Source organism: Paracoccus lutimaris (assembly GCF_003337565.1).
GTDB classification, from domain to species: Bacteria; Pseudomonadota; Alphaproteobacteria; order Rhodobacterales; family Rhodobacteraceae; genus Paracoccus; species Paracoccus lutimaris.
In genome coordinates this window covers 1-55,751 of record NZ_QPJL01000019.1, presented here as the reverse complement: position 1 = coordinate 55,751, position 55,751 = coordinate 1, and the positions used below count along the sequence as shown (strand labels likewise).

Below are 55,751 nucleotides of genomic sequence, written 5' to 3'. Positions count from 1 at the left end.
GCGCCCGAGGATCTGGGCGATGCCGTCCGCGGTGCGCGGGCGATGGGCTGGGCGGGGTTCAACTGTTCGATCCCGCACAAGGTCGCGGTGATCGCGCATCTGGACGGTCTGGGGGACTCGGCACGCATCATCGGCGCGGTCAACACCATCGTGCGGCGCGGCGACCAGCTGATCGGCGAGAACACCGACGGCAAGGGATTTGTCCGCGCGCTTGAGGCGGTGACGGATCCCAAGGGCAAGCGCGTCGTTCTCTTGGGTGCGGGCGGCGCCGCGCGCGCGGTGGGGGTCGAGATGGCGCTGGCCGGCGCGGCCGAGATCATCGTCGTGAACCGCAGCGCCGCGCGGGGCGAGGAGGTCGCGCAGCTGATCGACCAGCAGACCCCGGCCCGCGCCAGCTATCAGCCCTGGGACGGCAGCTACGCCATCCCCGAGGGCACCGATATCCTGATCCACGCAACCTCGGTCGGGCTGTTTCCGGATGTCGACAGCATGCCGGATCTGGACCTGAGCACGCTGCGCCCCTCGATGGTGGTGGCGGATGGCATCCACAATCCGCCGCTGACGCCGCTGCTGCGGGCGGCGCAGGCCCTGGGCTGCAAGACCGCAGACGGGCAGGGGATGCTGGTCAATCAGGGCGTCATCGGCATCAAGTACTGGACCGGCATCGATGCCGATCCCGAGGTGATGCGGCAGGCGCTGGTCGAGCTGAAGCTTTAGCCGGCGGGCCCCCGGCCGTTCATTGCGCCGGAACCCGCGCGGCGCGGGCCGGCGCCGGGTAGAGCTCGGGTTTGACGGTGACCAGTTCGGGGTGCTCGGGAGGCTGGTCCATCAGCTCATAGGCGGTGCGAACCAGCTGCCGGTGGCGCTGGCGGATCATATGGACCGGCACGCGCAGCAGCTCGCCATAGGGGTCATAGTCGAAACAGCCCATCGAGACGGATTGCAGCTCGGCCTCGGGCAGCTCGACCAGAAACCGCAGCAGCGCCTCGAAGACGTTGATCGAATTGGCGAAGATGCCGGCGGGCAGCCCCCCCAGCTGGTCGTAAAGCGCCCGGATGCTGGCCAGGGCCATCTCGGGGGCATAGCCGCAGGCGATCACCTGCGCGTCGTCGCATTGGCCGAAATGGGCCTCGATCTCGGCGCGGAAACCGGCGATGCGGCGCGACGAGACATGCAGCCGGCCATCGCCGCCGATCAGATAGATGCGGTCGCGCGGCGGGGCGATTGCGGGTTGCAGCGTTTCGATGATGGCGCGGGTCAGCCGGCGGGCGCCGTCCTCATTGTCGGTGATGACGGAAGAGGCGCCGGGGCAGGGCTGGTCAATGAAGACATGCGGCAGCTCTGCCGCCTGGCAGAATGCGCTGATCTGCTGCGGTCCGGCGGCGCCGGCCACAAACAGCGCATCAATCGAATAGGCCAGCAGGTCCTGCACGGTCTGCATCTCGGCCTTGGGGTCGCGCTGGGTGGCGATGATCACCGGGATCTGGCCGCGCGCCCGCGCCTCAAGCGTGAAGCTTTGGCTGAGATCCGAGAAGAAGCGGTTGTTGTGCTCGGGCAGGATCAGCCCGACCAGCCCCGAACGCGCCGTGCGCAAGCCCCGCGCCTGCAGGTTCACCGAATAGCCCATCTGCCCGGCCAGCGCGATGATGCGCTCGGCGGTTTCGGCCTTGATCCGCCGTGCCTTCCATGTCCCGTTCAGCGCCGCGCTGACAGTCGAGGGCGAGGTGCCGATCTGCTGGGCAATGTCATAGATCGTCTGCTTCTGTGTGGGCTTCGGCACCGGAACCCCCGTTCGCGAAATTCTTGACAGGATGACGCGAATCGCTGTTAATTAGCAATATCGATTGTGCATGCTGGATCGCATTGGTTTTTTCTGCGGATGAAACGCTGGCGGTCTTTTTTTGAAGCTGATTGCACAATCGATTGCACAAGCCCCGCGCACAAGCGGGGCGACCGGGTGGACGGGGCCTTGCGCCCCGAAGGGAGGATGAGATGAAAAGAATTCTGGCTTTCGCCAGCGCCGTTGCCATATCGGCCGGTCTGTCGGGCGCGGTTCAGGCCCAGGACATGGGCATCGTCGTCAAGATCGGTGGTATTCCGTGGTTCAACGCCATGGAGGCCGGCATCAAGAAACGCGCCGGTGAACTGGGCGTCAATGCCGAGATGATCGGCCCGGTTTCGGCCGATCCGGCCCTGCAGGTGCAGGCCATCGAGGACCTGATCGCCAAGGGCGTCGACGTGATCGGCGTCGTTCCCAATGACGAGGCCGCGCTTGAGCCGGTGCTGAAAAAGGCTCGCGATGCCGGCATCAAGGTCGTCGCGCATGAAGGCCCCGGCCTGACCAATGTGGACTGGGACTTTGAGCTGGCCTCGGCCACGGGCTTTGGCGAGGCGCATGCCAAGCTGTTCTCGGACAAGACGCCGGGTCCGGGCAAATATGCGGTGTTCGTCGGCTCGCTGACGGTGCCGCTGCACAATGCCTGGGCGGATGCGGCGATTGCCTGGCTGAAGGAAAACCGCCCCGATCTTGAGCTGATCGGCGAACGCTATGGCGTGGCCGAGAACGTCGACGACAGCCGCGCGACGGCGCTGGACCTGATCTCCGCGAACCCGGATCTGCGCGGCTTCCTGGCTTTTGGCAGCCAGGGTCCGATCGGTGCGGGCCGCGCCATCGAGGAACGCCGCAAGACCGGCGAGATCGCCGTGCTTGGCCCGTTCTCGCCGGGGCAGGGCCGCAAGATGGTGCATTCGGACGTCCTGACCGGCGGCTATATGTGGAACCCCGCGCAGGCTGGCGAGGTCTTTGTCACGCTGGGCAAGATGCTGGCCGACGGCCAGGAAATTAAAGCTGGCGACGACATTCCCGGTCTGGGCGTCGTGCAGCCCGATGCCGAGGGCCGCGACATCATCACCGACAACCTGTTGGAACTGAACAAGGAAACGGTGGACGGTCTGGCTGATCAGGGGCTGTAAGCCCCGGATTCCGATCACAAGAATATGCCACGGGCGGCTGCGCCCGTGGCCCATCTGGGAGGGTGAACGTCATGCTGGATGACGGGGCGGCGCGGCATGCGCTGCGCCTCAAGGGCGTCTCGAAGGTATTTGGGGGCGTCAAGGCGCTGGACGGCGTCGATTTCGACGTGCGCGAGGGCGAGGTGCATTGCCTTGCCGGTGAAAATGGCTGCGGGAAATCGACGCTGATCAAGATTGTGACCGGCGTCTATCAGCCGGACGGGGCCGAGGCATTCGAGTTGTTCGGCGAACGGCTGGAGAGCATTACTCCGGTGCAGTCGCGGGCGCGGGGCGTTTCCGTGATCTGGCAGGATCTGGCGCTGTTTCCCAACATGAGCGTGGCCGAGAACATCGCCTTTGACGAGATGGTCGGCCTGCGCCCGCGCGGCGTCGATTATCGCGGCATGAAGGACCGCGCCCGCGTCGTGCTGGCGCGGCTGGGCGTCACGCTGGATCTGGACGCGTCGCTTGAGACGCTGCCCATCGCGCAATGTCAGGTCGTGGCCATCGCCCGCGCACTGATGAACGAGGCGCGGCTGATCTTCATGGATGAGCCGACCGCCTCGCTGACCCAATCCGAAACCGACCGCCTGCTGGAAATCGTGCGCCGGCTTTCGGCGGATGGCGTTGCCATCGTCTTTGTCAGCCACCGTCTGGCCGAGGTGCTGGACATCGCCAGCCGCGTCACGGTCGTGCGCGACGGCAAGCTGGTCGGCGTCTATCCGACCGCGGGCATGACCCAGGCCCGGCTGGGCGAGCTGATGACCGGCCATCTGCTGGAGGATCACGTCACCGCCCGCGACATGGCCACGGCGCCGGTCGTGTTTCAGGCGCAGGACCTTGGCCTGCCCGGCCAGTTCGAGGGGATCGACCTGACCATCCGCCAGGGCGAGGTCGTCGGCCTGATTGGTCTTTTGGGCGCGGGCCGCACGGAACTTGCGCATGCGATGATGGGCATGAGCCAGCCCATATCCGGCCAGATGCGTCTGCACGATCAGCCCTATCGTCCCGCCTCGATCCGCGAGGCGATTTCGCAGGGTATGGCCTATGTTTCCGAGGATCGGCTGCATCTGGGCCTGCTGCAAAAGCAATCCATTGCCGACAATGCCGCGATCTCGGTTTTGGACCGTCTTCTGGACCGGTTCGGGCTGATCTCGAACCCGCAAAAGATCGATCTGATCCGGGGCTGGGTCACGCGGCTGGGCATCAAGATCGGCCAGCCTGATGATGCCATCTCGACCCTGTCGGGGGGCAATCAGCAAAAGGTGGTGCTGGCGAAATGGCTGGCGACCCAGCCAAAGCTGCTGATCCTGGACAGCCCGACGGTCGGTGTCGATGTCGGCGCGCGGGCGGGGATATTCCGCATCGTGCGCGATCTGGCCGAGCAGGGGCTGGCGATCCTGCTGATCTCGGATGAGGTCAGCGAGGTGCTGTATAACGCCGACCGCGTCCTGCACATGGCGCAGGGCCGTATCGCCGGCGAATACGATCCGCGCAAGGTCTCGGTCCATGCGCTGGAAGAGGTGATCTATGAGTAACCTTCTGCGCAACCGTCAGGTCGAATTCCGGCTGCTGGTGGTGCTGGTCCTGCTGTGCATTGGCCTGTCGCTGACCACCGACACCTTCCTGACCATGGCCAATATCACCTCGCTCTTGAACAACAACTCGGTCAACCTGATCTGGGCGGTAGGGCTTTTGGTGGTGCTGATCGCCGGGGGGATCGACATTTCCTTCGCCGTCGCGGCCTCGGTCGTGCAATATCTGGCCGCCAAGATCCTGATGGGCATCGGCGGCGGCAACTGGGTGCTGGGCTTTCTGGTCTGCGGCAGCCTTGGCGTCCTGCTGGGACTGATCAATGCCGGGCTGATCCAGCGTTTCCGCATCATTTCGATCGTGGTCACCATCGCCACCTTCAACGCCTATTTCGGGCTTTTGATGTTCATCAGCGGCGGGCGCAGCATCTATGCGCTGCCCGACTGGTGGACCGCCCGCGTGATCCTGTTCGAGCACGAGGCCGCTGACGGCACCTGGTCTGAATTGACCCTGCCCTTTACCGTCATGGTGGTCTGCGTGGGCGCGACATGGCTTTTGATCCGGCGCAGCAATCTGGGTCGCCAGCTTTACGCATTCGGCGACAACCCCGAGGGCGCCCGCCGCGCCGGTGTCAGCATCGCCGTGATGCAGGCTTTGGCATTCGGCTGGTGCGGGCTGATGGCCGGGATCGCCGGGCTGATGCAGGTCAATATCGTGCAAGAGGTCGTCCCCAATGCCCTTTACGGACGCGAGCTTGAGGTGCTGGCGGCTGTGGTTCTGGGCGGTGCGCGCCTTGGCGGCGGGCGCGGCACCGTCACCGGCTGTGTGCTGGGGGTGATGTTCGTGGCGGTGACGCAGAACGGGCTGAACCTGCTGGGAATTTCGCCCTTTGCGTTCCAGATGATCATCGGTGCGGCGATCCTGATCGCGATCTCGACCTCGAACATCTCGTTTGCCGGTCTGGGCAATCTTCGCAGCGGAGGCCGGAAATGAGCGATGTGATCCAACGCGCGCGGACGATCCTTGGGCGCGAGACATTCGGCCTGCTGATCCTGATGGCGGTGATGGTGCTGGGTTTCAGCCTTGCCAGCCCGAAATTCCTGACCGGGCCCAGCCTGTCCTCGATGGGGTTTCAGGCGCCGCTGCTGGGGCTTTTGACGCTGGCGATGCTGGCGCCGATGATCTCGGGCGGGTTCAATCTGGCGATTGTCTATACCGCCAATATCTCGGGCCTGGCGCTGGCCTGGGTCATGCTGCAATTCGGCGGGCCCGAGGCCGGGCTGGGCGCCATCGCCCTGGGCGTGGTCGCGGCGCTGGTCGTCGGCACGCTGGCCGGGGCGGTCATGGGTGCGGTCATCGCCTATATCGGCGCGCATCCGATCCTTGTCTCGCTGGCGATGATGATCTTTCTGCGCGGCCTGGGCGAGTTTCTGACCCGGGGCGGTGACATTTCGGGCTTTCCGCCGGCGCTGGCCGTGCTGGGGCACGGCACGTTTCTGGGCCTGCCGGTGCCGCTGATCCTGTTCGGGCTGGTGGCGCTGGTCTGGCATGTGATGCTGCGCCGTTCACGCCACGGATTCGCGGTCTATATGGTCGGCTCAAACATCCGCGCCACCGAATATTCCGGCATCGATACCAAGCGTACGCTGGTGATGATCTATGCGCTGTCGGGCACGCTTTGCGCCGTCGCCGGCATCCTGATGGCCGCGCGGTTCAACTCGGTCCGCGTCGGTCATGGCGAGGCCCTGCTGCTGGTCACGGTGCTGGCGATCTTTCTTGGCGGGATCGACCCGTTCGGCGGCCATGGCAAGGTCGCGCCGGTGATCCTGTCGGTGCTGATCCTGCAGGTCCTGTCCTCGGGACTGAACCTGATCGGTGCCAACCAACATCTTGCAACCGCCGTCTGGGGCCTGTTCCTGATCGCCGTGATGATCCTGCGCTCAGAGCAGTTGGCCGCAATATTTCGCAGAAAGGACTGAACCATGGAAGGTTTTGGCGTTCACACCAGCATGTGGACGATGAACTGGGACCGCGCAGGCGCCGAAAGGACCATTCCCGCCGCCGCGGCCTATCAGATGGACTTCATTGAGATCGCGCTGCTGAATGCGCCGGCCGTCGATGCGCCCCATACCCGCGCGCTGCTGGAAAAGCACCAGATGCGGGCCGTGGCCTCGCTGGGTCTGCCCGAACGCAACTGGGCCAGCATCAATCCCGATGGCGCCATCGCCCATCTGATCGAGGCGATGGATGTCGCCGCCGCGATGGGCTGCGAGGCGCTGTCGGGCGTGACCTATGGCGGCATCGGCCAGCGTACCGGCGTGCCCCCGACCGAGGCTGAATACGACAACATCGCCCGCGCGCTGGCCGCTGCTGCGAAACACGCGAAAAAACTGGGCATCGCCTTTGGGATCGAGGCGGTGAACCGCTATGAGACCCATCTGATCAACACCGCCCGCCAGTCCGTGGACATGATCGAGCGGGTGGGCGCGGACAATATCTTCGTTCACCTTGACACCTATCACATGAATATCGAAGAAAAGGGTCAGGCGAACGGCATTCTCGATGCGCGTGACCATCTGCGTTATATCCACTTGTCGGAATCCGACCGCGGCACCCCGGGCGAGGGGACCGTGGCCTGGGACGAGGTTTACGGCGCATTGGCGGCCATCGGCTTCAAGGGGGGGCTGGCGATGGAAAGCTTTATCAACATGCCGCCCGAGGTGGGTTACGGTCTGGCCGTCTGGCGTCCCGTGGCCAACAGCTTTGAAGAGGTCATGGACAAGGGCCTGCCCTTCCTGCGCAACAAGGCGAAACAATATCGGTTGATCTGATGCCCCAGCGGGTGAATTTCGACGCTTTGCTTGAGGTGGCGCGCGGGCTTCTCGCGCGTCCGGGCCGGCAGGTGCTGGCGATTGCCGGGGCGCCGGGCTCGGGCAAGTCCACGCTGGTGGAAAAGCTGGCCCGCGCCTTGGCCGGCCAGCCGGTCGCGATTCTGCCCATGGACGGGTTTCACTATGACGATGCCGTTCTGCATGCGATGGGCCGCCGCCCATGGAAGGGCGCGCCCGATACGTTCGATGTGGGCGGGTTGCGCAGTGCGCTTGCCCGCCTGCGCGACCCCGATGAGGGCGCGGTGGCAGTCCCGGTCTTTGATCGCGACCTTGAGATTTCGCGCGGCAGCGCCCGCATCATCGGCCCGGAAACCCGCCTGATCCTGGCTGAGGGGAATTACTTGCTGCTGGACGCCGATCCCTGGCGCAGCCTGCGCCCGCATTTCGACGCCACCGTGATGATCGAGGTTCCCGAGGCGGAACTGCGCCGCCGCCTGCGCCGGCGCTGGACCGGCTATAACCTGACCGAGGCCGAGATCGACTTCAAGCTGGACCAGAACGACCTGCCGAACGGCCGGGTGGTTGCGCAAACGGCCGGTTCGGTCGATTACATCTTGACCAAGGGCTGATTTCGCGCCCAACACCCAAGCGAATGCGAGGAAAGGAAGGCCGACATGACCAGCGTGCTTGATCAACTCAGAGAGATGACCGTCGTCGTCGCCGATACCGGCGAAGTCGCGGCGGTCAAGAAATACAAACCCATCGATTGCACGACCAACCCCTCGCTGGTGCTGGCCGCGCTGAAGGATCCGGCCTCTGAGGCGCTGATCGCGCGCGAGATCGAGGCGGGCCGCAAGGCTGGCCGCAGCGCCGAGGATGTGACCGGCACGCTGACTGTGGCCGTGGGCGCCGCGCTGACCGAACTGGTGCCCGGCCGCGTCTCGACCGAGGTGGATGCCTGCCTGTCCTTTGATACTGCCGCATCCGTCGACCGTGCCCGTGCCATCGTCGCCGATTACGCCGCGCGCGGCATCGGCAAGGATCGGATCCTGATCAAGCTTGCCTCGACCTGGGAGGGGATCCGCGCTGCCGAGATCCTTCAGAAAGAGGGCGTCGATTGCAATCTGACGCTGCTGTTTTCCATGACGCAGGCGGTGGCTTGCGCCGATGCGGGCGCCTTCCTGATCTCGCCCTTCGTGGGCCGGATCACCGACTGGTACAAAAAGGCCGAGGGCCGCGACAGCTATGCCCCCGACGAGGATCCGGGCGTGCTGTCGGTGCGCCGCATCTATGACTATTACAAGTCGAACGGCATCAAGACCGTGGTCATGGGCGCGTCCTTCCGCAATACCGACCAGATCAAGGCCTTGGCGGGTTGCGACAACCTGACCATCTCGCCCAAGCTGCTGGACGATCTGGGCAATGACACCGCCACGCTGCCCCGCGCGCTGTCACCCGAGAGCGCCAGCGGCATGGCCAAGGTCTCGATGGACGAGGCGACCTTCCGCTGGCAGATGAATGCCGATGCCATGGCCACCGAAAAGCTGGCCGAGGGCATCCGCAATTTCGACGCCGATCACCAGATGCTGATCAAGCTGGTCGCCGCGCGTCTGGCGGCATGACGAACGCCGTGGCCCCCTGATCCCGGCGGGACGGGGGGGCCGCAGGCAATAAGGGCCGGGCATGTCGTCCGCCACGGTCGAAACCCAAGCGGCTCGATCCGGCCCGCATCACAGGGGGCGATCTGATGCAGCTGGGGATTTTCGCGCGCAGCTTTCCCGGCACCACCCCGCTTGCGGTGATGGCGGCTGCGAAGGCTGCGGGGTTCGATGCGGTGCATTACAACTTCAGCTGCTCGGGCCTGCCGGCGCTGCCCGAGCGCGTCGATGCGGCGACTTGCGCGGCGATTGTCGATGCCGCGCGCCAAACCGGCATCGGCATTGCCGGGCTGTCGGGCACTTATAACATGGCCCATCCCGATCCGCTGGTCCGTCACGACGGCGCGCGGCGGTTGCGCGCGGTGATCGCGGCGGCGGCAAGGATCGGCGCGCCCATCGTGACGCTGTGCAGCGGCACGCGCGATGCGCGGGACCAGTGGCGCGCCCATCCCGACAATGCCAGCGACGCGGCTTGGACCGACATGATCGCCGCCATGCGCGACGCGCTGGCCGAGGCCGAGACGCAGGGCGTCGATCTGGGGGTTGAGCCGGAGTTGGCCAATATCGTCGTGGACGCGGCGGCGGCGGAACGCCTGCTGGCCGAACTTCGCAGCCCGAGGCTGAAGATCGTGCTGGACCCTGCGAACCTGTTTGAAACCGCCTCGGATGGGACCCGCCGCGCGGTGATCGCCGACGCGATTCGCCGGCTGGGCCCGCATATCGCCATGGCGCATGCCAAGGATCGTGCCCCGGATGGCGGTTTTGTCGCGGCCGGCAGCGGCGTGGTCGATTTCGCAGAGCTTGTCGCCCGGCTGCGGGCCGAGGGCTTTGACGGCCCGCTGGTCGCCCATGGCTGCACCGCGGATGAGGCCGCCGGCGTTGCCCGCCACCTGCGGGCGGCGGGGGTGTGACCCGCCCCTGGGCCTGAGCGGCCAGGGCGCGATCAGGAAGGACGTGCCCCGGCGACAAGAGTGGAAGAAACTACCCGGGGCCCGCCCACACCCGTTCGGGTGTTTTGCCGTCTGGGCGCATGTCAGGAGGGGAGTCGAACCCCATCGGTGATCCCGGAATGGATGTTGCAGTTTCTTCGGCATTCGCCGGGGCTGTCTTTCATTCGGGTCAGGCGGACAAGGATTCTGACGAAGACTGTTGGCATTCAAACAGGATGTAGTCCCGCAGGCATTCCGCCTGACCCATTCTTACAATTCGATCTTGCCGATCTCGGCGACCCAATGCGCGGAGCCGCTCCGACCCTGGGCAAAGGCCGCGATCTGGTCAAAGACCGCATCCGAGAACCCGCCGATATTCAGCACGTCCTCCTGGGTCTGCGCCTGCGTCGTGCCGTAAGGCGCGATGTCGATACAAACCAGCCTTGCCTTGGGGTTGCGGCGTTTCAGCCGCGCCCATTGCGCCATCATCTCGGTGCCCTGATCGCCATCCCGGGCATCGACCCAGGACTGGTTGTCGGACACGAACACCACCAGATCGGGTGCCTTATGCCGGGCGTTCAGCCATTTCAGCGGCGCCGAACAGGCCGTTCCCCCGCCCTTCGCCGTCAGCGCCGCCATACGCCCGGCATTGGTCAGGATCGTGTCGCTCGGCTCAAGCTGCAGGCGACGCAGCTTGGTGTCAAAGGGCAGCACGCGGCAGTCGCGGTTGACCCTCAGGAACGAGGCCGCCACCAGCGCCGCCACGTCGACATGCCGCATGACCGATCTGGCACCCCGGCGACGGCCGGTCACGGACCCGGACATCGACCCGGACACGTCGGGACAGACCACGACCTGACCGGCAATGGCCGGCACGTTGCGCGCCGCGACTTCCATTGCGTCCTGCAGCGCCTCGACGATCTTGCGCGGCATGCCCCCGGCCACGTTCTGCGCCGCCACCATCAGCTGATAGGGAAAGGCGCGGGCCCGGGCCAGCTGTTCGGGGTTGCAGAGCAGCGCCGCCACATGGGCGACGGTGCCGGCATCGTCAAAGGCACCGCGGCGCAGGAACGTGTTCAGGTTCTGGCGCACCATCTGCCACGAGCCGTTGCGGGCGATCCGCCCCCATTGCGCGGGCGTCAGCTCCAGCTGCGTCAGCATCTCGAACGGCACGTCCGGCAAAGGCCCGCGGCAACCGGCCGAAAAGCTCATCCAGTCCTGCACCGCCAGCGGCAGCAGCGCGACATCGCAGGGCCGGCCGAGCAGCCAGGCATAGAAGGCCTCGCGCTCGGGCGTCGGCGGTTTGGGATGCGCCATCCGGATTACGTCCGCCAGCGACGGGTCATTGCCGATGCTGTCATGCAGAAGCGCCCGGTCCGAGGCCGCATTCAGCCAGTTCCGCACGATCGCCTTGGGCGCCGAGCCCAGCGACCTGCGCCCGGTGCGGCCGGAACGCAGGACCTGCACGAAATTGCGCAGCATCATGCCATTGTCGACCACCCGCCCGAAAGCGGCCCGGAACAGGCCCGGATCACGGCGCGCCAGAACCGCCAGCAGTACCACCGGCATGTCCTTCATATACCCGGCCTCGCGGGCATAGATCGCTGTCTGCGCCAGAAAGCGCGGCTCGACCCGCTCGGCCAGTTTCAGGACTTGCGCCAGCTCGTTCTCGGGCGAGGTATAGAACATTTCGCCAAAGCTGCCGGTCATCGCCATCTGCACCAGCGCATGTTGGTCGCGATAGGTATAGGCCGGGGCACATTCGAAGTTCGTTGCATTGGCCCGGGGCAGAAAGAGGCCCTTGATCGCTGCAAACACGGATTTGTTTGCCATCTCTGTGATCCTTTGTTTCGTCTTGGGATCGTTTTGACAGCTTTCCGCGCCATGACCGAGAAAATTCAGAAATTCACGCAATCACATGATTTTAAATGATAATATGACGTATTGCCGGTTTTGTGTTCAGAATATACGATACGATAAGATAGTTATTTATCCATATGGCTAATCTGATGAAGAATGTGGTCCTGGGCTTTGTCGGCACCAAGCTGGATCTGGGCCAGAACCGGCGCTGGAAGCCGACGGTCAGTCTGGTCCAGCACCCGCATTTCAAGGTGGACCGGCTTGAGCTGCTTTATGACAGCGACTTCCACCGGCTGGCGCGGCAGTTGCAGACCGAGATTCAGGCGCTCTCGCCCGGGACCGAGGTTTTGCTGCGCAATCTGGACCTGACCAATCCCTGGGACTTTCAGGAGGTCTATGGCAAGCTGTTCGACTTTGCCCGCGGCTATGGCTTTGACGACGATCGCGAACGCTATCACGTCCATCTGACCACCGGCTCGCATGTGGCACAGATCTGCTGGTTCCTTCTGACCGAAAGCCGCCACGTACCGGCCCGCCTGATCCAGACCGGGCCGCCCGGGGCCGAGGGCGATGCCCCCCGCCTTGATCTGATCGATCTGGATCTCAGCCATTACAACGCCTTGCAGCAGCGTTTCGACCAGCTGGCGCGGGAATACAGCGACCAGCTGCGCGGCGGAATCGAGACCCGCAACCCCGCCTATAACGCGCTGATCGACCGGATCGAGCTGGTGGCCGGCAACTCGGACGAGCCGATCTTGCTGATGGGCGAAACCGGCACCGGCAAGACCGAACTGGCCGAGCGGATCTACAACCTGAAACTGGACCGGCGCCGGGTCAAGGGCCGGCTGGTCCATGTCAATTGCGCGACCTTGAACGGACCGCATGCGCTGGCGGCGCTGTTTGGCCAGCGGCGCAGCTTTACCGGCCAGGCCGGGACCGAGCGCAGCGGTCTGCTGCGCGAGGCCGATGGCGGCGTCCTGTTTCTGGATGAGGTCGATCACCTGGGCCTGAACGAACAGGCCATGCTGCTGCATGCGATCGAGACCGGGCGTTTCTATCCGCTGGGTGCGGATCACGAGGTCACGGCGCGGTTCCAGCTGATCGCGGGGGCGGGGCGCGACCTGAATGCGCGCGTCGCCTTGGGGCAGTTCCGTCCGGACCTTCTGGCGCGGCTGGGCATGTGGCGTTTCACCCTGCCGCCGCTGCGCGACCGGCGCGAGGATATCGAGGCCAACCTGATCCATGAACTGGCCCGATCCGAGCGAAAGCTGGGTGCGCAGGTCGGCTTCAATGCCGATGCCCGCGACCGCTTCCTGCGCTTTGCAGCCGATCCGGCGACGCTCTGGCCCGGCAATTTCCGCGATTTCGGCGGCATGATCCGGCGGCTTTGCACGCTGGCGCCGCGCGGCCGCATTACCCGCGTCATGGTGGAGGACGAGATTGCGCGCCTGCAGGCAGACTGGCGCGCCGCGCGTCCGGACGATGATTTCCGCCTGATTGCCGGGGTCATGGGCGCGCGCGCCGCCGAGATGGACCCGTTCGACATGGTGCAGCTGGCGGCGGTCATTCGCGCCTGCCGCGAGGCCCCCAGCCTCAGCGCTGCGGGGCGGGCGCTGTTCGCGGCGTCACGGGCGAAAAAGACCAGCCAGAACGATGCCGACCGGCTGCGGAAGTATCTTGGTCGGTTCGATCTGGACTGGGATGCGCTGGCGGCGCGCCCGGAAGCCGCCCCGCCGGTCTGAGTTCCGGCCCCCGTTCAGGCGGATCTCGTGCCGTTCGCCCCGCAATGCCCAGCCGCAGCAGCCAAGGCCCGCCGCGCCCGGCAAGCCGCGCCATGCTTGCGCAGTCGATCTATCAGTTGGTGCAGGGTCTGCGCATATCGCGTCACAAGGGCCAGTTCGATGCGCCGAACCTCGATGGCACCGCCGGCGATTGCATCAGCTTTGCCGCCCGGGAGTGGGCCTTTTGCGGGCTGGCGCAGCTGTGGCTGCAAACCGCCGACCAGACCGGCCGCGCCACGCACGTGGGCTGGTATGCCGGGCATCTGGCCAAGCGCCTGCCGCCCCGGCACATCGATATCGCGGCGCCAATGCTGGCGCTGGCGGCGATCATGCGCCATTTCGGGTCGGATGGCGTGGTTGGTCAGGTCCCGTACGGGACGCCCATCGGGCATGATCTGCAATTCCACCGCGATATCCCGATCCAGCCGACGGGATATGGGAGGTCCATGGCGCTGCTTTTGTTGGTCGAGGCGTTGAACCAGGCCGACGGCTGAAGGCCGCGCGGGAAAAACGACGAACGACCGGAATCCGGCGACAAGCGTCTCTCGACAGGGGCGGGGGCGGTGGCGATGATGCGGGCATGAACCAAACCGCGATCCCCGCCACGGCCCCGATGCCCGTCCTTGTCGCGCCCCCCGTAGCGCCCTCGGTCGCGGCGTCGCGGTCTGTGCCCTTTGGCCGCGACGTGGTGGTGTTGGGGCTGGGCTTTGCGGCGGTGCTGTTCATCGTCTCCAGCGTGATCTGGTGGGTGGTGACGGGGATCGACCCGGTCACCACCGCGCTGCCAAAGCTGGTGGGCATCTCGGCCGATGCGGTTCTGGCGGTCCTGATCAGCCTGGTGCTGTGGCGCATGTCGGCGCGGCGGCTGGGGATCAAGGCGCTGGTCGCCTGTCTGTTGTCGCTGATCGGGGCCTTTGTCTCGGCGGTGGTGGATCGCGGCTTGCAGATCTATATGACCCAGCCCGATGTCGCGCCCATCGATCCGCAATATTTCGCCTCGGTCGTGACTTTCACCACCTCGGAACTGTTCGGCTGGTCCTGCCTGTATCTGGCGCTGCAATATGCCAGCCAGATCCGCGAGACCGAGCGCCGTCTGGCCGAGGCCCGCCAGCTGGCCGTCTCGGCGCAGCTGCGCGCGCTGCAATATCAGGTCAGCCCGCATTTCCTGTTCAACACGCTGAATTCCGTCGCCGGTCTGATCGAGGAAGGCGCCGCGCAGCCAGCCAGCGACATGGTGCTGCGGCTGGCGGTATTCCTGCGCAAGACGCTGGCGCTGGACCCCTTGTCCGATATGCCGCTGGAGGCCGAGATCGCCTTGCAGCTTGACTATCTGGCCATCGAGGAGGTGCGCTTTTCTGACCGGCTGGCCGTGCATCTGGACCTGCCCGCGGATCTGCAAACGGCGCTGGTTCCGGCGCTGATCCTGCAGCCGCTGGTGGAAAATGCCATCAAGCACGGGGTCTCGCGCTGCCCCGGCCGGGCCGATCTGGCCATCGGCGCGGCCCGCCGTCCCGGCGACCGGCTGCTGGTCTGGATCGAAAACCCCATCCCCGAAGCCGAGGCCGAGGCCCAGGACGGAATGGGCATCGGCTTGCGCAACGTGGCCGAGCGTCTGGCCACCCGCTACCCCGGCAACGCATCATGTGCGGCGCGCGTCATTGCCCCCGGCCGGTTGCGGACCGAACTTGACCTGCCGGTTCTGCGATGACCGGGGCGTTGCGCGTGCTGATCGTCGATGACGAGCCCATCGCCCGGCGGCGTCTGCTGCGGCTGCTGGCGCAGCTTGATGGCATCCAGCCCGTGGGCGAGGCGGGCGATTGCGATCAGGCGGTCGCGGCGATCCAGACCCTGCGTCCCGATCTGGTGATGCTCGATCTGCAAATGCCCGGCGGCGACGGATTCGCGGTCATCGAGCGGTTGGGCAAGGCGGTGCCGCCGGTGATCTTTGTCACCGCCTTTGACCAATATGCCCTGCGCGCATTCGAGGCGGCGGCGGTCGATTACATCACCAAACCCGTCGAGATGCCGCGCCTTGCCGCCGCCATCGAACGCGGTCGCGCCGCCGCCATGGCGCGCGACCAGGGCCAGCGCATCGCCGAATTGCAAGGCATGGTCGCCGTGCTGCGCGCCGCGCTGGATGGAACGGCGGGCGAGGGGGCGGCGGGTTCGCGCGATCTGTGGGTGCGTACGCGCATGGGGCAGACGCGGATCGGCATCGACAGCATCGACTATATTTTGGCCGAGCGCGACTATATGCGCATCTTCTCGGGCGGGCAGTCATACATGATCGCGGAAAGCATGGCCGCGATGCAGCGGCGGCTGGCCCCCATGGGTTTCCTGCGCATCCATCGCGGCGTGCTGGTGCGGCAGGCGGCCATCGCCGGGCTGGTCCGGCGCCGCTATGGCATGCTGGCCGTCCGGCTTGAGGACGGGACCGAGCTGGGCGTTGGGCGCAGCCATGTCCATGACGTGCTGCAAGTGCTGGGGCTAAAGCCCGCGCAGGATGGCTAGCGGCGCAGCTCCTGCGTGACCGGGCGGGTCAGGGCCAGCGCCGCCGGCACCAGCGCGACCAGCAGGGCCAGGGTGAAATAGGCGGCGACCACATGCAGCTCGGGCCAGCCCAGATGCGGCTCGATCAGCAGCCCGCTGCGCGCCGACAGGACCGCCGACAGCCCGCGCACCGCGACCAGCCCGACGCCCAAGCCCAGCACCGCGCCCGCACCCAGAAGCAGCGCCGCATGCGCCCAGACCAGCGCAAAGATCATCCGCGCCGGTGCCCCTAGCGCCTGCAACAGCGCCAGCCGCCGCGCGAACAGCCGCGACAGCACGATCAGCCCCGCCATGACCGAGGCCGCGACCAGAATCTGCGTGCCCAGCGACAGGACCGACATCACCTCGCGCAGGTTGCCCATCAGCCCGTGCAGCCGCGCCAGCACCGCACCGGGGAAAAACGCCATCGTGCGGTCGCTGCTGAACTGCGCCTGCAAACCGTAGGCCGCCGCCAGATCGGGCGTCGCGATCAGGATTGCGGGCGTGCCGGGGAAATGGCGCGGATCGAAGGGCGCGCCGATGCGGTCGGATCCCGCATCCTCATGGCCATTCCCCAGCCCATGCGTCAGCCAGACGCTTTCCACCGGAGTGATGATCGCATCGTCCCAGGGGCTGCCGGTCGGGGCCATGCGGCCGGTGATCTGAAATTCGATGCCCTCATGGGCGTCATGCTCGGCCGCCTCGTCCGCGCCATGGGCGGGCGAGAGATGCGCGCCGATTTCCAGCGGCACGCGGGCGCCGATGACAGCCTGCCAATTCTCGGCAAACATCCGCCCCTCGGCCAGATCGCCCGAAAGATGCGCGACGAATTCGGCGGTCGAGCCGACCAGGGGATGCCCCTGCCAGCTATCTCCATAGGCGATGGGGGCGACCAGCGCCGCGCCGGCGCTGCGGCTGACCTGATCCCATGTCACGCCGTCCAGCAGGGGCGCGCCGGTCGGTTGCAGATAGACGGTCGCCATCAGCATGGCGATTTCATCGCCGGGCGCGGCCAGAATCAGATCGAACTTTGCCGCCACCCGGGCGCTGGCTTGGCGCAGCCCGCGTTCCTGTGCGATCAGCCCGACGCCCAGCCCGACCGACAGCGCGACCAGCGCCACATAGCCCAGATTGGTCCAGGGATAGCGGCGCAGCAGGCTGGAAAGCAGCGGCCACAGGCGCAGGCCCCGGCAGATCACCGCGCCCAGCACCAGCCCCGGCGCAAGGATCGCGAGCAAGGTCAGCGCGTCCTGCATATCGGCGGACAGGCCGTTCCACAGCTCAGCCATGACTATCCCCGCACAGGTGGCCGTCATCCAGCGTCAGCACCCGGTCCATCGCGGCCCAGACATGGGCGTCATGGCTGACGATGACGACGGTGCGCCCCTCGTCGCGGGCCAGCGCCGCCAGATCGGCGATCAGCGCATCGGCGGCGGCGCGGTCAAGGCTGGCGGTCGGCTCATCCGCCAGCAGGATCGCCGGATCATGGGCCAGCGCCCGGGCGACGGCGACGCGCTGGCGCTCGCCCCCCGAAAGCAGCTCGGCCCGGCGGTCGGCCAGCGCGGCAATGCCCAGCCGCTGCATCAGCGCATCGGCGCGCGCTGCCAGCGCGGCGCGGTCGGGACGAAAGGCGGCGGAAACCAAGGCGTTCTCGCGCGCGGTCATTTCCTCGAACAGCAGGAAATCCTGAAAGATCATGCCCATATGCTGGCCGCGAAAGCGGGTGCGGGCGGGTTGGGACAGGCGGGCCAGATCGGTCTCGCCCCAGATCAGGCTGCCCGAGGCGGCCAGCAGCCCCGCCATCGCATGCAGCGCCGTCGATTTTCCGGCGCCCGATGCGCCGCGAATCCCGGTCAGGCTGCCGGCGGGCAGGTCCAGCCGCTCAAGGCTCAGCAGGACCCGGGCGCCGGATCGCACGGTCAGGTCACGCGCCGAAAGTGAAAGGCTCATTTGCGCTCATAGCTGGCATCGGCCAGCCGCACGCGGCTGACAAAGCCGAATTCCGGGTCTTTATAGGTGCCCAGCTCAAGCAGGCCGGTGACGGCAATGGGGATGTTGAAGGCGATCACCTTGACCAGCCGCTTGGTATAGATGGCGACGATATCCGTGGGCCAGTCGGCGGCGCTGCTGCAAAACGGGCAGGTGGCCATGGGCCTGCGGGTCAGGACAAAGAAATTGCTGTCGGCGCGCAGAGGCGGGGCCATGAAGCCGTCGACGGTGATGCGCTGGCCCTTGTTCGCCTCGGCCAGGGCCGAGAAGGACAGGTCCTTGTTGTAAAGGTCGCGCAGCAGGATCGCGCCCTCGGCCGCGCGACTTACGCCGGCAAAGGGCAGGGCTGACAGGCCCAGAATAAGCGAACGTCGGGGCAGGCCGGTCATCCTGTCCTCCCTGATGGGGGCGGGCCATTGCTGGCCCTGCCACTTTTCAAGAATAGTACCTATTCGGCGGTGACGGCATGCAGCATCACGTGAAAGATCACGTTCTGCTCGATCACGCCGCGGAACAGATGCGCCCACGGCCCGGTCGAGAACACCGCGACATCCTCGCCCGAATGGGTTTCCGAGGTCATCGGCAGCAGCGCCTGTTGCAGGTAGTCGGGGTCGGTCGCCTGTTCCTGCGTCAGGTCCGGGCGCGAGCCGGTCCAGTCATTCGCGCCCTCTTCCTGATGCAGGATCGAGCCGGCGCCATTCAGATAGCCCGCGACCGTATAGGGCTTGCCGTCCAGGGCCACCGAGGGCTTGCCGGTATGTTCGATGCCGTGGTCGTCCACCTCGTAGCACAGGCCGGTGATTGGGGTGCCGCGCCCGCAATAGCCGTTGAAGTTGATGGCATGGCTGTGGTCGGCGGTGACGATGATCAGCGTCTCGTTCAGATCGACCATCGAGGCGGCCTTCTCGATCGCGGCGGCAAAGGCTTCGCCATCGGTCACGGTGCGGTGCATGTTGCCGTCATGGTTGGCGTGATCGACGCGGCCGGCCTCGACCTCGAGATAATAGCCCTTGTCGTTGGCCGACAGGTTCTTGATCGCCATTTCCGTCATCTCGGCCAGCGAGGGCTCGCCGGTGCGATCCGCCTCATATTTCATGTGGCTGGCCTCGAAGATGCCCAGCACCGGCTTGGTCAGGTCGGCGGCCTTGGCGGTCTCGTCGTTCCAGACATATTGCCAGCCCTTGGACTTGATTTCCTCGACCAGATTTCGGTCGTCCATGCGCCGGCCTTCGCCGCCCTCGTCATCGGTGATGCCGTTGGGCAGGAAATGCTGGCGCCCGCCGCCCATGATGAAATCCAGCGTGCCGGCATTGACGGCATCGACCATCTGCGCGGCGATGTCCTTCTGGGCGCATTTCTCGGGCAGCTTGGTGTCATCCTCCCAGTCGCGATGGGCGGATTTGGCATAGACGGCGGCGGGCGTGGCATGGGTCAGGCGCGCGGTGGTGACGATGCCCACGGATTTGCCCATGTCGGTGACGATTTCGGAGAAGGTGGTCAGCCCGGCTTTCGCGGCGGCGTTGCAGTCCTCATAGTCGCCGGCATCGTCAAGGTTCACGGTGCCGTTGCGGGATTTGACGCCGGTATTCATGGCGCTGGCGGTGGGCGAGGAATCCGGCGTCTGGCCGTTGGTCGTATAGGTTTTCACCAAGGCGAGGTTCGGAAAGGCTTCCTGCGGCAGCACATGGTCGTCGCCCAGCCCGCCCTTTTTCTGTCCGACCCACAGCCGGGTGGCATAGTTCGAGCCGATGCCATTGCCGTCGGCGACGAACAGGATCACATTCTTGGCGCGGTTGGTGTTGTTGGTGACGGCGGCCAGTTCATCGATGCGTGCCTGCGCGTCGGTGTACCATTTGCTGTCTTTCTGGCTGACCGCGACCTCGGCGAGGGCGCTGGTGGCAAGGAATGTACCGACCAGAGTGGCGGTGATGATGCGGAATGTCATGGAAGGCTCCCGGTTGATCAGGCGCTTCATCGCAGCGCAATGTAACATGTTTGTTATTATCGCGTTTTGAGTTTGTGACAGTAGCTTCCCCTGCGTCAACAGTCTTGACCTGGCCAGAGCCTGTCCATGATGTTTTCCGTCGTCCCGACGCCCTTTATGCGCGGCCGGATCAGCCGGCCCAGACCCCCGTCGCCGCCGTGGCACGGGCATAATCGGCGAAATCGCGGGGCGGGCGGCCAAGCGCCTCTTGCACGCCATGGGTCGGGGTGCTGTTGCGCCCGTCCAGCACCACGGTGAACAGGTCTAAGAGCAGGTCGATGATGGGCTGCGGCACGTCACCCTGCATCGCCGCGGCGAAATGGCCGGCCGGAACCTGACGATAGCGGATATCGCGCCCCGAGGCCCCGGCGATGGCCGCGACGGCCTCGGCAAAGCTGAGCGCGCGGGGGCCGGTGACCTCGTAAAGCCGGTTCAGATGGCGCGGATCGGTCAGCGCTGCCACCGCCACATCGGCGATGTCACCCGCATCGGTAAAGGGTTCGGGCACATCACCGGCGGGCAGGGCCAGTTCGCCCGACTGGATGGCGCCCAGCAGATAGCCTTCCGAGAAGTTCTGATTGAACCAGCTGGCACGAACCACGTTCCAGTTCAGGCCGGATTCGCGCAACGCGGCCTCGGCCCGCTGGGCGCCGGGCTCGCCCCGGCCCGACAGCAGCACCATCTGCTGCAAGCCCGCCTCGCGGCCCAGCCGTGCCAGCCGGGCAATCGCCTCGTCCGCGCCGTCGACCGCCAGATCGGGCTGATAGGTGACATAGGCGCGGCTGACCCCCGCCAATGCGCCCGGCCATGTCTCGGGCCGTTCCCAGTCGAAGGGGGTTTCGGCGCTGCGCGAGACAGCCCGCGTCGCCAGTCCCCGCGCCGCCAGCCGGGCCTGCACGCGCCCGCCGGTTTTGCCATTGCCGCCGATGATCAGAATTGTGTCACGCATCGTCTCCTCCATAATGCGAGAGTTACTCGTATTTGACAAAGCGATAAACTCTCGTATTCTGTGAGTCAAGCGATTTGCAGGGGGCGGGGCATATGACACAGGCAGGGGACGCGACTGAGGCAGGGGTCATTTCCGGCATGGCCCGGCTGGTCCCGGTGCAAAAGCGCAGCCGCGAGCGGTTCGAGAGGATCCTGACCTGCGCCGAGGAACTGCTGCTGGAAAAGGGCAGTGATGGCTTCAAGATGAGCGATATCGTCGAGCGCACGGGCGTGCCATTCGGCTCGCTTTACCAATATTTTCCCGACAAGACCGCGATCATCGGCACCCTGGCCGAGCGTTACAATGCGCAGGGTCAGGCCTGTGTGGCGGGGATATTGCAGGGGTTTCACCAGCCCGCCGACCTGCCCGAGGTGCTTGGGCAGCTCGCGCAAGGCTTCTATGGCATCTATCAGGAGCGTCCGGTGACGCAGGCGATCTGGCAGGCGACGCAGGCCGATCCGATCTTGCAGGCGCTGGATGCGCAGGATTGCGCCGGGCTTTCGGCGCAACTGGCCGAGGCGCTGCTGCGGGTGGGGGAATCAGCCGGAGAGGCGGGGTTGCGCGCGGGCTTGCTGATCGCGCTGATCGGCGCGGCGGTGCGCCACGCGATCACGCTGCCCGAGGCCGAGGGGCGGGCCACGCTGGCCGAGTTCCAGCGGCTGCTGGCCGGCCAAGGCTAGGCAAGCGGGGTCGGGGCCGGCCGGCTGCGATCAGCGCAGGATGGCGCGGAAGTCGTTGAAGACCTGCACGTAAAGCGCCCGCTTGAAGGGCACGATGTTATCGATCAGATCGGCGGCGCGCATCCATTGCCAGCGCTCGAATTCCGGGTGCTCGGTTTCGATCTGCACGGCGCTGTCCGGCCCCAGAAAGCGCATGGCGAACCATTTCTGCTTCTGGCCGCCATATTTGCCCTTCCAGATCTTGCCAAGGATCTCGGGCGGCAGCTCATAGGTGATCCAGTCCGGCGTTTCGGCCATGACCTCGACCAGATCGGCGGAAACCCCGGTTTCCTCGGTCAGCTCGCGCAGGGCGGCCTCGCGCGGGGTTTCGCCCTTGTCGATCCCGCCTTGCGGCATCTGCCAGGCGGGACCGGGGTTGTCGATGCGCTGGCCGGCAAAGATCAGCCCGTCGGGGTTGATCAGCACCACGCCCGCGCCCATGCGATAGGGCAGGCCCGAGGGACCCAGAACCTTGTCGCTCATTCGGTCTTGGTTCCCGAATCTGCGCCGGTATTGGCGGGCTTCACATTCGCCGTCACCTTGTCGGCGCTGTAATCCATCGCCGCTAAGCCCTTGAGGATATCGACCGCATAGGCGAGCTGATAGTCCTCTTCGCGCAGCTTGGCGGTGGCCTCGACCTCCTTGGCCTCGCTCTCGATCTGCTTGCGCTCTTCCTCGCTGATCGAATCGTTGTTCAGCGCGCCGCGCAGATCCGCCTCAGAGCTGAGGAACTTCGAATCGGTCTTGGGCTTGTCGGCCTCGGCCTCATCCTCGGGTTTGCGGGCGGGCTGCTCGACGATGATGTCGGGCTGGATGCCCAAGGACTGGATCGAGCGGCCCGAGGGCGTGTAATAGCGCGCCGTGGTCAGGCGGATGGCGCTGTCGGCGGTGACCGGCATCACCGTCTGGACCGAACCCTTGCCAAAGGACTTGGTGCCCACGACGATGGCGCGGCGATGGTCCTGCAGGGCGCCGGTCACGATTTCCGAGGCGCTGGCCGAACCGCCATTGATCAGCACGACCATCGGCTTGCCCTCGGCCAGATCGCCGACCTTGGCGTTCCAGCGCTCGCTTTCCTCGGGCTTGCGGCCGCGGGTCGAGACGATCTCGCCCTTGTCGAGGAAGGCGTCCGAGACGTCGATGGCCTGATTGAGCAACCCGCCCGGGTTGTTCCGGAGGTCAAGGACAAAGCCCGTGACCTTGTCGATGCCACCCGCGTCCTTGATCGCCTTGGTCATCTCGGCGCGCAGCGTGTCCATGGTCTCGTCGTTGAAGGTGGTGACGCGCAGGACGACGGCATGGCCTTCGATGCGGGTCTTGACCACGGTCAGCTTGATGGTGTCGCGCACGATGGTCAGGTCGAACGGCTCATTCTCGCCCTGACGCAGGATGGTGATCTTGATTTCCGATCCGACCGGCCCGCGCATCTTTTCGACCGCCTCGTCCAGCCCCAGCCCCATCAGCGATTCGCCGTTCACATGGGTGATGAAATCGCCCGCCTGCACGCCGGCTTCGGCGGCGGGGGTGTCGTCGATGGGCGAGATGACCTTCACAAGCCCGTCTTCCTGCCCGACCTCGATGCCAAGGCCGCCAAAGCTGCCCCGGGTCTGGGTCTGCATGTCCTCGTAATCCTTGGCCGACAGGAACGAGCTGTGCGGATCAAGCGAGGTCAGCATGCCGTTGATCGCGGCCTCGATCAGCTTCTTGTCGTCGGCCTGTTCGACGTAATCGCTGCGCACGCGCTCGAATACATTGCCGAACAGGTCGAGCTGTTCATAGACCGAGGCGTTCTTGCCCGATTCCTGCGCGACCAGCGGGCCGGCGAATTGCGTGGCGACGGTGATGCCCGCAAGCGTGCCGATCGCCCCTGCCAGAAGATAGTGTTTCATTCCGTTTCGTCCTGCCCGATAGGGTTATGGCCGCTTGCGTTCTGGCCAGTTGCGTCGTGAGAAACCTCGCCGATGATCGGATTCATCACGAACCATTCGGCGGGGTCCAGCGTTTCCTTGTCCCGGCGCAGTTCAACATACAGTGTTTCTGTCTGTCCAGCACCGCCCCCGGTTGCCGCATTGGCCACAAATTCGGCCCCGAATTCCTGCGCAGGGGGTTCCTCTCCGCCCATCAGACCCACCGGCTCGCCCGCAGCCAGCACATCGCCGGTCTCGCCAAAGACCTGCGCCATGCCGGCAAATACCATGAGATAACCGCGCGCGGGTTCAAGGATCATCACATTGCCGTAATCCAGAAGCGGACCGCGATAGCGGATGGTCGCGGGCCAGGGCGTGGTGACCAGCGCCGCCGGCCCGGTGGCGATGACCTGACCGGGCCGGCGCGTGCCCGAGGCGTCGGCCTCGTTATAGCGGCGCAGCACCGTGCCCATGACCGGCAGGGGCAGGCTGCCCTGAGCGCCCTCGAAATCGGCCATGGGCGGGCCGACATCCTGTTCCATGCCGACGATGCCCGAGGCAAAGGATTCCAGCGTGTCGGCCGATTGCACCAGCGCCGTCAGCTCCTGCGGGTCCTGCCCGAAACGCACTGGCAGGCTGGAGCGGTCGGTGACCGCCGAGGCCAGCAGCCGGCGCGCCTCCTGCACCTCGCCCAGACCCTGGGCCAGCGTATTGGCGGCGCTCAGCTGAATGGCGCGGACGGTGCGGATTTCCTCAAGCTTTTTCTGCATGTCGCGGGCCTCGGCCTCAAGCCCCGGCGCCACGGATGACAGGATCATCCCGGCGCGGGCCGAGGATTCGGGGCCGGAGGGGTGCAGAAGCAGCATGGTTTCCGGCGAGCGCTGCATCGAGGTCATCACCCCCAGCACCCGGCCCAGCCTTTCGCGGCGGGCGTCGAAATCGGCGCGGATTTCCTGTTCGCGGATACCGGCGCGGCGCAAGCCATCGCGCAGCGCCGACAGGCCCTGTTCATAGGCGCGGATCATCCGGGTCAGCGCCACGACCTGATCGTCTTCGGTCAGGGCCTGATCCAGCTGGCCGATGGCGCCGCGCATCATCTCGGCGGCCTCGGCGGCCTCTTGCGCGGCCTGGCTCAACTGGGCGTTCTCCTGTGCCGAGGTCGCGGGCTGGGCCGGGGCCATCGAGGCGATGCCAAAGGCCGCCAGCATCGGCAAGAGCAGTCTGGGTCTCATGCGCGCCCGATCAGCGAAGTGCCGGTCATCTCGGGCGGCAGGTCCAGACCCATCAGGTCCAGAACCGTCGGCGCGACATCGGCCAGCCGGCCCTTGCGCACAGTAGCGCCCGCCGGGCCGCCAAAGACGATGACCGGGACCGGGTTGGTCGTATGGGCGGTATGCGGGCCGCCGGTTTCCGGGTCGATCATGGTTTCGCAATTGCCGTGGTCGGCGATGACCACCGCCGCGCCCCCGGTCTTTTCCAGCGCCGCCAGCATCATCCCCAGCCCCTTGTCCACCGCCTCGCAGGCGCGGATGGCGGCGGGCAGGCTGCCGGTATGGCCGACCATGTCCGGGTTGGCGAAATTGACGACGACCAGGTCGTAGCCGCCCTCGATCGCCTCGACCAGCTTGGCGCTGACCTCGGGCGCGGACATTTCCGGCGCAAGGTCATAGGTCGCGACCTTGGGGCTGGCGGGCATGAAGCGGTCCTCGCCCGGCTCGGGCGCCTCTTTGCCGCCGTTCAGGAAGAAGGTGACATGGGGGTATTTTTCGGTCTCGGCCAGCCGGAACTGGCGCAGGCCTTTGGCGGCGACCCATGCGCCCAGCGTGTTCACCACCTGCCGCTTGGGATAGGCGGCGGTCATGTATTCGTCATGCCTGGCCGAGTAGTCGACCATGCCCAGCAGCGCCGCCCAGTTCGGGCGCGCGCCGGTGTCGAAGGCGTCGAAATCGGGCTGGCCGATGGCGGCAAGGATTTCGCGGGCGCGGTCGGCGCGGAAGTTCAGGCAGAAAAAGCCGTCGCCGTCTTTCGCGCCCTGATAGCCTGCGATCACCGTGGGCTGGATGAATTCGTCGGTCTCGTCGCGCTGATAGGCCTCGGTCACGGCGTTGGCGGCATCGGGGGCGGGCAGGCCCTGGGCCCCGACCATGGCGGCATAGGCGCGGCTGACGCGTTCCCAGCGGTTGTCGCGGTCCATGGCGTAATAGCGGCCGATGACGGTGCCGATTTCGACGCTGGCGGGCAGGTCGCCGCGCAGCTCGGTGATGAATCCCAGCGCCGATTTCGGCGGCACGTCGCGGCCATCGGTGATGGCATGCAGGACGACCGGCACGCCCTTGTCGGCAATGGCGCGGGCGGCGGCGACGACATGCTGGACATGGCCATGCACGCCCCCGTCCGAGACGACGCCCATCAGATGCGCCGTGCCCCCGGTGGCCTTGAGCTTGCGGATGAAGTCGCCCAGCCCGGCATTGCCGTAAAAACTGCCATCCTCGATGGCGAGGTCGATCTGGCCCAGATCCATGGCGACGACGCGGCCGGCGCCGATATTGGTGTGGCCGACCTCGGAATTGCCCATCTGGCCCTTGGGCAGGCCGACATCGGGGCCAAAGGTCACCAGCGTCGCATTCGGGCAGTCGCGCATCAGCCGGTCGAAATTCGGCGTCTTCGCCTGGGCAGGGGCGCTTTGTTCGGGACGGTCGGAAATGCCCCATCCGTCGAGGATGCAAAGGACGACTGGCTTCGGGTGGGTCATGGGCGGCCTCATTCGGGGGTCGCTTCGCTTCTACGACCGCGGGGCGCGCAGGGCAAGTTCGCAGCGGGTTTCATGACCGGTTCCGGGCACGCTTTTGGCCCGGCCGCATGGATATTTGAACATGAAAGAAGCAGGGGCGCCGCACAGAAGGCCGTGCGGCGCCGGGATGCGGATCAGGCCGGAATGGCCTGGGCGGTGATTTCGTAGCCAAAAGTTTTCGCGTCCAGTTCGTCCAGCGCCTGACCGTTCACGGTTGCCTGCGGATACATCAGGAAGGGCAGGCGGCGGTCGCTACCGGCCAGCGCCAGATCCTCGGCGCTGTTGTAGCCGACCCAGTTGCCTTCCCAATTGCCAAACAGCGCCGCATTGACCTGGGTGACCAGCGGGTCATTCGGGTCCTTGATCCAGGCATCAGATTCGGCGCGCATGACTTTCAGCACGTCCGCCGGGTCCATCGCCACCCAGCCATGGCTGGCGATCCAAACCTCGGCCCGGCAATGCTGGGCGCCGGTGATGACCTCGTTCTTGGCGCCAAGCTGTTTGAAGCCAAAGGCCGAAGGCGCGACGCGGATGCCGAAGACGTCGCGGGCAGGCACGCCCGAGGCGCGCGACAGGGCCACGAACAGCCCGTTCAGGTCGGCGCATTTGCCACCGGCGCTGGCCAGGGTGGCGACGGCATCGCCCGTGCCGCAGCCGGCGGTGTCGAGGTTGCGGTGGCAGTTCGCCACGATCCAGGCATAGATCGCGCGGACTTTTTCAAGATCGCTATTGGCGCCTGCGGTGATTTTTGCAGCGGTTTCGGCGACGATGCCGTCCAGCGGCTTGTTGCCCGAGGGGCGCAGCGCCGCTTGCAGCACGGCCGTGTCCTCGGTCGCATTGCCGGGTTTGGACCAGTCGATGGTGCGGTTGCGGGTCTGGAAGCGGCTGGTCAGCGCAAGTTCCGGCGCGGCGCTGCCATCGAAGCTGGCCTGCAGGTATTTCGCGCCGCTGGCCGGATCGGTGATGATTTCGGCATGGCTGGCATTGCCCGCGACCGTATCGCCAAGGCTGCGCTGATAATCGGTGTCCAGCGACGGCACCGGCAGCCAGACCTGCGCCGGACCCTGACCGGCGGGCAGGGTGACGCGGGTCACCGTCTCATATCCCTGCCAGTCGCCGGGCTGCGGGGCAAAGGCGCGCGCCTCGGCGGCGGCCAGGGCCGGGCGGGCAAGGCTGCCCATCGCCGGGACAAGGCCGGCGGCCATGGCAAGTTTCAGGAAGCTGCGTCGAGGCGGGGTAAGCATGGTCCGGTCCTTTGCGTGGCCTGCAGCAGGGCGGCTGCCCTGCTGAAACGGCGCATGCTAGGCCGGAAAGACTTTTTCGTTCAAGTGTTTCGAGCGGGTTTGATGAATATTCAGGCGCGCGTCTGGGGGGCGGCCTGAGGGGCGGTTTCCGCTGCGATCTGCGCGGCCGATTTGCGGCCACGCTCGGTCGCGGATTTCAGCTGGCCGCAGGCGGCCATGATATCCTCGCCGCGCGGGGTGCGGATGGGGCTGGCGTAACCTGCCTTGTGGACGATGTCGGCAAAGGCCTCGATCCGTTCCCAGCTCGAGCGTTTATAGGGCGTGCCGGGCCATTCGTTGAAGGGGATCAGGTTGATCTTGGCCGGAATGCCGCGGATCAGCTTGACCAGACGGCGGGCATCGGCATCGCTGTCATTCACCCCGTCCAGCATCACATATTCAAAGGTGATGCGTTCCGAATTCGACAGGCGCGGATAGTCGCGCAGCGCGTTCAAGAGCGTTTCGATGTTCCATTTCTTGTTCACCGGCACCAGACGGTCGCGGGTCGCGTCCTCGGTCGCGTGGAAGCTGACGGCCAGAAGGCAGCCGATTTCCTCGGCGGTCTTGGCGATTTCCGGGACGATGCCGCTGGTCGACAGCGTGATGCGGCGGCGCGACAGGCTGATCCCCTCGCCATCCATCACCACCTTCATGGCGTCGCGGACATTGTCGAAATTATAAAGCGGCTCGCCCATGCCCATCAGCACCACATTGCTGACCAGGCGGGTCTCGTCCTTGGGCTCACCGGGGCGGGGCCATTCGCCCAGATCGTCGCGGGCCAACATGACCTGTCCGACGATTTCGCCCGCCGTCAGGTTGCGCACCAGCTTCTGCGTGCCGGTATGGCAGAAGGAGCAGGTCAGCGTGCAGCCGACCTGCGAGGAAATGCACAGCGTGCCGCGGTTTTCCTCGGGGATATAGACGGTCTCGACCTCGTGCCCGCCGGCGATGCGCAAGAGATACTTGCGGGTGCCGTCCGCGCTGATCTGGCGGGTCACGATCTCGGGCAGGGCGATCTCGAACCGCTCGGCCAGAAAGGCGCGGTAATCCTTGGCCAGATTGGTCATCTGCGCGAAATCGCGCACCCCCCAGTGGTAGACCCATTGCCAGATCTGGCCCACGCGCATCTTCGCCTGCCGTTCGGGCGTGCCAGCAGCGATCAGCGCCTGATGCAGCTGGTCGCGGGTCAGGCCGACGATATTCGTCAGGGCCGTCTCGGGCAGCTTGCGCGGAATGGTCAGCAGGTCCTGCGTGATCGGGGCGGCGTTCTGGGCGGTCATGGCGGAATCGGTCCGGGCGTTGGGCGAAACCGGATATATAGGCGAGACCGGCCCAAAAGAAAACAGGGGCCAAGGCCCCTGTCATCGTGAATTCTGCCAATCCGCCGGAATGCGGCTTATTTGCAGGCACCCTGCGCCTTGTTCGAGGCGGCGGTGATGCCCGACAGGCTGAACGTGTCCTTGGTCATGGTGCCCCGGGCCGAACGCCCCGAGATGACCGCCGACGAGCCGGCGCGCAGGGCCGAGATCAGCTTGCTGTCCTCGGACGGCGAGCCGGTCCAGGCGCTTTCGCCCTCGGTGAACAGCTTGAAGACATTGCCGCCGATATTCACCTCGACCGCCGAATCCGGGGCAAAGGGATAGCCGCCCGAGAAGGACACCTCGCCGGCCTGACCGGGGCGATAGGCGATATACAGGCGGATGTCGCCGCGCGTCACGTCCTTGGGCTTGCCGCTGGAATCCATGTTCTGGGTGGATTTCGGTGCGGACACCGCCCAGCATTCCTTGGGGCTGTTTGCGGAAAAGACGGTCCAGTCGCCTTCGGTCGCGACCACATTGGTCGAGTCCTGCGCGAGGACCGGCGAAGATGCGGCGATCACGAGTGCTGCAGCTGCCGCTGCGGCGCGCGGCGCGGATTTCAACATGCTCTGGCCTCCTGCCATGTCCGGTTTTATCCGGCTTGTTGCCGATGACGGTGGTGTTTTCAACCATCTCGCCGCAAAATAATGCGAAAACGCCGGCACGAAAAAGCCCTTTTGATGGGAAATCGCGCGATTGTCAGAGGAAATGCACCCATGACGGCAGCAAAACTGATCGAATTGTGGCGTGGCGGGATTCGCGAAAGCACGCATCTGGGACATGTGGTGATTGCCGACGGCAATGGCATCATCGAGGCCTGGGGCGATCCGGGCGCGGTGATCTTTCCGCGATCCTCGTGCAAGATGATCCAGGCGCTGCCTCTGATCGAAAGCGGCGCGGCGGATGCGGCGGGGCTGGGGCCGGACCATCTGGCCTTGGCTTGCGCCAGCCATAACGGCGCGGCGATCCATACCGGGCGGGTGACGTCATGGCTTTCGGGGCTGGGTCTGGCCGAGGGCGACCTGCGCTGCGGCGCGCATCTGCCCAAGGACCCCGAGGAACATCGCCGGCTGATCTGTACCGACAGCGCGCCCTGCCAGATCCACAACAATTGCTCGGGCAAGCATGCGGGGTTTCTGACCCTGAACCGGCATCTGGGCGGCGGTGCGGAATATGTCGAGCTGGATCATCCGGTCCAGCAGGCCGTGCGCGGCGCGTTCGAGGAGGTGACGGGCGAGGTCTCGGCCGGCTGGGGCGTCGACGGCTGCTCGGCGCCGAATTTTGCCTGCACGGTCGAGGGGCTGGCCCGCGCCATGGCGGCATTCGCCGCGCCGGGCGGCGGGCTGCGCGGCGATGCGCAGCGCCGGCTGGTTCAGGCGATGATGACCCATCCCGAGTTGGTCGCCGGCGAGGGCCGCGCCTGCACCGAGCTGATGCGCGCCGCGCGTGGCCGCGCCGCGTTGAAGACCGGGGCCGAGGCGGTTTTCGTCGGCATTGTCCCCGAACGCGGGCTGGGCATTGCGCTGAAGGTCACCGATGGCGGCACGCGCGGGTCCGAGGCCGCCATTACCGCGCTGCTGGTGCATCTGGGCATTCTGGCCGAGGGCGATCCGGTCGTGCAGAAATACCTGACCGGCGCACAGCGGAACTGGCGCGGGCTGGTCACCGGCGAGCTGCGCCGGGCCAGCGGCTTTCCCCTGTAGGGCAGGTCAGAGCAACTGCCAGATCAGCCGCAGCGCCAGCGCCGTCGAGGTGATGACCAAAAGCGGCTTGATCACCCGCGCGCCGATCCGCATGGCGAGCCTCGCGCCTAGAAGCGCGCCTGCGATCTGGGCGATGGCCATGGCGCCGCCAAGCAGCCAAAGCGGCTTTGCGACCACCGCAAAGGCCACCAGCCCGCCGAGATTCGAGGCAAAGTTCAGCAGTTTCGTATGCGCCGTGGCCTTGAGGATGCCGTAGCCCGCCAGCATGACGAAACCCAGCATGAAGAACGCCCCGGTGCCCGGCCCCAGGAGCCCGTCGTAAAAGGCGATGGCCGGCACGAAGGTGGCGGTGAAGACGGCGGGCGAGATGCGACGCACGCGGTCGGTGTCGTCAAGGCCGGGCTTCAGCGCGAAAAACACCGCGATTCCGATCAGCACCACCGGCAGCCCGTAGCTGAGCGCCTTGGTCGGGATCCAGGACACCATCAGCGCCCCGCAGAGGCCGGCGACAAAGGCGACGACGGCCTCGGTCTTTTGCTGGCGTAGATCGACCAGACCGCGCCGGGCGTAGGACAGGGCGGCGGTGGCGGCGCCGAAGACGCCCTGCACCTTGTTCGTGGCCAGCGCCTGCGCGGGCGGCAGCCCCGCCAGCAACAGTGCGGGCACGGTGATCAGCCCGCCGCCTCCGGCGATGGAATCGACGAAACCGGCCGCGAAAGCCGCGGCAACCAGCATCAGCACAAGATCAAGGGAAAGCTCGAACATGCCGATTTGATGGTCTGCCCTGCGGGAATTGTAAAGGTGGTGCCTGTGGCGCGGGCGGCATGGATATTTGGATGAAGAAGAAAGGGCGCGTCAGGCGCGGGGATGGGCGGCGCGATAGACCGCCAGAAGATGGGCGTCATCGACCCCGGTATAGACCTGGGTCGTCGACAGGCTCGCGTGGCCCAGAAGTTCCTGGATGGTGCGCAGATCGCCCCCCGCCGCCAGAAGATGCGTGGCGAAGGAATGGCGCAGCGCATGCGGCGTCGCCGTGGGCGGCAGGCCCAGCCCCTGCCGCAACAGCCGCATCGCCCCCGAGATCGCCGGCTGGCCCAGTCTTTTGCCGCGCGCGCCGCGAAACAGCGGGCCGTCGCGCTCCAGCGGATAGGGGCTGAGGTGCAGATAGGTCTGGATCGCGTCGCGGGCCACGGGCAGGACCGGCACCTGTCTTTCGCGCCCGCCCTTGCCGCGGATGGTCAGCGCCTCGCGCAGGGGCCAGTCGGCGCCGTTCAGCGAAAGCGCCTCGGAAATCCGCAGCCCGCAGCCGTAAAGTAGCGTCAGCACCGCCATATCGCGGGCGGCGATCCATGGCTCGGGATGGGTGCTGGCGGCCAGATCGAGCAGGTCCCGGGCCTGTTCGGGCGCAAGCGGCCGGGGCAGCGAGCGGGTGTATTTCGGCCCGCGCGAGGCCAGCGCCTTTGAAGCGTCAAAGCCGTGACGGTCCGACATCCAGCGGATGAAGCTGCGCGTGGCCGAAAGCCGCCGCGCCAGAGACCGCGCGGACAGGCCACGGCCGCGTTCAGCCGCCGCAAAGGCGCGCATGTCGGTCTGGGTCAGCCCGGCCAGCGTTGCGGGCAGGGCTGGGGCGCCGTGATGGCCGCCAAGAAAGGACAGAAACGCCAGCAGATCCGCCTGATAGGCGCGGATCGTGTGGTCCGAGCGGTCGCGGGCGGCGCGTTCGCTGTCCAGCCAGCGCGTCAGCGCCTCTGACATCACCGGGGCCAGCGCCAGCGGGAATTCCGGCGGCCTGGCCCCTGCGGTCATTGCCGCAGCCAGGACAGCAGGACCAGCCGGAAGGCCTGGCCGAAGAAACGCAAGAGATCGGTGCCCTGCGCCGGGTTGAAGCGCCCGGTATCGGCCGAGCCGATCAACAAGAGCGCCGGCCGCCGGCCGGGGCCAAGATCCAGCGGCAGCAGCGCCTCGGAGCGGATGGGGGCGCGGGTCTCGGCATGGATGGGCAGGGTCTCCGCGGCGGCGCGGCGCAGCACGATATCGTCACCGCGCGGCATCCGCCGCCCGCCCGAGATCAGCCCGGCAATCGCGCCCTCGGGGACGATGACCAAGGGACCCGAGCTTTCGGGCTCGGGCAGGGTGCCGCCCGTCTCCATCACCAGCCGCAGGGTTTCGACGCGCAGGATCGGGGCGACGGTGGTTTCCAGATTTTCCAGAAAACCCTCGAAATCCATCGGCTCCAGCAGCGAGAGCACGGCGCGATGCACGGTGTTCATGCCGGTCTGGTTTTCATAGGCGGTCGAGATCACCGATTCATGCGTGCTTTCCAGCCGGTCCAGCCGCGTTTCCAGCGCCTGCATGGCGCGGCCGCGAATGTCGATCACGTTCTCGCCGATCTCGGTCTCACGCACGCCGATCAGGGCGCGCATCAGGTCGCGGTCGGCGAGGATCAGTTCGGGCCGGGCCAGAAGGCGGGCGCGCTCGTCCTCGGACAGGGTTTCGGCTTGTGCGTCGCTGGTCATCGGCGTCCCTGTTGTCGGTTCGCCCAAAGGTCTAGCGCAGAATGGCGGGCGGGTGAAGCCTGCCTTCCTGTCCGGCTTGGCCGGCTTGCGGCATGGGGCAGGGTCGTGGCACAAGCATGCCTTGTGTTTTCTGACCGGAGAAATGCCATGGTTGCCGCCGACCCCAGCCTGCTTGACCTGATGATCGCGCTGATCCCTGCGGCGATCGCGGCATCGAACCCGGTGGTGGTTCTGGCGCTGGGGACGGCCACGATGCTCTTTGGTGTGCCCAGCTTTTGACCATGTCCGGGCCGCCGCTTTTCTATCCCCATGGCGCGCGCATCGCGGTGCTGACGCAAGAGGTGGTCGGCATTCTTGACTATCTTGCGCCCGAGGGGGGCGTGCGGCTGGGGCAACTGGTCGTGGTGCCCTTGGGGCCGCGCCGGGTGATGGGGGCGGTCTGGGGGCCGGGGACGGGCGATTTCGATCCGGCGCGGCTGCGCCCGGTGGCGCGGCTGGTCGATGCGCCGCCGCTGGCGCCCGAGATGATCGAATTCCTGACCCGGATGGGCGAATACACGCTGACGCCTCTGCCGCTGATGCTGCGCATGGCGACGCGGGCGCCCGATCTGGATCAGCCGCCCTCGGCCCGGCGGGTCATCCATCTGGCGGGCGCGGCGCCCGAGCGCATGACCGATGCCCGGGCCGCCGTCCTGCAAGTGATCGCGGAATACGGCGGGGCGGGCTTTGCGCCCGCCGAGCTGGCGCAGCTTGCCGGGGTCAGCCCGGGCGTGGTGCAGGGGCTGGTCAAGGCCGGAACCCTGGCCGAGACGCTGGCGCCACGCGATCTGCCCTATCCGCGCCTTGACCCGGACCTGCCCGGAAAACCCCTTGCCCCCGATCAGGCCGAGGCCGCCCTGCGCCTGCGCGCCGCCATCGCCAGCCGCGCCTATGGCACGACGCTGTTGCGCGGGGTGACTGGCTCGGGCAAGACCGAGGTCTATTTGGAGGCCGTCGCCGAATGCCTGCGTCAGGGCCGGCAGGCGTTGGTGCTGCTGCCCGAAATCGCGCTGTCGGCCGAGTTCCTGAACCGGGTCGAGGCGCGGTTCGGCGACCGGCCCGGCGAATGGCATTCCGGCATCACCCGGGGCGAACGGCGCAGGCTTTGGACCATGGCCGCGCAAAACCATGTCGGCATGGTGGTGGGCGCGCGTTCGGCCCTGTTCCTGCCCTTTGCCGATCTGGGCCTGATCGTCGTCGATGAAGAGCACGATTCCTCGTATAAACAGGAGGATACGGTCTATTACAGCGCCCGTGACATGGCTGTGCTGCGGGCCAGCATCGCGGGGGCACAGGTGGTTCTGGCCTCGGCCACGCCCTCGGTCGAAAGCTGGGTGAATGCGGGTCTGGGGAAATATGCGCGGCTTGATCTGCGCGCGCGCTATGGCAGTGCCGAGCTGCCCGAAATGGGCACCATCGACCTGCGCCAGCAAGAGATGGAAAAGGGGCGCTGGATCAGCCCCCGCCTTGCCGCCGAAATCCGCGCCCGCAAGGACAAGGGTGAACAGTCGCTGCTGTTCCTTAACCGGCGCGGCTATGCGCCGATCACTGCCTGCCGCGCCTGCGGCCAGCAGATCGGCTGCGACCATTGCGACGCCCGCATGGTCGAGCATCGCTTTCAGAACCGGCTGGTCTGTCACCAATGCGGCGCGACCAAGCCGATCCCGGTTGCCTGCCCAAGCTGCGGGGTCGAGGGCAAGATGACCGCGATCGGCCCCGGCGTCGAACGTCTGGCCGAAGAGGTCGCCGAGCGTTTCCCGAATGCCCGCGCCAGCGTCCTCAGTTCGGACCTGTTCCATTCCGCCCGGGCGCTGAAACAGGCGATCAGCGATATTGGCGCCGGCGAGACCGACATCATCATCGGTACCCAGCTGGTGGCCAAGGGGCACAATTTCCCGCGCCTGACGCTGGTGGGGGTGATCGACGCCGATCTGGGCCTGCAAGGCGCCGACATGCGCGCGGCCGAGAGGTCATTCCAGCTGATGCGGCAGGTCGCCGGTCGCGCCGGGCGCGAGGGTGGCGAGGCGCGGGGGCTGGCGCTTTTGCAGACCTATCAGCCCGACCATCCGGTGATCCGCGCGATCCTGTCCGGGCAGGACGAGGAATTCTGGGACGCCGAGGCCGCCGGGCGTCAGGCCGCCGGCATGCCGCCATTCGGCCGGCTGGCGGGGATCATTCTGTCCCATCCCGACCAGCCCGTGGTCGAGGATTACGCCCATGCGCTGGCCCGCCGCGCTGCCCCCCTGCAGGCCATCGGGGCCGAGCTGTGGGGACCAGCGCCCGCGCCCATCGCCCGTGTGCGGGGCCGCTACCGGGTCCGCATGTTGATCCACGCGGCCCGGCAGGCGCCGGTGCAGGCCGCGATCTCGCAATGGCTGGCCTTGGCGCCCAAGGCGCCCACGAACCTGCGGCTGGCCGTCGATATCGACCCGCAAAGCTTTCTTTAGGCGCTAGAGATCCATCTCCAGCATGACCAGATCATGGGGGATGATGCGTCCATCCTTGCCCCGGCGGCTGCGCAATTCGGGGATCAGGCGATGGGTGACGCGAAAGCCGACCTGTTCATAGAAGGGCCCCGCCGTCTGCGTGCCCAGATGCACGGTCGAAACCCCCAGCCCGCGCAGGAAATCCAGCATCGCGCCCGCCAGTTTCGTGCCGGTGCCCGGCGGCAGGCCGGCCATGATCGTCATCGTCGCCAGATAGGCGTAAAGCCGTCCGTCGCGGGCATGCAGCGATCCGCTGGCCCCCCCGCAAAGCCGCCCCGAAGCATCGCGCATGGTCAGTGCAAAGCCCGGGCGGATCTTTTCGTCGGCCTCGTTCACCGCTTCAAGGTAAAGCGTGCGGCCGGGGCCGGCCTCGGGGAAATCGTGGATAAAGGCGGCGGTGTGGTCGGGGCCGGCGGGCATGTCGATGGACTGCATCCGGTAGCCCGCCGCCGTCAGCACCGGGCCCAGCCGGTCGGCATAGGTGGTCAGCACCATCACGCGGCTGACCGGCGCGCCCGATTGCGCCAGCGCGGCGCGGTGCCGGGCGATGACGGTCAGCGGATCGGCCAGAAAGGCGCTGCTCTCGGGGTCGGCGACATCGGGATATTCGGTCACCACATCGGGGTTGAAGCCGAAATCCCGCTCGCGCTCCAGAAACAGTCCGAAAAGCGCCCGGGCATGGTCGTCCAGGACCTGCTGGGGCGCGGTGTCGCGGGTCGCGCCCGCAAGCGCATAGCTGATCCCGCCGCTGGTCAGTGGCTGCATGATGTCATCCTCCGTCCGTTACCCGCGTCGATCCCGTGCTCACCAGACGCAACCCGCTGGACCTCCAAGGGTTCCTGCCGGAAGTGGCGGTCCGGCCTTGCCATTTTGGCGCTTTCGCTCGGCTGCCGGGCATGCAAAAATATTGCGTCGCCAACGGAAGGACCCTGGCCCATGAAGTCGCCCCTGCCCGAGGCGGTCAAGAAATCCGTCTTGCTCAGTGGCCTGAGCGAAGACATGCGCGAGAACCTGCTGAAGGATTCGGTGCGCCGCTCATATCGCGAGGGCGAGACGATCTTCGTGCAGGGCGATGTCGCGCGGTCGGTGTTGATCGTGCTGAGCGGCTACGTCAAGCTGTCGCGCATGACGCCCAGCGGAAACGAGGCGGTGGTGACGATCATGGGCCGCAACCGCAGCTTTGCCGAGGCGATGGTGCTGAGGGGCGAACCCTATCCGGTCAGCGCCGAGGCGATTTCGGATTGCACGCTTTTGCAGATCGACGGCGTGCGGCTGCGGCAATTCCTGCTGGAAAATCAGGAATTCGCCATTCGCATGCTGGCCTCGACCTTCGTGCATCTGCAGGGGCTGATCGACCAGATCGAACGGCTCAAGGCCCATACCGGCTTGCAGCGCGTGGCGCAGTTCCTGGCCGATCTGACCGATCTCGAGCAGGGCTCCTGCGAGGTCAACCTGCCCTATAACAAGCGGCTGATCGCCGGCCATCTGGGCATGCAGCCCGAAAGCCTGTCGCGCGCCTTTGCCCGGCTGCGCGAACATGGCGTGCGCGTCGATGCCAACAAGGCCGAGATCGACGACATCGCTGCCCTGCGGCTGCTGGCCCTGGACTGAGCAGGACCGCGCCGGGGGCATTTTATCCGCCCACCAGCTGGCGATAGATCGCAGGCAGGGCCGCCATCAGGTGATCGGGATGCGGGATCAGGGAAAAGCCGCCCTGACCGAAAATGCGGGGAAACCAGCTTTTCGCGTCGCGATCCACGGTGATGCCATAGACCGATTGCCCCTTCATGCGGGCCTCGCGCACGGCGCGGGCGCTGTCCTCGATGCCGTGGCGGCCCTCGTAATGGTCCAGATCGTTGGGCTTGCCATCGGTGATGACCAGCAGCAGCCGGCGTTTCGCGGTTTGCTCGGCCAACCCCGCCGAGGCGTGGCGGATGCCCGCGCCCAGCCTTGTGTAAAAGCGCGGGCGCAGGCCGGCGATGCGCCGTTCGATGGCGCCGCTCATCGGCTCGTCAAAGGTTTTGCAGGTGCCCAGGAACACCCGGTCACGCTTGAGCGACGAAAACGCGTTGATGGCAAAACTGTCGCCACAGGCCTCAAGCCCCCAGGCCAGAGCGGTCAGGGCCTCGCGCTCGATCTCGATCACGGCGCGGCCGGTGACCGCGCTTTCGGTCGAGCGCGACACGTCCAGCAGGATCGAGACCGCCAGATTGCGCGCCTGCGGCCGCGACTGGCGCCAGATGCGGTCGCTGCCCTGTCCGGTGGCGCGCAGATCGGCGGCGGCGCGCACGGTCAGGTCGCTGTCCAGTTCCTCGCCGTCGCGATGGCCGGTGGTGGTGATGCGGCCGGGGCGCAGGGCCTCGAACTGGCGGCGCACGGCGCGGATGCGGCGCTGCGCGGCGGGGTCGCGGATCAGTTCGGCAGTCGCATCCCCGGGGTCGATTTCGGGGGCACGGTTTTCCAGCACGCGCACATGGTCGGGCAAGTAGTGCCCGCGCCGCGCGTCCCATTCGGGATAGGTATGGATGCCGGCGACCGCCTCAAGATCCGCATCCTCGGGCGCAAGATCGAGATGCAGCCGCAGACGCGTTGCGGGCGCCTTTGAAATCTGGCCAAGGCCCAGTTCTTCCTGATCCTCTGCCGCCTTCTTCGCGTCGTCCTGATCGTCATCATCGACATGCCGGTTGAGGTTCATCAGATTGGCCCAGCTCAGCAGGGCCTCGAATTTGTGCAGGATCAGGCTGTCGCGGCGGTTGGGCTGGTCCGATTTGCGCCGCTGGGCGCGGAACATGCGCTGGTTGCTGAGCTCGGCGGCGATGCCGTCGGCCTGTTCGGCGGCGCTTGCTGCCTCGGCGCTGGCCATGGGCGCGAAATCGGGCCAGACCACCACGGGCCGCATCGGCTGATAGCCGCGCGGCGCGCGCAGACCCGAGGGGTCGTCCAGCATCGCCAGCCAGTCCTGCGACAGCGGCGACAGCGGCGCGGGATCGCCCAGAATGTGACGGATGATCGCCTCGACATTGGCTTCAGCCGGGGGCAGGCCGGTGACGGGGCGCAGCTTCAGGATCAGCCCGGCAAGGCCGCGATAGAGCCCGGTCAGGCCGGGGGCGTCCGCCAGTGTCGCCTGAACGGCGTGGCGGGCGGCGCCGATCCGGGCAAGGTCGCGGGCCAGCGGGTCGTCCTGCGGGGCGGGGCGGCATTCATGCGCGGCGCAGGCTGCCAGCCACAGATAAAGCGCGCCATTCGCCTGCCGGCTTGGCAGCGCCGAAAGGCGTTCGGGCAGGCGCAGGATTTCGCCGTCGAAACTGGCCGAGGGCACGGTTTCGGCGGCGGTCCCCAGCTTGCGGCGCCAGCCGATACGGTGATGCGAGGTCTGGATGGCGGCGGGCCTGATCTCGACCGAGGGGGCGCCGCCAAGACCGCGAAACAAGACCGCGATGCGGCCCGCGACCTCGGGCAGCGCCACGGATTGTTCGGCAAAGTCCTGAGGCGCGTCAAAGCCGCTGGCCCAGGCGTGCCAGAGCTTGCCGACGGTTTCCTCGGGCTCCCATGGTTCCAGATCAAGGCTCATGCCGCCCGCCCTTAGCCAAAGACCGCGGCGGCAAGGTCGCGCAACCCGCGCTTGGTGTCGGCGTCATCGGTCAGCGACTCGATCATCGCCGCCTCGATGGCGCGGTCGACGCCCATGCCCTGCTGGATCAGCGAGGCGGCATAGACCACCAGCCGGGTCGAGACGCCCTCTTCCAGATCCTGCCCCTTGAGGCCGCGGATCTTGCCCGCCAGCCGCACAAGGGCGGTCACGCGGTCGCGGTCAAGGCCGCTTTCGCGGGCCACGATCTCGATCTCGCGGGCGGGTTCGGGGAAGTCGAATTCCAGCGCCAGAAACCGCTGCCGGGTCGAGGGTTTCAGCGTTTTCAGGATGTTCTGGTAGCCGGGGTTGTAGCTGGCGACCAGCATGAAGCCGGGGGCGGCCTCAAGCTCCTCGCCGGTGCGGTCGATGGGCAGGATGCGGCGATCATCGGTCAAGGGGTGCAGGACCACGGTCACGTCCTTGCGCGCCTCGACCACCTCGTCGAGGTAGCAGATCGCGCCCTCGCGCACGGCGCGGGTCAGCGGGCCATCGGTCCAGACGGTTTCGCCGCCCTTCAAGAGATAGCGCCCGATCAGGTCGGCCGCCGACAGATCGTCATGGCAGGCGACGGTGTAAAGCGGCCGGCCCAGCCGCGCCGCCATATGGGCGACAAAGCGGGTCTTGCCGCAGCCCGTGGGGCCTTTCAGCAGCACGGGCAGATCATTTGCGGCGGCAGCCTCGAAGACCGCGATCTCGTCGGCGCCGGGCAGGTAGAAGGGGGCGTCAGCCGCCCCTTTCCGATTGGTTTTCGCATGCGCGTTCATGGCTTACTCTGCGGCCTCAAGATGGCCGTCCTTGTGGCGTTGCACGGGGCCGGCATCGACGACTTCACGACGCGGGAACAGAACCGCGTAGATGAAGAGCAGCGCACCGATGACCACCGCCAGACCGGCGCCAAAGCGCATCCAGTAGAACAGCGTCAGCCCGTCCTGCACATCCATGAAGAAGTCGCCCTCGACCCGTTGCAGATGGGTCTGGACGGCACCCGCAAAGGTCAGCGTGACCGTCATGAACACCATCCCCGAGGACATCAGCCAGAAGGCGGCCATGTTCAGGATCTGGTTGTAGGGGTCGCGGTTCTTCATGATCGGCATCACGAAGGTGACCATGGCCAGCACCAGGCAGACATAGGCGCCATAGAAGGACAGGTGCCCATGCGCGGCGGTGATCTGGGTGCCGTGGGTATAGTAGTTCACCCCGTGCAGCGTATGCAGGAAGCCCCAGACGCCGGCGCCAAAGAAGGCCAGAACCGTGCAACCCAAGGACCAGACCAGCGCGGCCTTGTTCGGATGGTCGCGGCGGCCTTTCCAGACCATGACGAAGGCGAATGACATCATCGCAAAGAAGGGCACGATCTCGAAGCTTGAGAAGATCGAACCGATCCACTGCCAGTAAGCCGGCAGGCCGATCCAGTAGTAATGGTGCCCGGTGCCAAGGATGCCCGAGAACAGCGCCGTGGCGACGATGACGTAAAGCCATTTCTCGACCACTTCGCGGTCCACGCCGGTCAGTTTCAGCATCAGGAACGCCAGGATCGAGGCCATGATCAGTTCCCAGACGCCCTCCACCCACAGATGGACGACCCACCACCAGTACTGTTTGTCCAGAACCAGGTTCGCCGGGTTGTAAAAGGCGAAGAGCCACAGCACCACCAGACCCCAAAGGCCCATCAACAGCACGTTGGTGACGGCGGTCTTGCGGCCCTTCAGCACGGTCATGCTGATATTGTACATGAAGATCACGGCGGCGACGGCGATGCCCAGCTTGACCCATTTGGGCTGTTCAAGGAACTCGCGCCCCTCTTTGCCCAGCAGCCAGTTGCCGTGGAAGAGGTCGAACAGATAGGTCACGACCACGCCGGCGGTGCCCAGGACCAGAATGCCCAGTTGCAGATAGGCCAGCATGGGCGAGTGGATTTCCCGCTCGGCCTCTTCGGGAAGGATGTAATAGGTCGCGCCGAAGAAGCCCAGAAGCAGCCAGACGATCAGGCTGTTGGTGTGCAGCATCCGCGCGATGTTGAAGGGCAGCAGCTCGGACATGAAGTTCGGGCTGACATAGATCCAGCCCAGAACAAGGCCCAGCGTCACCTGGACGGCAAACAGCGCCATGGCCACGATGAAGTAGGCATAGGCGATGCGTTGTGTTTGATATTTCATCGGTTTTCCCCCCTCAGCCGGCGTCGTTCGGCGGCCAGTTCTGGGTATTGATCGTGCCGGTGAACAGCAGGAAGTCGCTGAGCGCCCGGAACTCCTCGTCCGTCAGGTCGAAGAGGGGCATCTGGCGGCGGCCCTCGATGCCGGTCGGCATGGATTGCATCCAGCCCTTCAGCGCCTCGAAGGCGGCATCGGGATCGTCCTGCACGGCCCAGCGTTTCATGACGTTCCCAAGCTCGGGCGCAAAGTAGGCGCCCTCGCCAAGAATGGTATGGCAGTCGATGCAGCCGTTGCGTTCCCAGATATGCTTTCCCTCGGCGACCGAGGCGGTCAGCTTGCTCTCATCCACGGCCTTGGTGCGGGCGTAGATGTGGCTGTGGATGGTCAACAGCACAAAGATCAGCATGAAGAAGATCGACCCGCCATAAAAGACGTTCCGGGCCATGCTTTTAGTCATGATATCGCTCATGACGCGGTCACCTCTTTGGTTAATGCGGGTGCGACCTCACTGCGCGCATGAGGCGAGTCGGTCATTGATCGAAGTCAAGCAGCGGCGGGGTCAGCCGTTTCGTGGGGTGTTTTCGGCCGGAATGGCCAGCTCGATCCGGCAATCCGGCAGTTCTGCCAAGGCCTTGCGCGCGGCATGGGCGGGCATCAGGCAAAGCGCCGTCGAAAGCCCGTCGGCCAGCGCCGCATCCGGCGCGCTGACCGAGATCGTGTCCCACAAGGGGGGGCGGCCATCCGCCGCCAGAATATGCGCCCCGCCCCTTGGGCCAATGCGCGTGCCCATGGGCGACGAGGTCGCCAGCGCCCGTTCGCGCAGCGCGATATGGCGATGGATGCGGCCCCGGGCATCGGCCAGTCCGGCGCGCCAGTCGCGCGGGCCCATGGCGCGGGTCTCGCCCGCGTCGATCAGGATATCGGTCAGCCCGTGGCGGCTGGCGGCTCCGGCCAGCCGGTCGGCGGCCAGCCCCTGCGCGATGCCGTTGAAGGTCAGCGCCATGCCGGGCCGCGTCAGGCGAATCTCCTGCTGCGACCATTCGACGCCCCGCCAGCCGGTCAGGGCGCGGGCGGCACCCTCGTCCCCGCCCTGGGCGCGGGTCAGCCACAAGGGCTGGATCGTCGGGTCAAAGGCGCCGCCGGTCGCGCCGTGCAGCCGCTCGGACAGGGACATCAGGGCCAGCATGTCCTGATCGGGAAAGCGCAGCCAGCCCTGCTGGTTCAGCCGCGCCAGATCGGATGCACGATGCAGTGAAAACTGGTCCTCGACATGGGCCAGAAGCCGCTGGGCCTCGGCGAAAAAGCCGCGGGCCTGTGCGGGGCTGGCGCCATTCAGGCGCAGGGTCACATCGGCGCCCATGGCCTGCCCGCGCCATTCCTGCGGCGCGGACCATGCGGATTGCGGCAGCGCGGCGGCGCAGGCGCAAAGGGTTAGAAAGCGGCGGCGCCCGATCATGCCGCCGCCTCGTTGCCATTGGCGCGGGGGCCGAAAAAGATCGGCCACAGCGCCGTCAGGTAAAGCGTAAAGGCCAGACACCAGACCAGACCCGAGCCGATCACTCCCGGCAGGTAGAAACTGCCCGGAAAGGTCGAGCCGGCCCAACGCAGCGCGACGGCCAGCGGGATCAGCGCATAGGCCAGCGCGACGGGGCCGGGGGCGACCAGCGCGCGGCCGCTATGGCCCAGCGAGGCGCGGCTCATCACCGCCAGCGTCATGCCGCCCACGGCGCCGATGCCCAGGACATGCAGCGCCGCCATCTCGTCGCCCAGACCAAGCTGTGCCAGCCCCCACAGGACGAAGCCAAGGGCCAGAAACCCATAGCCCAGATGCAGCACCCAGACGATGGGCTGGTGGGGCAGGGCAAGCCCGCGCCAGCCCGCCAGCCGCGCCGCCGCGACCAGACCGGCCAGCACCGCCAGCCCGCCGTCGACCGCATCGGGCAGGCCAAGGATGACCACAAAGGCGGTCAGGATCGCCAGCGCGATCCCGGCCATGTCCAGACGCGGATGCTCGACCGGCAGGCGCTCGGCACGCCCTTCGCGCAGCATGGCATTGCGGGTAAAGGCCGGCGTCACCCGCCCGCCAAGCGCCGCGATCATGGCGCAGGTGGTCAGAAGCCCGCCGCGCAACCCCTGCCAGCCGGTCCCGGTCAGCCCCATCCAGTCCAGATGCACCAGCAGGTTGCTAATCCATACCAGCGTGATCAGCAGCAGGAACATCATGTTCTGGGGCTTGGGGCGCGCCATGAGCTGGGTCAGGACCTTGGCCGCCAGCACCGGCAGAAAGGCCAGATCGATCGCCGCCACCACGGCCGAGGGCAGCACCCCGGCCAGACAGACCGCCAGCCGCCCAGCCAGCCACAGGCCCGCAACCAGCATGACGAACCGCTCGGGCGCGGCCTTGGCGCCGGTCCAGTTCGGCACGGCGGTCAGGAAAAAGCCGCCCATCGCCGCCGTGGCATAGCCAAAGATCATCTCATGCGCGTGCCAGCTTTGCGGCGCCACGCCCAGATGCCCGCCATCCACCAGCCCGATCAGCCACATGAGCCAGATCGCGACCGAGATCACCGCCCAAAGCCCGGCGGCCAGAAAGAACACCCGCCAGCCGGCGGTGAACAGGTAATCGGGTTTCATGTCGCCTCCTTCGGCGCGTCGGATGTGCGCGCGCGGCGTTTCAGGACCGGGCAGGTCTGCGCATCGTTCATCACCACCTGACAGCGCAGGCACAGCACGCATTCATTGGCATTGATCCGGCCCAGCGGATCGATGGCGCCGACGGTGCATTTCGTCTCGCAGAGCCGGCATTCGCGACCGCATTGCGGACGCCGCCGCAGCCAGTCAAAGACCTTGAGCTTGGCGGGAATCGCCAGCCCCGCGCCAAGGGGGCACAGGTAGCGGCAATAGAACCGCTCGATGAACAGCCCCCCCGCCAAGACCACGAGCGCGAACAGCACGAACGGCCATGCCCGCAGGAACCGCATCGAGATCACGGTCTTGAAGGGCTCGGCCTCGGCCAGCAGCAGCGATTTCTCCATGCTGTAGAAGCTCAGCGCGACGATGGCGACGAAGAGGGTGTATTTGATCACCCAAAGCCGTTCATGCAGGCCCTGCGGCACGGCGATCTGGCGCACGCCCAGCCGGCGGGCGGCGACGTTCAGAAGCTCTTGCAAGGCGCCAAAGGGGCACAGCCAGCCGCAATAGACCCCGCGTCCCCAGAACAGCATCCCCAGGGCCACGGTGGACCAGATCAGAAAGATGATCGGCGCGATCAGAAAGGTCTCCCACTGGAAACCCGACAAGAGCGAGTTCAGGAAGGCCACGACCTGCACGACCGACAATTGGCCGTTCAGCCCCCAGCCCAGCACGAACAGCGTGGTGGCCAGAAAGCCCAGCCGCACCCGCAGCCACAGTTTCGGGCGGCTGACCAGCGCCTCTTGCCCGAAGAGGATCAGCGCCAGCACGAACAGCATGGCACCGACGATTGCGATGCCGAATTTCTTTTGCAGCCAGAATTCCTGCCAAAGCGGCATGGCGGCGGGCGCCTCGGCCAGCGCGAAGGCGGCGGGCAGGGTGATGGTGGTGGTGATGGGCAGCGCGGCCTCTCCCCCGGCGGTCAGGGGGCGGGTTGCGGTGACGATCAGATCAAAGGGCCGGCGCGGGTCGATGCCGCCCGCCTCGGGGTCGGCATTCAGGCGAAACAGGCTGATTTCCTTGAAGCTGGGCGCATCAGGCAAGGCCAGTTTCTCGACCATGATGAAATCATCGGCCTTTGGGGTGATGCGGATATCGCCCTGTTGAAAGGCGATGCGCTCGAACGTGCCGCTGCGCCGCCATTCGGTACCGCGCGGGCTGTAAAGCCCCCGCGACATGACCGCGACCAGCGCCTGGCCGGGTTGCAGCGACCCGGTGGCGGCGGTGAAATCCAGCTCTCCCAGCAGGTTGCGGCCGGCGGTAGGGGTGTCGATCAGCCCGGCATAAAGGTCCAGAAACGGTGCGTCCGAGGGATCAACGGGCACCTTGGCCCCGGCAAAGGCGCGGGCGGCCTCGGCCATGGTGGTCAGGCTATGGGCCAGCGCGCCCTGGCTCAGCAGCTCGGCCCAGCCTGTGGGGCGAAAGCTGACGCGGTCGATGCCGCCGCCGCCCAGCCCCTGCGCCTGCGCCAGCACCCGGCCGGTGCGCATGATCCCGTCGCGGATCACCCCGGTCGAGACGGTGGCCCGCGAGATCACATCGGGCAGCGCCGGGTCCGGCCCCAGCGCGGCATGGTCGCGCATCAGGTCGACGCCGCGAAACCCGTCCACATAGGCGATGATGTCGGCGTCCGAGATGCCAAGGCTCAGGACCGGCTCGGTCTGGCGGATCAGCTTGGCCCCGGCGATGGTGCCCTGCGGCGTCACCGCCACCAGCACGTCCAGCGGCTTGCCCGAATAGCCGCTGGTCTGGGCGATTTCCCAGGTCGAGCCGACCATGCCCAGCACCTGCCCGCCAGCGGTCACCCGCCAGCCGGGCACGGGGCTATCCCGGCGCTCGATTCCGACCTCGGTGGTCTGGCCAAAAAGTGCCGCCGCGACATCCGGCCGCAGGTCGGGTTCCTGGGCCCGGATCCCGGTCGCCGCCAACAGCAGGAAAACCCACGCAAAAAGCGCGGTTTTCACGGGAAATACGGGGAATCTGCCGCTGGTCATCGCTGATCGTCCACCTGTTCTGGTTCCGGTTGTTTCGCAGATTCAACCGCAAGACCTTAACCAAGATCAAAGCGTCGGGCCTGATTCTTGCGCAAGGAACGTGGCGAACGCGCTCCAGCAGATAGGAAAGCCAGATGAGACACAGGCTCCCATTCGCAAGACCGAGCTTGCTCGCGACCGCCGCCCTGGCCCTGGTATTGGGACCCTTGGCGGCAGTGGCGCAAGATCAGGCTCCGGCGAAGGACCCCAAGGCCGCGCTTGAGGATCACCAAAGCAAGTCGGACAACAAATACGAACCCTCGCTTGACAATCTTGCCAAGGACGAGGGCGAGGTTGCGGCCCCCGGCGCGCCCGAAGGTATCCCGGCGCTGACCGACGCCCAGTATACCGAAGCCAACAAGATCTATTTCGAACGCTGCGCCGGCTGCCACGGCGTTCTGCGCAACGGCGCCACCGGCAAGGCGCTGACCCCCGACCTGACCCGTGAGCTGGGCTTTGAATACCTGCAAAGCTTCATCACCTATGGGTCGCCCGCCGGGATGCCGAACTGGGGCACCTCGGGCGAGCTGACGCAGGAACAGGTCGACCTGATGGCCAATTATCTGCTGCTGGACCCGGCCGCGCCGCCGGAATTCGGCATGAAGGAAATGCGCGACACCTGGAAGGTGCTCGTCGCGCCCGAAGATCGTCCGACCAAGCAGGAAAACGACTGGGATCTGGACAACCTGTTCAGCGTCACCCTGCGCGATGCCGGCCAGATCGCCCTGATCGACGGCGGCAGCTATGAGATCAAGTCGGTCATCGACACCGGCTATGCGGTCCATATCAGCCGGATGTCGGCCTCGGGTCGGTATCTGTTCGTGATTGGCCGCGACGCCAAGATCAACATGATCGACCTGTGGATGAAGGAACCGGCGACCGTCGCCGAAATCAAGATCGGCGCCGAGGCACGCTCGATCGAGACCTCGAAGATGGAAGGCTGGGAGGACAAATACGCCATTGCCGGCGCGTATTGGCCGCCGCAATACGTCATCATGGACGGTGAGACGCTGGAGCCCAAGAAGATCCAGTCCACCCGTGGCATGATCTATGACGAGCAGGAATACCACCCCGAGCCGCGCGTTGCCGCGATCCTGGCCAGCCATTACCGGCCGGAATTCATCGTCAACGTCAAGGAAACCGGCAAGATCCTGATGGTCGACTATACCGACCTCAAGAACCTGAAAACCACCGAGATCGAGGCCGAGCGCTTCCTTCACGATGGCGGTCTGGACAGCACCAAGCGCTACTTCATCACCGCGGCGAACGCGCGCAACAAGCTGGTCGTGATCGACACCAAGGAAGGCAAGCTGGTCGCCATCTCGGATACCGGCGGTCAGACCCCGCATCCGGGTCGTGGCGCGAACTTCACCCATCCGACCTTCGGGCCGGTCTGGGCGACCTCGCATCTTGGCGATGACTCGGTGGCGCTGATCGGCACCGATCCCGAAGGGCATCCCGACCAGGCCTGGAAGATCATCGACAGCTTCCCGGCGCTTGGCGGCGGTTCGCTGTTCGTCAAGACGCATCCCAAGTCGAAGCATCTCTATGTCGATGCCACCCTGAACCCCGAGATCGAGATTTCGGGTTCGGTCGCGGTCTTCGACACCACCACGATGAAGGGCGATGGCTCGGACCCCGAGTTCAAGACCCTGCCGCTGGCCGAACTGGCCGGGATCACCGAGGGTCAGCCCCGCGTGGTTCAGGGTGAGTTCAACAAGGACGGCACCGAAGTGTGGTTCAGCGTCTGGAACGGCAAGGACCAGACCTCGGCGATCGTGGTGGTCGACGACGCCACGCTTGAGGTCAAGCACGTCATCAAGGACGAACGTCTGGTCACCCCGACCGGCAAGTTCAACGTCTACAACACCAAGGGCGATATCTACTGATCGCGACTGGAACAACCAAGGCAGGGGCGTCCGCGCCCCTGCCCAGGCAGATAGATCCATCGGGGGTTGGAGATGACGGGGCAAGTTTACCTGATCGGCGCCGGACCGGGCGACCCCGAGCTGTTGACGCTGCGCGCGCTGCGCCTGCTGCAATCGGCCGATGTCGTGGTCCATGACCGGCTGGTCTCGGACGAGATCATGGCCCTTGTTCCCGCCCATATCCGGCGCATCGCCGTGGGCAAGGCCGCGGGTTTCCATCCGGTCCCGCAGGACCGCATCAATGAAATTCTGGTCGATCTGGGCCGCGCCGGCCTGACCGTCGCCCGTCTCAAGGGGGGCGACCCGACCATTTTCGGCCGCGGCGGCGAGGAATATGACGCCCTGATCGCTGCCGGTATTGCCTGTGACTATGTGCCCGGCATCACCGCCGCGCAGGGGGCCGCCGCATCGTTGCGGTTGCCGCTGACCCATCGCGGTATGGCCACGGGCCTGCGCTATGTGACCGGCCACCGGGCGCGGGACGCCGAGCTTGACCTGGACTGGGCCTCGCTGGCGGATCCCGACACGACGCTGGCGGTCTATATGGGGGCCGCGAACATGGTGCAGATCTCGGCCGAGCTGATCGCCCATGGCATGCCCGCCGACCTGCCGGTGATGGCGGTTTCGCAGGCCACCACCCCGCGCGAGCGCCGCCTGCAATCCGACCTTTCGGGCATTGCCGAGGCGTTGCGCGACAATCCGATGCCCGCGCCGGTCCTGTTCCTGATCGGCCGTGTCGCCGCACTGGCCGAGGAGGAGGTGCTGCGCCTGCCCACGGCAGAGCCTGCGCCGCTGCACAAGCTGTTCTCGCATGGCTAGGCTGGTGGCCGCCTTGCTGCTGGTGGCGCTTGCGCTGCCGGCCAGCGCCGGCACGGTCACGCCCGACCGGGCCGATGAACTGCGGTATATCGTCAGGCAGGATTGCGGCTCGTGCCACGGGCTGCGGATGACCGGCGGGCTTGGCCGCGCCATCACCCCCGCCGCGCTGGCCGGCCGCGACCCCGACGACCTCAGCACCATCATCCTTGACGGCATGCCCGGCACCGCCATGCCCGGCTGGCGCCCGCTCTTGTCCGAGGACGAGGCGCGCTGGATCGCCGATTACCTTCTGACACAGGAGCCGTGATGCTCAAGCCCCTCGCCCTTGCCCTGCTGACCCTGACCGCGCCCATGCTGACCGCGCCTGCCGCACTGGCCGACGATCTGCGCGGCACCGGCGATCTTGGCCTGATCGTGGAACGCGAGGCCGGCTCGCTTCTGGTCGTGGACCGCAGCGAGCGCGCCGCCATCGGCCGGATCGAGGGCCTGGGCGATCTGTCCCATGCGAGCCTCGTCTATTCGCCCGATGAACGTTTCGCTTATGTCTTTGGTCGCGACGGCGGGCTGACCAAGGTCGATATCCTGACCCGGACCATCGTCAAGCGCGTGGTTCAGGGCGGCAATTCCATCGGTGGCGCGATTTCCGACGACGGCAAGCTGGTCGCGGTGTCGAATTATGAGCCCGGCGGGGTCAAGGTCTTTGACGCCGAAACGCTGGATCTGGTCGCCGATGTGCCCATGGGCTCAAAGACCGTGGGCATTGCCGATGTGCCGGGCAGCCGCTTTGTCGTCGCCACCTGGGACACGGGCGAGGTCTGGGTGCTGGACCATGCCGCCGACCCGGCAAAGCCTGTGATCACAAAGCTGACCGGCATCGGCGCCAATCCCTATGACGCGCTGCTGACCGGGGACGGGCGCACCTATATCGTGGGGCTTTTCGGCGAAAAGGGGCTGACGGCGGTGGACCTGTGGCAGGACCCGCCCAAGGCCACCCGCTTCCTGCCCGATTACGGCAAGGATCAGCCCGACCTGCCGGTCTATAAAATGCCGCATCTGCAGGGCTGGACGCTGGCGGATGGCGTCTTCGCGCTGCCCGCCGTGGGCCTGCATCAGCTACTCTGGGTCGATGCCGCGAACCTGTCCGAGATTGCCCGCACCGATCTGGCCGGCCAGCCGGTCTTTGCCGTCGCCCGCCCCGACAAGCGCGAGATCTGGGTGAATTTCGCCCCGCCTGGCAATGACAAGGTGCAGATCATCGACGTGATGACCCATCAGGTCACTGACACCATCACCCCCGGCAAGGGCGTGTTGCACATGGAATTCGCCCCCCGCGGCCGCGAGGTCTGGCTGTCCGTCCGCGACGAGAACCGCGTCGAAATCCGCGACGCCCGCAGCCACGAGGTTCTGGCCGAGATCCCGGCCAGGGCGCCCTCGGGGATCTTTTTCACCGACCGCGCGCATCAGACGGGGCTGTGATCATGCTGGATGACGATCTGGACCTGCGCCTTTTGAACGACTTCCAGCGCGACCTGCCGCTGGTGCCGCAGCCCTTTGCCACTATCGCCGCCCGCCTTGGCACGCATGAGGCCGAGGTGATCGCCCGCCTGCGCCGGTTGCAGGATGGTGGCCGCATCGCCCGCGTCGGCGCGACCTGCCGGCCGAATACGGCGGGGGCCTCGACCCTGGCCGCGTTGCAGGTGCCGCCCGCCCGCATCGACGAGGTGGCGGCGCTGGTCGGCGATGAGCCGGGCGTCAACCATTCCTATCTGCGCGAGGGCGACTGGAACCTGTGGTTCGTCGCCACCGCCCCCGATGCGCGCAAACTGGCCGCAAGCCTTGCCCGGATCGAGGCCGCGACCGGCCTGACCGTGCTGTCGCTGCCCTTGGTGCGGGCCTTCAACATCGACCTTGGCTTTCCGCTGGACGGCCCGCGCCGCAGCATGGCGCTGGACCGGCCCGCCGATCTGTCGGTCCTGCGTCCGGGCGACGCGGCGCTGATGCAGGCCCTTTCCACCGGCCTGTCGCTGGAGCCGCGCCCCTTTGCCGCGCTGGCCCGCAGCCTGCACATGCCCGAGGCCGCGATCATCGAGCGGATCGACATGCTGGCGCGGGCGCGCCTGCTGACCCGCGTGGGCGTCATCGTCAGGCACCGCGCGCTTGGCTGGCGCGAAAACGCCATGGTGGTCTGGCAATTGCCCGATGCGGCGATCCCCGCCGCCGGTGCGGCACTGTCCGCGATCCCGGGCGTCACCTTGTGCTATCAGCGCCGCACCGTGCCGGGGGTCTGGGACTGGCCGCTGTTTTGCATGATCCACGCCCGGTCCCGCCCCGAGGCGATGGCGGTGCTGGATCAGGCCCGCGCCCTGCCGGAACTGGCGGGGGCGGCGCATCGCATCCTGTTCTCGACCCGCTGCTTTCGCCAGCGCGGCGCCACCATCGTCGAGGCCGCAGCATGACCCGCCCGACCCGCCAGACCCTGCCCGAAGGCGCGCTGGATGCGACCGACCGCGCCATCCTGAACACCCTGCAAGAGGGCTTTCCCCTGACCCCGCGCCCCTTTGACGATGCGGGCGCGCCCCTTGGCCTGAACGGCGCACAACTGATCGAACGGCTTTCCCGCCTGCGCGAGATCGGCGCCATCACCCGCTTTGGCCCGTTTTTCGACGCCGCCGCCATGGGGGGCGATTTCTGCCTTTGCGCGCTGACCGCGCCCGAGGCGGATTTCGACCGCATCGCGGCTTTGGTGAACGCCCATCCCGAGGTCGCCCATAACTATGCCCGCGACCACGAGCTGAACATGTGGTTCGTCCTGGCCACCCCCACGCCCGAGGGGATCGCCGAAACCGCCGCCCGGATCGAGGCCGAGACCGGGTTGACCGTCTGGCAGTTCCCCAAGCTTCAGGAATTCTTCATCGGCTTTCGGGTGCAGGCATGAATGATCTGGACCCCATCGACCGCCGCCTGATCGCCGCGACGCAGGCCGGCCTGCCGCTGGTCGAGGCGCCCTATGCGCAGATCGCGGGCCAGCTTGGCCTTACCGAGGCCGAGGTGATCTATCGCCTGACCGCGCTTCTGGATCTGGGCATCATCCGCCGCATCGCGGTCGCGCCCAACCATTACGCGCTGGGAATGACCGCCAATGGCATGAGCGTCTGGGATGTCGAGGATGCCGAGGCCGAGACGCTGGGCGCGCAGGTCGGGGCGCTGGATTTCGTCAGCCATTGCTATCTGCGCCCGCGCGCGCCGGTCTGGCGCTATAACCTGTTTGCGATGCTGCATGGCAGCTCGCGCGGCGAGGTCGAGGAAAAGCGCGCCATCCTGCGCGATCTGCTGGGCCCGGCCTGCCGCGCCGATGATATCCTGTATTCCACCCGGATTCTGAAAAAGACCGGCCTGCGCTTGCGCGACGGCTGAAAGGGGACACCATGTTTCGCCTGACCCAATACATGCACCAGATCCTTGATCCGACGCCGCCGCGCCGCCGCTCGGGGCCGGTCAAGCCAGTGGTGATCTGGAACCTGACCCGCAGCTGCAACCTGAAATGCCGCCATTGCTATACCGTCTCGGCCGACCGGCCGTTCCCGGGCGAGCTGACCCACGATCAGGCAATGTCGGTGCTGCGCGACCTGTCGGATTTCCGCATCCCCGCCCTGATCCTGTCGGGGGGCGAGCCGATGTCGCGCTTCGATTTCTGGGAACTGGCCGAGGAAGCCCGCAAGCTGAACTTCCGCCACCTGTCGCTGTCCACGAACGGCACCAGGATCAACGCCGAAAATATCGACCGGCTGGCCGATCTGGGTTTCGACTATGTTGGCATCTCGCTCGATGGGATCGGCGCGGTCAATGACTGGTTCCGGGGCGTCGAGGGCGCATTCGATCAGGCGCTGGCGGGGGTCAGGGCCTGTAAGGCGCGCGGCGTCAAGGTGGGCCTGCGCTTTACCATCACCGATGGCAACGCCCATCACCTGCCCGCGATGCTGGACCTGTGCCGGGACGAGGGCGTCGACAAGTTCTATCTGTCGCATCTGGTCTATGCCGGCCGGGGCGACAAGCACCGGGGCGAGGATACCGCCCATGACCATACCCGCCGCGCCATGGACCTGCTGATGGACCGCGCCTGGAGCGCGGTCGAGGCCGGCGAGGGCTTTGAGGTCGTCACCGGCAACAATGACAGCGACGCGGTCTATTTCCTGCGTTGGGCCGAGGCGCGCTTTGCGCCGCAGGTCGTGGCGCATCTGCGCGCCCATCTTGAGGCATGGGGCGGTAATTCCTCGGGTCTTGGCGTCGGCAATATCGACCCGCAGGGCAAGGTCCATCCCGATACCTATTGGTCGGATTACACCGTGGGCTCGGTCAAGGAGCGGCCGTTTTCGGAAATCTGGACCGGGGACGACCCGATCCTGGCCACCCTGCGCACCCGCCCGCGCCCGCTGAAAGGGCGCTGCGGCGCCTGCGCCTATCAGGCGGTCTGCGGCGGCAATACCCGCATCCGCGCCCTGCAACTGACCGGCGACCCCTGGGCCGAGGATCCGGCCTGCTATCTCACCGCGCGCGAGATCGGCGTTGTCGATGCCGATCTTGACCGTCTTGCCGTCACGCCATTCCGGGGAAAAAGCCATGATCCGGCGCATCGCTTCCTTTAGTCTTGTCGCGCTGCTGCCGCTGCTGGCCCATGCCGATCCGGCCGCCGACTATGCCAGCCATTGCGCCGCCTGCCACGGCGAGGACCGCCTTGGCGGCACCGGCCCGGCCCTGATCCCGGAAACGCTGGGGCGGCTCAAGGGTATCGACCAGATCATCGCCAAGGGCCGCGTCGCGACCCAGATGGCCGGGTTCGAGGCCGAACTGCCCCCAGAACAGATCGCCGCGCTGGTCGATTACCTCAAGTCGCCGCTGGATCATGTGCCGGACTGGACCCCGGCGCAGATGGCGGAAAGCCGGCAGATGAACCCCGATTACCAGCCCGCCATGGCGCCGGTCTTCAAGGCCGACCCGATGAACATCACGCTGGTGGTGGAAACCGGCGATCACCATGTCAGCGTGCTGGACGGCGACACGTTCGAGGTGCTGGACCGCTTTGCCACGCCCTTTGCCGTGCATGGCGGGCCGAAATTCAGCCCCGACGGGCGCTATGTCTTCATCATGTCGCGCGATGGCTGGGTGCAGAAATACGATATCTGGTCGCTGGCCGAGGTGGGGCGCATCCGCGCCGGCCTGAACAGCCGCAACATCGCCATGAGCCATGACGGCAAATGGCTGGCAGTGGCGAATTACCTGCCCCACAGCCTGACGATCCTGTCCACCGACAACCTCGGCCTTGCGAAAATCGTGCCGGTCATCGCGCGCGACGGCAGCGAAAGCCGCGTCTCGGCGGTCTATCAGGCGCCCGAACGCAAATCCTTCGTGCTGGCGCTCAAGGACGCGCCGGAGATCTGGGAAATCGCCACTGATCCCGATGCCGGCCCCTTCCATGACGGCTTCGTCCACAGCCACGAAAAAGGCATGAAAGAGGCTCTGGGCGCGGAAAAGGGTCTTTTCGCCCGCCGCCGCATCCAGACCGAGGAACCGCTGGACGATTTCTTCTTCACCCCTGATTACCGAAACCTGATCGGCACCAATCGCGAAGGCGACAAGGGTGTCGTCGTCAATCTGGATGTCGGCCGCGAGATCGCCGAACTGCCGTTGCCCGGCATGCCGCATCTGGGCTCGGGCATCACCTGGGAACGGGGCGGGCGCCGGGTCATGGCGACCCCGCATCTGAACGAAGGGGTGCTCTCGGTCATCGACATGCAGGACTGGACGCTGGTCGAACAGATCAAGACCGACGGGCCGGGCTTTTTCCTGCGCAGCCATCATAACAGCCCCTATCTCTGGGCGGATGTGTTCTTTGGCCCGAACAGGGACCGCATGCATGTGATCGACAAGGAAACGCTCAAGATCGTCAAGACGCTGGCACCCTTCCCGGACAAGACCTTCGCGCATGTCGAATTCACCCGCGACGGCAGCCATGTGCTGGTCTCATTGTGGGAGGACGACGGCGCGGTGGTGATCTATGATGCGAAAACGCTGGAAGAGGTCAAGCGCCTGCCGATGCGCAAACCCTCGGGGAAATACAATGTCTGGAACAAGATCACATTCGAGGACGGAACCAGCCACTGAGGACAGGCTCACCGGGGAACCGGGCCGCTGGCCGGTCTGGAAACTGGCGATCCTGCTTTACCCCTTCGCGGCGACGGCGGTCTGGATCAACCTGTTCATGCTGTTTTTGCTGCTGAGCTGGCTGGGCATCGATGTGCTTTCCCCCTGGCTCGCCGCCCTTCTGGCGCTGCCTTTGGGCATTCCGGCAACATGGGCGGCGGGCATCTGGATCCGCCGCCTGATGGATCAGGCCGCCCCCCGCTCCCCGATCAGCTGAAGCCTCGTTGGTTTCTTTGTCCATTCTTATAACCGCTCCTGCACAGCATTGGATGGCAATATGAGCTAAAATTTCTCTTGTCAGACACGCTAGGTGGTGTTGACAAAAGGGATTCACAGGGTGGCCTGATCGTGATTCAAGCTGGTACCTGCAATGGAGACCAGATTGGCACGAGACCTGATGTC

The 55,751-nt window shown here is 66.3% G+C and carries 53 protein-coding genes (1 of these 53 running past the window's edge); 28 read left to right on the top strand and 25 right to left on the bottom strand.

The features are described 5' to 3' along the window. Positions 1 to 717, top strand: the 3' portion of a protein-coding gene (aroE, locus tag DFP89_RS15040) for a shikimate dehydrogenase (RefSeq protein ID WP_114350212.1). 132 nt of this gene lie to the left of the window's left edge; only the last 717 of its 849 coding nucleotides appear in the window; its start codon lies beyond the left edge, outside the window; it ends in the stop codon at positions 715 to 717. A gap of 19 nt (positions 718 to 736) precedes the next feature. Here aroE and DFP89_RS15035 read toward each other — a convergent pair whose 3' ends face one another. Then, positions 737 to 1,780 carry a LacI family DNA-binding transcriptional regulator gene (locus tag DFP89_RS15035; RefSeq protein ID WP_114350211.1) on the bottom strand — a complete coding sequence of 348 codons (1,044 nt, stop codon included), beginning with the start codon at positions 1,778 to 1,780 and terminating at the stop codon, positions 737 to 739. A 212-nt stretch (positions 1,781 to 1,992) separates the two neighbouring features. Here DFP89_RS15035 and DFP89_RS15030 point away from each other — a divergent pair, with 212 nt between their 5' ends. From DFP89_RS15030 to DFP89_RS14995, 8 genes are all read left to right on the top strand, one after another. Continuing rightward, on the top strand, positions 1,993 to 2,973 hold the full coding sequence (locus DFP89_RS15030) for a substrate-binding domain-containing protein (protein WP_114350210.1): 981 nt from the start codon (positions 1,993 to 1,995) through the stop codon (positions 2,971 to 2,973). A gap of 71 nt (positions 2,974 to 3,044) precedes the next feature. Beyond that, the gene (locus DFP89_RS15025) at positions 3,045 to 4,550 is read left to right on the top strand and encodes a sugar ABC transporter ATP-binding protein (protein WP_114350209.1); all 1,506 of its coding nucleotides are present in this window, start codon (positions 3,045 to 3,047) and stop codon (positions 4,548 to 4,550) included. Beyond that, a complete protein-coding gene (locus DFP89_RS15020; RefSeq protein ID WP_114350208.1) occupies positions 4,543 to 5,538 on the top strand; it encodes an ABC transporter permease in 996 nt (331 codons plus the stop codon). The genes DFP89_RS15025 and DFP89_RS15020 overlap by 8 nt, the downstream gene beginning before the upstream one ends. Next, positions 5,535 to 6,524 (top strand): ABC transporter permease, encoded by a 990-nt coding sequence (locus DFP89_RS15015; protein WP_114350207.1) that lies wholly within the window; start codon positions 5,535 to 5,537, stop codon positions 6,522 to 6,524. Before DFP89_RS15020 ends, DFP89_RS15015 begins: the two co-directional genes overlap by 4 nt. Positions 6,525 to 6,527: 3 nt before the next feature. Further along, positions 6,528 to 7,376, top strand: coding sequence for a sugar phosphate isomerase/epimerase family protein (locus DFP89_RS15010; RefSeq protein WP_114350206.1), 849 nt, complete (start codon positions 6,528 to 6,530; stop codon positions 7,374 to 7,376). Then, the gene (locus tag DFP89_RS15005; protein WP_114350205.1) at positions 7,376 to 8,005 is read left to right on the top strand and encodes a nucleoside/nucleotide kinase family protein; all 630 of its coding nucleotides are present in this window, start codon (positions 7,376 to 7,378) and stop codon (positions 8,003 to 8,005) included. Before DFP89_RS15010 ends, DFP89_RS15005 begins: the two co-directional genes overlap by 1 nt. 45 nt (positions 8,006 to 8,050) lie before the next feature. Further along, positions 8,051 to 8,998: a transaldolase gene (gene tal / locus DFP89_RS15000; RefSeq protein WP_114350204.1), complete on the top strand. Its 948-nt coding sequence runs from the start codon at positions 8,051 to 8,053 to the stop codon at positions 8,996 to 8,998. Between the two features lie 125 nt (positions 8,999 to 9,123). Then, positions 9,124 to 9,945: a sugar phosphate isomerase/epimerase family protein gene (locus DFP89_RS14995; RefSeq protein WP_114350203.1), complete on the top strand. Its 822-nt coding sequence runs from the start codon at positions 9,124 to 9,126 to the stop codon at positions 9,943 to 9,945. Positions 9,946 to 10,233: 288 nt separating this feature from the next. Here the strand turns inward: DFP89_RS14995 and DFP89_RS14990 are convergent, their stop codons facing one another. After that, complete coding sequence (locus DFP89_RS14990) at positions 10,234 to 11,796, bottom strand: vWA domain-containing protein (RefSeq protein ID WP_114350202.1); 1,563 nt, start codon at positions 11,794 to 11,796, stop codon at positions 10,234 to 10,236. A gap of 176 nt (positions 11,797 to 11,972) precedes the next feature. On the opposite strand from DFP89_RS14990, the gene rtcR reads away from it, so the two are divergent. The 4 genes from rtcR (at position 11,973) to DFP89_RS14970 (ending at position 16,115) form a co-directional block, all read left to right on the top strand. After that, positions 11,973 to 13,565, top strand: a complete 1,593-nt coding sequence (gene rtcR / locus DFP89_RS14985) for an RNA repair transcriptional activator RtcR (RefSeq protein ID WP_114350201.1) — start codon at positions 11,973 to 11,975, stop codon at positions 13,563 to 13,565. Positions 13,566 to 13,657: 92 nt separating this feature from the next. After that, positions 13,658 to 14,098, top strand: coding sequence for a hypothetical protein (locus tag DFP89_RS14980; protein ID WP_147273321.1), 441 nt, complete (start codon positions 13,658 to 13,660; stop codon positions 14,096 to 14,098). A gap of 86 nt (positions 14,099 to 14,184) precedes the next feature. Beyond that, positions 14,185 to 15,312, top strand: a complete 1,128-nt coding sequence (locus tag DFP89_RS14975) for a sensor histidine kinase (protein ID WP_114350199.1) — start codon at positions 14,185 to 14,187, stop codon at positions 15,310 to 15,312. Continuing rightward, positions 15,309 to 16,115, top strand: a complete 807-nt coding sequence (locus DFP89_RS14970; RefSeq protein ID WP_114350198.1) for a LytR/AlgR family response regulator transcription factor — start codon at positions 15,309 to 15,311, stop codon at positions 16,113 to 16,115. Before DFP89_RS14975 ends, DFP89_RS14970 begins: the two co-directional genes overlap by 4 nt. Here the strand turns inward: DFP89_RS14970 and DFP89_RS14965 are convergent. From DFP89_RS14965 to DFP89_RS14945, 5 genes are all read right to left on the bottom strand, one after another. Next, positions 16,112 to 17,422, bottom strand: a complete 1,311-nt coding sequence (locus tag DFP89_RS14965) for an FtsX-like permease family protein (protein WP_114350197.1) — start codon at positions 17,420 to 17,422, stop codon at positions 16,112 to 16,114. The two genes, DFP89_RS14970 and DFP89_RS14965, sit on opposite strands and share 4 nt — an antisense overlap. Next, positions 17,415 to 18,083: an ABC transporter ATP-binding protein gene (locus tag DFP89_RS14960; protein WP_114350196.1), complete on the bottom strand. Its 669-nt coding sequence runs from the start codon at positions 18,081 to 18,083 to the stop codon at positions 17,415 to 17,417. Before DFP89_RS14960 ends, DFP89_RS14965 begins: the two co-directional genes overlap by 8 nt. Beyond that, a complete protein-coding gene (locus DFP89_RS14955) occupies positions 18,080 to 18,511 on the bottom strand; it encodes a hypothetical protein (protein WP_114350195.1) in 432 nt (143 codons plus the stop codon). The genes DFP89_RS14960 and DFP89_RS14955 overlap by 4 nt, the downstream gene beginning before the upstream one ends. 59 nt (positions 18,512 to 18,570) lie before the next feature. Then, positions 18,571 to 20,067, bottom strand: coding sequence for an alkaline phosphatase (locus tag DFP89_RS14950; protein WP_114350224.1), 1,497 nt, complete (start codon positions 20,065 to 20,067; stop codon positions 18,571 to 18,573). Between the two features lie 169 nt (positions 20,068 to 20,236). Further along, positions 20,237 to 21,055: an NmrA family NAD(P)-binding protein gene (locus tag DFP89_RS14945; RefSeq protein ID WP_114350194.1), complete on the bottom strand. Its 819-nt coding sequence runs from the start codon at positions 21,053 to 21,055 to the stop codon at positions 20,237 to 20,239. 92 nt (positions 21,056 to 21,147) lie between these two features. Here DFP89_RS14945 and DFP89_RS14940 point away from each other — a divergent pair, with 92 nt between their 5' ends. Further along, on the top strand, positions 21,148 to 21,774 hold the full coding sequence (locus tag DFP89_RS14940) for a TetR/AcrR family transcriptional regulator (RefSeq protein ID WP_114350193.1): 627 nt from the start codon (positions 21,148 to 21,150) through the stop codon (positions 21,772 to 21,774). 30 nt (positions 21,775 to 21,804) lie between these two features. On the opposite strand, the gene DFP89_RS14935 is transcribed toward DFP89_RS14940, so the two are convergent. The 7 genes from DFP89_RS14935 to DFP89_RS14905 form a co-directional block, all read right to left on the bottom strand. Further along, the gene (locus DFP89_RS14935; RefSeq protein ID WP_114350192.1) at positions 21,805 to 22,296 is read right to left on the bottom strand and encodes an RNA pyrophosphohydrolase; all 492 of its coding nucleotides are present in this window, start codon (positions 22,294 to 22,296) and stop codon (positions 21,805 to 21,807) included. Then, positions 22,293 to 23,702: a S41 family peptidase gene (locus tag DFP89_RS14930; protein ID WP_114350191.1), complete on the bottom strand. Its 1,410-nt coding sequence runs from the start codon at positions 23,700 to 23,702 to the stop codon at positions 22,293 to 22,295. The genes DFP89_RS14935 and DFP89_RS14930 overlap by 4 nt, the downstream gene beginning before the upstream one ends. Next, positions 23,699 to 24,952, bottom strand: coding sequence for a murein hydrolase activator EnvC family protein (locus DFP89_RS14925; RefSeq protein ID WP_114350190.1), 1,254 nt, complete (start codon positions 24,950 to 24,952; stop codon positions 23,699 to 23,701). The genes DFP89_RS14930 and DFP89_RS14925 overlap by 4 nt, the downstream gene beginning before the upstream one ends. Beyond that, positions 24,949 to 26,472, bottom strand: a complete 1,524-nt coding sequence (gene gpmI / locus DFP89_RS14920) for a 2,3-bisphosphoglycerate-independent phosphoglycerate mutase (protein ID WP_114350189.1) — start codon at positions 26,470 to 26,472, stop codon at positions 24,949 to 24,951. Before gpmI ends, DFP89_RS14925 begins: the two co-directional genes overlap by 4 nt. Positions 26,473 to 26,645: 173 nt before the next feature. Next, positions 26,646 to 27,755 carry a transglutaminase-like domain-containing protein gene (locus DFP89_RS14915; protein ID WP_114350188.1) on the bottom strand — a complete coding sequence of 370 codons (1,110 nt, stop codon included), beginning with the start codon at positions 27,753 to 27,755 and terminating at the stop codon, positions 26,646 to 26,648. 110 nt (positions 27,756 to 27,865) lie between these two features. Continuing rightward, complete coding sequence (rlmN, locus tag DFP89_RS14910) at positions 27,866 to 29,074, bottom strand: dual-specificity RNA methyltransferase RlmN (RefSeq protein WP_114350187.1); 1,209 nt, start codon at positions 29,072 to 29,074, stop codon at positions 27,866 to 27,868. Between the two features lie 116 nt (positions 29,075 to 29,190). Next, entirely contained in the window at positions 29,191 to 29,718 is a 528-nt protein-coding gene (locus tag DFP89_RS14905; protein ID WP_114350186.1) for an invasion associated locus B family protein, read from the bottom strand. A 150-nt stretch (positions 29,719 to 29,868) separates the two neighbouring features. Here DFP89_RS14905 and DFP89_RS14900 point away from each other — a divergent pair, with 150 nt between their 5' ends. Next, the gene (locus tag DFP89_RS14900) at positions 29,869 to 30,855 is read left to right on the top strand and encodes an asparaginase (protein WP_114350185.1); all 987 of its coding nucleotides are present in this window, start codon (positions 29,869 to 29,871) and stop codon (positions 30,853 to 30,855) included. A gap of 6 nt (positions 30,856 to 30,861) precedes the next feature. Here the strand turns inward: DFP89_RS14900 and DFP89_RS14895 are convergent, their stop codons facing one another. From DFP89_RS14895 to DFP89_RS14885, 3 genes are all read right to left on the bottom strand, one after another. Then, positions 30,862 to 31,620, bottom strand: a complete 759-nt coding sequence (locus DFP89_RS14895) for a TSUP family transporter (RefSeq protein WP_114350184.1) — start codon at positions 31,618 to 31,620, stop codon at positions 30,862 to 30,864. A 90-nt stretch (positions 31,621 to 31,710) separates the two neighbouring features. Beyond that, positions 31,711 to 32,661 carry a tyrosine recombinase XerC gene (locus tag DFP89_RS14890; protein ID WP_114350183.1) on the bottom strand — a complete coding sequence of 317 codons (951 nt, stop codon included), beginning with the start codon at positions 32,659 to 32,661 and terminating at the stop codon, positions 31,711 to 31,713. Then, entirely contained in the window at positions 32,658 to 33,371 is a 714-nt protein-coding gene (locus DFP89_RS14885; protein WP_114350182.1) for a DUF484 family protein, read from the bottom strand. The genes DFP89_RS14890 and DFP89_RS14885 overlap by 4 nt, the downstream gene beginning before the upstream one ends. Positions 33,372 to 33,518: 147 nt before the next feature. Here DFP89_RS14885 and DFP89_RS21045 point away from each other — a divergent pair, with 147 nt between their 5' ends. Beyond that, positions 33,519 to 33,650: a hypothetical protein gene (locus tag DFP89_RS21045; protein ID WP_281271210.1), complete on the top strand. Its 132-nt coding sequence runs from the start codon at positions 33,519 to 33,521 to the stop codon at positions 33,648 to 33,650. Between the two features lie 2 nt (positions 33,651 to 33,652). Then, positions 33,653 to 35,857, top strand: coding sequence for a primosomal protein N' (locus DFP89_RS14880; protein WP_114350181.1), 2,205 nt, complete (start codon positions 33,653 to 33,655; stop codon positions 35,855 to 35,857). Positions 35,858 to 35,860: 3 nt separating this feature from the next. Here the strand turns inward: DFP89_RS14880 and DFP89_RS14875 are convergent, their stop codons facing one another. Next, complete coding sequence (locus DFP89_RS14875) at positions 35,861 to 36,661, bottom strand: GNAT family N-acetyltransferase (protein ID WP_114350180.1); 801 nt, start codon at positions 36,659 to 36,661, stop codon at positions 35,861 to 35,863. 171 nt (positions 36,662 to 36,832) lie between these two features. On the opposite strand from DFP89_RS14875, the gene DFP89_RS14870 reads away from it, so the two are divergent. Further along, on the top strand, positions 36,833 to 37,507 hold the full coding sequence (locus DFP89_RS14870) for a Crp/Fnr family transcriptional regulator (protein WP_114350179.1): 675 nt from the start codon (positions 36,833 to 36,835) through the stop codon (positions 37,505 to 37,507). Positions 37,508 to 37,529: 22 nt separating this feature from the next. Here DFP89_RS14870 and DFP89_RS14865 read toward each other — a convergent pair whose 3' ends face one another. The 7 genes from DFP89_RS14865 to DFP89_RS14835 form a co-directional block, all read right to left on the bottom strand. Continuing rightward, on the bottom strand, positions 37,530 to 39,467 hold the full coding sequence (locus tag DFP89_RS14865) for a nitric oxide reductase activation protein NorD (protein WP_114350178.1): 1,938 nt from the start codon (positions 39,465 to 39,467) through the stop codon (positions 37,530 to 37,532). A gap of 11 nt (positions 39,468 to 39,478) precedes the next feature. Continuing rightward, positions 39,479 to 40,291, bottom strand: coding sequence for a CbbQ/NirQ/NorQ/GpvN family protein (locus tag DFP89_RS14860; RefSeq protein WP_114350177.1), 813 nt, complete (start codon positions 40,289 to 40,291; stop codon positions 39,479 to 39,481). A 3-nt stretch (positions 40,292 to 40,294) separates the two neighbouring features. Then, positions 40,295 to 41,683, bottom strand: coding sequence for a cbb3-type cytochrome c oxidase subunit I (locus DFP89_RS14855; protein ID WP_114350176.1), 1,389 nt, complete (start codon positions 41,681 to 41,683; stop codon positions 40,295 to 40,297). A 13-nt stretch (positions 41,684 to 41,696) separates the two neighbouring features. Beyond that, positions 41,697 to 42,149, bottom strand: a complete 453-nt coding sequence (locus DFP89_RS14850; RefSeq protein WP_114350175.1) for a c-type cytochrome — start codon at positions 42,147 to 42,149, stop codon at positions 41,697 to 41,699. Between the two features lie 90 nt (positions 42,150 to 42,239). Further along, positions 42,240 to 43,136 (bottom strand): FAD:protein FMN transferase, encoded by an 897-nt coding sequence (locus DFP89_RS14845; protein WP_245948782.1) that lies wholly within the window; start codon positions 43,134 to 43,136, stop codon positions 42,240 to 42,242. Continuing rightward, the gene (locus tag DFP89_RS14840) at positions 43,133 to 44,314 is read right to left on the bottom strand and encodes an NnrS family protein (protein WP_114350174.1); all 1,182 of its coding nucleotides are present in this window, start codon (positions 44,312 to 44,314) and stop codon (positions 43,133 to 43,135) included. The genes DFP89_RS14845 and DFP89_RS14840 overlap by 4 nt, the downstream gene beginning before the upstream one ends. Next, complete coding sequence (locus DFP89_RS14835) at positions 44,311 to 46,365, bottom strand: NosR/NirI family protein (protein ID WP_114350173.1); 2,055 nt, start codon at positions 46,363 to 46,365, stop codon at positions 44,311 to 44,313. Before DFP89_RS14835 ends, DFP89_RS14840 begins: the two co-directional genes overlap by 4 nt. A 134-nt stretch (positions 46,366 to 46,499) precedes the next feature. Here DFP89_RS14835 and DFP89_RS14830 point away from each other — a divergent pair, with 134 nt between their 5' ends. The 10 genes from DFP89_RS14830 to DFP89_RS14785 all read left to right on the top strand — a co-directional run bounded on the left by DFP89_RS14830 (position 46,500) and on the right by DFP89_RS14785 (position 55,566). Next, positions 46,500 to 48,293, top strand: coding sequence for a nitrite reductase (locus DFP89_RS14830; RefSeq protein WP_114350172.1), 1,794 nt, complete (start codon positions 46,500 to 46,502; stop codon positions 48,291 to 48,293). Between the two features lie 72 nt (positions 48,294 to 48,365). Next, on the top strand, positions 48,366 to 49,151 hold the full coding sequence (gene cobA / locus DFP89_RS14825) for a uroporphyrinogen-III C-methyltransferase (RefSeq protein ID WP_114350171.1): 786 nt from the start codon (positions 48,366 to 48,368) through the stop codon (positions 49,149 to 49,151). Next, a complete protein-coding gene (locus DFP89_RS14820) occupies positions 49,144 to 49,458 on the top strand; it encodes a c-type cytochrome (protein WP_114350170.1) in 315 nt (104 codons plus the stop codon). The genes cobA and DFP89_RS14820 overlap by 8 nt, the downstream gene beginning before the upstream one ends. Beyond that, the gene (locus DFP89_RS14815; RefSeq protein ID WP_114350169.1) at positions 49,458 to 50,627 is read left to right on the top strand and encodes a cytochrome D1 domain-containing protein; all 1,170 of its coding nucleotides are present in this window, start codon (positions 49,458 to 49,460) and stop codon (positions 50,625 to 50,627) included. The genes DFP89_RS14820 and DFP89_RS14815 overlap by 1 nt, the downstream gene beginning before the upstream one ends. Before the next feature lie 2 nt (positions 50,628 to 50,629). Then, entirely contained in the window at positions 50,630 to 51,607 is a 978-nt protein-coding gene (gene ahbB / locus DFP89_RS14810; protein ID WP_114350168.1) for a siroheme decarboxylase subunit beta, read from the top strand. After that, on the top strand, positions 51,604 to 52,086 hold the full coding sequence (locus tag DFP89_RS14805) for an Lrp/AsnC family transcriptional regulator (RefSeq protein WP_114350167.1): 483 nt from the start codon (positions 51,604 to 51,606) through the stop codon (positions 52,084 to 52,086). Before ahbB (DFP89_RS14810) ends, DFP89_RS14805 begins: the two co-directional genes overlap by 4 nt. Further along, complete coding sequence (gene ahbB / locus DFP89_RS14800; protein ID WP_114350166.1) at positions 52,083 to 52,565, top strand: siroheme decarboxylase subunit beta; 483 nt, start codon at positions 52,083 to 52,085, stop codon at positions 52,563 to 52,565. Before DFP89_RS14805 ends, ahbB (DFP89_RS14800) begins: the two co-directional genes overlap by 4 nt. 11 nt (positions 52,566 to 52,576) lie before the next feature. Continuing rightward, entirely contained in the window at positions 52,577 to 53,794 is a 1,218-nt protein-coding gene (gene nirJ / locus DFP89_RS14795) for a heme d1 biosynthesis radical SAM protein NirJ (RefSeq protein WP_114350165.1), read from the top strand. Then, positions 53,769 to 55,310 carry a nitrite reductase gene (locus DFP89_RS14790; protein WP_114350164.1) on the top strand — a complete coding sequence of 514 codons (1,542 nt, stop codon included), beginning with the start codon at positions 53,769 to 53,771 and terminating at the stop codon, positions 55,308 to 55,310. Before nirJ ends, DFP89_RS14790 begins: the two co-directional genes overlap by 26 nt. Then, a complete protein-coding gene (locus DFP89_RS14785) occupies positions 55,267 to 55,566 on the top strand; it encodes a hypothetical protein (RefSeq protein WP_114350163.1) in 300 nt (99 codons plus the stop codon). The genes DFP89_RS14790 and DFP89_RS14785 overlap by 44 nt, the downstream gene beginning before the upstream one ends. Positions 55,567 to 55,751: the final 185 nt, after the last annotated feature.

Bases quoted from the DNA above. Each gene is read 5' to 3' on its own strand.
- DFP89_RS14835 (WP_114350173.1), bottom strand. From the start codon at position 46,365: ATGACCAGCGGCAGATTCCCCGTATTTCCCGTGAAAACCGCGCTTTTT.
- DFP89_RS14965 (WP_114350197.1), bottom strand. From the start codon at position 17,422: ATGGCTGAGCTGTGGAACGGCCTGTCCGCCGATATGCAGGACGCGCTG.
- DFP89_RS14815 (WP_114350169.1), top strand. From the start codon at position 49,458: ATGCTCAAGCCCCTCGCCCTTGCCCTGCTGACCCTGACCGCGCCCATG.
- DFP89_RS14970 (WP_114350198.1), top strand. From the start codon at position 15,309: ATGACCGGGGCGTTGCGCGTGCTGATCGTCGATGACGAGCCCATCGCC.
- DFP89_RS21045 (WP_281271210.1), top strand. From the start codon at position 33,519: ATGGTTGCCGCCGACCCCAGCCTGCTTGACCTGATGATCGCGCTGATC.
- DFP89_RS14790 (WP_114350164.1), top strand. From the start codon at position 53,769: ATGATCCGGCGCATCGCTTCCTTTAGTCTTGTCGCGCTGCTGCCGCTG.
- DFP89_RS14880 (WP_114350181.1), top strand. From the start codon at position 33,653: ATGTCCGGGCCGCCGCTTTTCTATCCCCATGGCGCGCGCATCGCGGTG.
- DFP89_RS14915 (WP_114350188.1), bottom strand. From the start codon at position 27,755: ATGCTTACCCCGCCTCGACGCAGCTTCCTGAAACTTGCCATGGCCGCC.
- DFP89_RS14865 (WP_114350178.1), bottom strand. From the start codon at position 39,467: ATGAGCCTTGATCTGGAACCATGGGAGCCCGAGGAAACCGTCGGCAAG.
- DFP89_RS14900 (WP_114350185.1), top strand. From the start codon at position 29,869: ATGACGGCAGCAAAACTGATCGAATTGTGGCGTGGCGGGATTCGCGAA.
- DFP89_RS14950 (WP_114350224.1), bottom strand. From the start codon at position 20,067: ATGACATTCCGCATCATCACCGCCACTCTGGTCGGTACATTCCTTGCC.
- DFP89_RS15020 (WP_114350208.1), top strand. From the start codon at position 4,543: ATGAGTAACCTTCTGCGCAACCGTCAGGTCGAATTCCGGCTGCTGGTG.
- gpmI (WP_114350189.1), bottom strand. From the start codon at position 26,472: ATGACCCACCCGAAGCCAGTCGTCCTTTGCATCCTCGACGGATGGGGC.
- rlmN (WP_114350187.1), bottom strand. From the start codon at position 29,074: ATGACCGCCCAGAACGCCGCCCCGATCACGCAGGACCTGCTGACCATT.
- DFP89_RS15030 (WP_114350210.1), top strand. From the start codon at position 1,993: ATGAAAAGAATTCTGGCTTTCGCCAGCGCCGTTGCCATATCGGCCGGT.
- ahbB (WP_114350166.1), top strand. From the start codon at position 52,083: ATGAATGATCTGGACCCCATCGACCGCCGCCTGATCGCCGCGACGCAG.
- DFP89_RS14855 (WP_114350176.1), bottom strand. From the start codon at position 41,683: ATGAAATATCAAACACAACGCATCGCCTATGCCTACTTCATCGTGGCC.
- DFP89_RS15015 (WP_114350207.1), top strand. From the start codon at position 5,535: ATGAGCGATGTGATCCAACGCGCGCGGACGATCCTTGGGCGCGAGACA.
- cobA (WP_114350171.1), top strand. From the start codon at position 48,366: ATGACGGGGCAAGTTTACCTGATCGGCGCCGGACCGGGCGACCCCGAG.
- DFP89_RS14935 (WP_114350192.1), bottom strand. From the start codon at position 22,296: ATGAGCGACAAGGTTCTGGGTCCCTCGGGCCTGCCCTATCGCATGGGC.
- DFP89_RS14890 (WP_114350183.1), bottom strand. From the start codon at position 32,661: ATGACCGCAGGGGCCAGGCCGCCGGAATTCCCGCTGGCGCTGGCCCCG.
- DFP89_RS15010 (WP_114350206.1), top strand. From the start codon at position 6,528: ATGGAAGGTTTTGGCGTTCACACCAGCATGTGGACGATGAACTGGGAC.
- DFP89_RS14940 (WP_114350193.1), top strand. From the start codon at position 21,148: ATGACACAGGCAGGGGACGCGACTGAGGCAGGGGTCATTTCCGGCATG.
- DFP89_RS14955 (WP_114350195.1), bottom strand. From the start codon at position 18,511: ATGACCGGCCTGCCCCGACGTTCGCTTATTCTGGGCCTGTCAGCCCTG.
- nirJ (WP_114350165.1), top strand. From the start codon at position 52,577: ATGTTTCGCCTGACCCAATACATGCACCAGATCCTTGATCCGACGCCG.
- ahbB (WP_114350168.1), top strand. From the start codon at position 50,630: ATGCTGGATGACGATCTGGACCTGCGCCTTTTGAACGACTTCCAGCGC.
- tal (WP_114350204.1), top strand. From the start codon at position 8,051: ATGACCAGCGTGCTTGATCAACTCAGAGAGATGACCGTCGTCGTCGCC.
- DFP89_RS14850 (WP_114350175.1), bottom strand. From the start codon at position 42,149: ATGAGCGATATCATGACTAAAAGCATGGCCCGGAACGTCTTTTATGGC.
- DFP89_RS14995 (WP_114350203.1), top strand. From the start codon at position 9,124: ATGCAGCTGGGGATTTTCGCGCGCAGCTTTCCCGGCACCACCCCGCTT.
- DFP89_RS14820 (WP_114350170.1), top strand. From the start codon at position 49,144: ATGGCTAGGCTGGTGGCCGCCTTGCTGCTGGTGGCGCTTGCGCTGCCG.
- DFP89_RS14895 (WP_114350184.1), bottom strand. From the start codon at position 31,620: ATGTTCGAGCTTTCCCTTGATCTTGTGCTGATGCTGGTTGCCGCGGCT.
- DFP89_RS14845 (WP_245948782.1), bottom strand. From the start codon at position 43,136: ATGATCGGGCGCCGCCGCTTTCTAACCCTTTGCGCCTGCGCCGCCGCG.
- DFP89_RS14925 (WP_114350190.1), bottom strand. From the start codon at position 24,952: ATGAGACCCAGACTGCTCTTGCCGATGCTGGCGGCCTTTGGCATCGCC.
- DFP89_RS14830 (WP_114350172.1), top strand. From the start codon at position 46,500: ATGAGACACAGGCTCCCATTCGCAAGACCGAGCTTGCTCGCGACCGCC.
- DFP89_RS14905 (WP_114350186.1), bottom strand. From the start codon at position 29,718: ATGTTGAAATCCGCGCCGCGCGCCGCAGCGGCAGCTGCAGCACTCGTG.
- DFP89_RS14785 (WP_114350163.1), top strand. From the start codon at position 55,267: ATGTCTGGAACAAGATCACATTCGAGGACGGAACCAGCCACTGAGGAC.
- DFP89_RS14875 (WP_114350180.1), bottom strand. From the start codon at position 36,661: ATGCAGCCACTGACCAGCGGCGGGATCAGCTATGCGCTTGCGGGCGCG.
- DFP89_RS14870 (WP_114350179.1), top strand. From the start codon at position 36,833: ATGAAGTCGCCCCTGCCCGAGGCGGTCAAGAAATCCGTCTTGCTCAGT.
- DFP89_RS14945 (WP_114350194.1), bottom strand. From the start codon at position 21,055: ATGCGTGACACAATTCTGATCATCGGCGGCAATGGCAAAACCGGCGGG.
- DFP89_RS14990 (WP_114350202.1), bottom strand. From the start codon at position 11,796: ATGGCAAACAAATCCGTGTTTGCAGCGATCAAGGGCCTCTTTCTGCCC.
- DFP89_RS14860 (WP_114350177.1), bottom strand. From the start codon at position 40,291: ATGAACGCGCATGCGAAAACCAATCGGAAAGGGGCGGCTGACGCCCCC.
- DFP89_RS15005 (WP_114350205.1), top strand. From the start codon at position 7,376: ATGCCCCAGCGGGTGAATTTCGACGCTTTGCTTGAGGTGGCGCGCGGG.
- DFP89_RS14885 (WP_114350182.1), bottom strand. From the start codon at position 33,371: ATGACCAGCGACGCACAAGCCGAAACCCTGTCCGAGGACGAGCGCGCC.
- DFP89_RS14975 (WP_114350199.1), top strand. From the start codon at position 14,185: ATGAACCAAACCGCGATCCCCGCCACGGCCCCGATGCCCGTCCTTGTC.
- DFP89_RS14980 (WP_147273321.1), top strand. From the start codon at position 13,658: ATGCTTGCGCAGTCGATCTATCAGTTGGTGCAGGGTCTGCGCATATCG.
- rtcR (WP_114350201.1), top strand. From the start codon at position 11,973: ATGAAGAATGTGGTCCTGGGCTTTGTCGGCACCAAGCTGGATCTGGGC.
- DFP89_RS14960 (WP_114350196.1), bottom strand. From the start codon at position 18,083: ATGAGCCTTTCACTTTCGGCGCGTGACCTGACCGTGCGATCCGGCGCC.
- DFP89_RS15025 (WP_114350209.1), top strand. From the start codon at position 3,045: ATGCTGGATGACGGGGCGGCGCGGCATGCGCTGCGCCTCAAGGGCGTC.
- DFP89_RS14805 (WP_114350167.1), top strand. From the start codon at position 51,604: ATGACCCGCCCGACCCGCCAGACCCTGCCCGAAGGCGCGCTGGATGCG.
- DFP89_RS14930 (WP_114350191.1), bottom strand. From the start codon at position 23,702: ATGAAACACTATCTTCTGGCAGGGGCGATCGGCACGCTTGCGGGCATC.
- DFP89_RS14840 (WP_114350174.1), bottom strand. From the start codon at position 44,314: ATGAAACCCGATTACCTGTTCACCGCCGGCTGGCGGGTGTTCTTTCTG.